General features: G+C 61.6%; 57 protein-coding genes, 1 tRNA gene and 1 pseudogene (1 of these 59 running past the window's edge). 36 read left to right on the top strand and 23 right to left on the bottom strand.

The features are described from left to right. The 6 genes from NKH93_RS27970 to NKH93_RS27945 form a co-directional block, all read left to right on the top strand. Positions 1–1,039, top strand: the 3' portion of a protein-coding gene (locus NKH93_RS27970; protein ID WP_352973665.1) for a bifunctional 2',3'-cyclic-nucleotide 2'-phosphodiesterase/3'-nucleotidase. Its footprint begins 941 nt before the window's first position; only the last 1,039 of its 1,980 coding nucleotides appear in the window; its start codon lies off the left edge, out of view; the stop codon is at positions 1,037–1,039. Between the two features lie 371 nt (positions 1,040–1,410). Beyond that, on the top strand, positions 1,411–1,545 hold the full coding sequence (locus NKH93_RS27965; RefSeq protein ID WP_292655342.1) for a hypothetical protein: 135 nt from the start codon (positions 1,411–1,413) through the stop codon (positions 1,543–1,545). A gap of 103 nt (positions 1,546–1,648) precedes the next feature. Continuing rightward, the gene (locus NKH93_RS27960) at positions 1,649–1,936 is read left to right on the top strand and encodes a Dabb family protein (protein WP_254817185.1); all 288 of its coding nucleotides are present in this window, start codon (positions 1,649–1,651) and stop codon (positions 1,934–1,936) included. A 306-nt stretch (positions 1,937–2,242) separates the two neighbouring features. Next, positions 2,243–3,130: a VOC family protein gene (locus tag NKH93_RS27955; RefSeq protein WP_352973664.1), complete on the top strand. Its 888-nt coding sequence runs from the start codon at positions 2,243–2,245 to the stop codon at positions 3,128–3,130. Beyond that, positions 3,127–3,978: a 3-deoxy-8-phosphooctulonate synthase gene (gene kdsA, locus NKH93_RS27950; RefSeq protein ID WP_352874370.1), complete on the top strand. Its 852-nt coding sequence runs from the start codon at positions 3,127–3,129 to the stop codon at positions 3,976–3,978. The genes NKH93_RS27955 and kdsA overlap by 4 nt, the downstream gene beginning before the upstream one ends. A 121-nt stretch (positions 3,979–4,099) precedes the next feature. Beyond that, positions 4,100–4,465: a PRC-barrel domain-containing protein gene (locus NKH93_RS27945; protein WP_023675091.1), complete on the top strand. Its 366-nt coding sequence runs from the start codon at positions 4,100–4,102 to the stop codon at positions 4,463–4,465. Between the two features lie 77 nt (positions 4,466–4,542). Here NKH93_RS27945 and NKH93_RS27940 read toward each other — a convergent pair whose 3' ends face one another. Then, positions 4,543–4,665, bottom strand: coding sequence for a hypothetical protein (locus tag NKH93_RS27940; RefSeq protein WP_084642452.1), 123 nt, complete (start codon positions 4,663–4,665; stop codon positions 4,543–4,545). 202 nt (positions 4,666–4,867) lie between these two features. On the opposite strand from NKH93_RS27940, the gene eno reads away from it, so the two are divergent. The 11 genes from eno (at position 4,868) to NKH93_RS27885 (ending at position 15,125) form a co-directional block, all read left to right on the top strand. Further along, complete coding sequence (gene eno / locus NKH93_RS27935; RefSeq protein WP_352471834.1) at positions 4,868–6,142, top strand: phosphopyruvate hydratase; 1,275 nt, start codon at positions 4,868–4,870, stop codon at positions 6,140–6,142. 134 nt (positions 6,143–6,276) lie between these two features. After that, entirely contained in the window at positions 6,277–6,597 is a 321-nt protein-coding gene (locus NKH93_RS27930) for an FtsB family cell division protein (RefSeq protein ID WP_023675088.1), read from the top strand. 171 nt (positions 6,598–6,768) lie between these two features. Then, complete coding sequence (gene pdhA / locus NKH93_RS27925) at positions 6,769–7,809, top strand: pyruvate dehydrogenase (acetyl-transferring) E1 component subunit alpha (RefSeq protein WP_352502934.1); 1,041 nt, start codon at positions 6,769–6,771, stop codon at positions 7,807–7,809. 15 nt (positions 7,810–7,824) lie between these two features. After that, positions 7,825–9,228: a pyruvate dehydrogenase complex E1 component subunit beta gene (locus tag NKH93_RS27920; protein ID WP_352542001.1), complete on the top strand. Its 1,404-nt coding sequence runs from the start codon at positions 7,825–7,827 to the stop codon at positions 9,226–9,228. A gap of 18 nt (positions 9,229–9,246) precedes the next feature. Then, the gene (locus NKH93_RS27915) at positions 9,247–10,665 is read left to right on the top strand and encodes a pyruvate dehydrogenase complex dihydrolipoamide acetyltransferase (RefSeq protein ID WP_352822152.1); all 1,419 of its coding nucleotides are present in this window, start codon (positions 9,247–9,249) and stop codon (positions 10,663–10,665) included. 17 nt (positions 10,666–10,682) lie between these two features. Then, positions 10,683–11,102 (top strand): hypothetical protein, encoded by a 420-nt coding sequence (locus tag NKH93_RS27910; protein ID WP_352973663.1) that lies wholly within the window; start codon positions 10,683–10,685, stop codon positions 11,100–11,102. Then, positions 11,099–11,737 (top strand): SGNH/GDSL hydrolase family protein, encoded by a 639-nt coding sequence (locus NKH93_RS27905; RefSeq protein WP_023675083.1) that lies wholly within the window; start codon positions 11,099–11,101, stop codon positions 11,735–11,737. The genes NKH93_RS27910 and NKH93_RS27905 overlap by 4 nt, the downstream gene beginning before the upstream one ends. A gap of 11 nt (positions 11,738–11,748) precedes the next feature. Beyond that, positions 11,749–13,194, top strand: coding sequence for a dihydrolipoyl dehydrogenase (gene lpdA, locus NKH93_RS27900; RefSeq protein ID WP_352471838.1), 1,446 nt, complete (start codon positions 11,749–11,751; stop codon positions 13,192–13,194). A gap of 98 nt (positions 13,195–13,292) precedes the next feature. Next, positions 13,293–13,550, top strand: coding sequence for a GlsB/YeaQ/YmgE family stress response membrane protein (locus NKH93_RS27895; protein WP_023675081.1), 258 nt, complete (start codon positions 13,293–13,295; stop codon positions 13,548–13,550). A 137-nt stretch (positions 13,551–13,687) separates the two neighbouring features. Further along, entirely contained in the window at positions 13,688–14,653 is a 966-nt protein-coding gene (gene lipA / locus NKH93_RS27890) for a lipoyl synthase (RefSeq protein WP_352471839.1), read from the top strand. Positions 14,654–14,663: 10 nt separating this feature from the next. After that, positions 14,664–15,125, top strand: a complete 462-nt coding sequence (locus tag NKH93_RS27885) for a type II toxin-antitoxin system RatA family toxin (RefSeq protein WP_352471840.1) — start codon at positions 14,664–14,666, stop codon at positions 15,123–15,125. Here NKH93_RS27885 and NKH93_RS27880 read toward each other — a convergent pair. Both NKH93_RS27880 and NKH93_RS27875 read right to left on the bottom strand, forming a co-directional pair. Further along, positions 15,101–15,610 (bottom strand): CinA family protein, encoded by a 510-nt coding sequence (locus NKH93_RS27880; protein ID WP_352833569.1) that lies wholly within the window; start codon positions 15,608–15,610, stop codon positions 15,101–15,103. The two genes, NKH93_RS27885 and NKH93_RS27880, sit on opposite strands and share 25 nt — an antisense overlap. Beyond that, on the bottom strand, positions 15,607–16,827 hold the full coding sequence (locus tag NKH93_RS27875; RefSeq protein WP_352502929.1) for a bifunctional 2-C-methyl-D-erythritol 4-phosphate cytidylyltransferase/2-C-methyl-D-erythritol 2,4-cyclodiphosphate synthase: 1,221 nt from the start codon (positions 16,825–16,827) through the stop codon (positions 15,607–15,609). Before NKH93_RS27875 ends, NKH93_RS27880 begins: the two co-directional genes overlap by 4 nt. Positions 16,828–17,008: 181 nt before the next feature. Between NKH93_RS27875 and dusB the strand changes: the two genes are divergently transcribed. From dusB to hflX, 8 genes are all read left to right on the top strand, one after another. Continuing rightward, the gene (gene dusB, locus NKH93_RS27870) at positions 17,009–18,034 is read left to right on the top strand and encodes a tRNA dihydrouridine synthase DusB (RefSeq protein ID WP_352973662.1); all 1,026 of its coding nucleotides are present in this window, start codon (positions 17,009–17,011) and stop codon (positions 18,032–18,034) included. After that, the gene (locus tag NKH93_RS27865) at positions 18,031–19,173 is read left to right on the top strand and encodes a two-component system sensor histidine kinase NtrB (protein ID WP_352747246.1); all 1,143 of its coding nucleotides are present in this window, start codon (positions 18,031–18,033) and stop codon (positions 19,171–19,173) included. Before dusB ends, NKH93_RS27865 begins: the two co-directional genes overlap by 4 nt. After that, positions 19,170–20,630, top strand: a complete 1,461-nt coding sequence (ntrC, locus tag NKH93_RS27860) for a nitrogen regulation protein NR(I) (RefSeq protein WP_254817199.1) — start codon at positions 19,170–19,172, stop codon at positions 20,628–20,630. The genes NKH93_RS27865 and ntrC overlap by 4 nt, the downstream gene beginning before the upstream one ends. 128 nt (positions 20,631–20,758) lie before the next feature. Continuing rightward, the gene (locus tag NKH93_RS27855) at positions 20,759–23,044 is read left to right on the top strand and encodes a sensor histidine kinase NtrY-like (protein ID WP_352928681.1); all 2,286 of its coding nucleotides are present in this window, start codon (positions 20,759–20,761) and stop codon (positions 23,042–23,044) included. Further along, positions 23,034–24,395, top strand: a complete 1,362-nt coding sequence (gene ntrX, locus NKH93_RS27850) for a nitrogen assimilation response regulator NtrX (RefSeq protein ID WP_352471845.1) — start codon at positions 23,034–23,036, stop codon at positions 24,393–24,395. Before NKH93_RS27855 ends, ntrX begins: the two co-directional genes overlap by 11 nt. A gap of 88 nt (positions 24,396–24,483) precedes the next feature. Then, positions 24,484–25,347, top strand: coding sequence for a D-amino-acid transaminase (locus NKH93_RS27845; RefSeq protein WP_352973661.1), 864 nt, complete (start codon positions 24,484–24,486; stop codon positions 25,345–25,347). 145 nt (positions 25,348–25,492) lie between these two features. After that, the gene (hfq, locus tag NKH93_RS27840; RefSeq protein ID WP_006202172.1) at positions 25,493–25,738 is read left to right on the top strand and encodes an RNA chaperone Hfq; all 246 of its coding nucleotides are present in this window, start codon (positions 25,493–25,495) and stop codon (positions 25,736–25,738) included. Continuing rightward, positions 25,739–27,130, top strand: a complete 1,392-nt coding sequence (gene hflX, locus NKH93_RS27835; protein WP_352973660.1) for a GTPase HflX — start codon at positions 25,739–25,741, stop codon at positions 27,128–27,130. It begins immediately after the preceding gene. A 6-nt stretch (positions 27,131–27,136) separates the two neighbouring features. Here the strand turns inward: hflX and mazG are convergent, their stop codons facing one another. Then, the gene (mazG, locus tag NKH93_RS27830) at positions 27,137–27,961 is read right to left on the bottom strand and encodes a nucleoside triphosphate pyrophosphohydrolase (protein ID WP_352973659.1); all 825 of its coding nucleotides are present in this window, start codon (positions 27,959–27,961) and stop codon (positions 27,137–27,139) included. A 136-nt stretch (positions 27,962–28,097) separates the two neighbouring features. Then, complete coding sequence (locus NKH93_RS27825; protein WP_352973658.1) at positions 28,098–29,282, bottom strand: amino acid aminotransferase; 1,185 nt, start codon at positions 29,280–29,282, stop codon at positions 28,098–28,100. A gap of 218 nt (positions 29,283–29,500) precedes the next feature. On the opposite strand from NKH93_RS27825, the gene NKH93_RS27820 reads away from it, so the two are divergent. From NKH93_RS27820 to NKH93_RS27805, 4 genes are read left to right on the top strand one after another with little or no spacing between them, the layout of a single operon-like run. After that, a complete protein-coding gene (locus NKH93_RS27820) occupies positions 29,501–30,034 on the top strand; it encodes a sigma-70 family RNA polymerase sigma factor (RefSeq protein ID WP_502896504.1) in 534 nt (177 codons plus the stop codon). Then, complete coding sequence (locus tag NKH93_RS27815) at positions 30,031–30,804, top strand: anti-sigma factor family protein (RefSeq protein ID WP_352973657.1); 774 nt, start codon at positions 30,031–30,033, stop codon at positions 30,802–30,804. The genes NKH93_RS27820 and NKH93_RS27815 overlap by 4 nt, the downstream gene beginning before the upstream one ends. A gap of 24 nt (positions 30,805–30,828) precedes the next feature. Next, a complete protein-coding gene (locus tag NKH93_RS27810) occupies positions 30,829–31,536 on the top strand; it encodes a Bax inhibitor-1/YccA family protein (protein WP_352448927.1) in 708 nt (235 codons plus the stop codon). A gap of 32 nt (positions 31,537–31,568) precedes the next feature. Next, the gene (locus NKH93_RS27805) at positions 31,569–32,123 is read left to right on the top strand and encodes a DUF2076 domain-containing protein (RefSeq protein ID WP_352973656.1); all 555 of its coding nucleotides are present in this window, start codon (positions 31,569–31,571) and stop codon (positions 32,121–32,123) included. A 102-nt stretch (positions 32,124–32,225) separates the two neighbouring features. Here NKH93_RS27805 and NKH93_RS27800 read toward each other — a convergent pair whose 3' ends face one another. The 9 genes from NKH93_RS27800 to NKH93_RS27760 all read right to left on the bottom strand — a co-directional run bounded on the left by NKH93_RS27800 (position 32,226) and on the right by NKH93_RS27760 (position 41,627). Next, a complete protein-coding gene (locus tag NKH93_RS27800) occupies positions 32,226–32,816 on the bottom strand; it encodes a hypothetical protein (protein ID WP_352778284.1) in 591 nt (196 codons plus the stop codon). 203 nt (positions 32,817–33,019) lie between these two features. Further along, positions 33,020–33,838: an MBL fold metallo-hydrolase gene (locus tag NKH93_RS27795; RefSeq protein WP_352973655.1), complete on the bottom strand. Its 819-nt coding sequence runs from the start codon at positions 33,836–33,838 to the stop codon at positions 33,020–33,022. A gap of 3 nt (positions 33,839–33,841) precedes the next feature. Continuing rightward, a complete protein-coding gene (locus NKH93_RS27790) occupies positions 33,842–34,636 on the bottom strand; it encodes a TatD family hydrolase (RefSeq protein WP_352973654.1) in 795 nt (264 codons plus the stop codon). Continuing rightward, positions 34,636–36,222, bottom strand: coding sequence for a methionine--tRNA ligase (gene metG, locus NKH93_RS27785; protein WP_352542029.1), 1,587 nt, complete (start codon positions 36,220–36,222; stop codon positions 34,636–34,638). The genes NKH93_RS27790 and metG overlap by 1 nt, the downstream gene beginning before the upstream one ends. Before the next feature lie 122 nt (positions 36,223–36,344). After that, positions 36,345–37,400 carry a DNA polymerase III subunit delta' gene (locus tag NKH93_RS27780; RefSeq protein ID WP_352542015.1) on the bottom strand — a complete coding sequence of 352 codons (1,056 nt, stop codon included), beginning with the start codon at positions 37,398–37,400 and terminating at the stop codon, positions 36,345–36,347. Beyond that, a complete protein-coding gene (gene tmk, locus NKH93_RS27775; protein ID WP_352448921.1) occupies positions 37,397–38,071 on the bottom strand; it encodes a dTMP kinase in 675 nt (224 codons plus the stop codon). Before tmk ends, NKH93_RS27780 begins: the two co-directional genes overlap by 4 nt. Before the next feature lie 64 nt (positions 38,072–38,135). Beyond that, on the bottom strand, positions 38,136–39,296 hold the full coding sequence (locus tag NKH93_RS27770; RefSeq protein ID WP_352973653.1) for a D-alanyl-D-alanine carboxypeptidase family protein: 1,161 nt from the start codon (positions 39,294–39,296) through the stop codon (positions 38,136–38,138). Positions 39,297–39,397: 101 nt separating this feature from the next. Further along, the gene (locus NKH93_RS27765) at positions 39,398–40,621 is read right to left on the bottom strand and encodes a septal ring lytic transglycosylase RlpA family protein (RefSeq protein ID WP_352973652.1); all 1,224 of its coding nucleotides are present in this window, start codon (positions 40,619–40,621) and stop codon (positions 39,398–39,400) included. 274 nt (positions 40,622–40,895) lie between these two features. Continuing rightward, complete coding sequence (locus NKH93_RS27760; protein WP_352973651.1) at positions 40,896–41,627, bottom strand: hypothetical protein; 732 nt, start codon at positions 41,625–41,627, stop codon at positions 40,896–40,898. A gap of 460 nt (positions 41,628–42,087) precedes the next feature. Here NKH93_RS27760 and NKH93_RS27755 point away from each other — a divergent pair. From NKH93_RS27755 to rimO, 4 genes are all read left to right on the top strand, one after another. Beyond that, a tRNA-Ser gene (locus NKH93_RS27755) sits at positions 42,088–42,177 on the top strand. A 275-nt stretch (positions 42,178–42,452) separates the two neighbouring features. Continuing rightward, a complete protein-coding gene (locus NKH93_RS27750) occupies positions 42,453–42,860 on the top strand; it encodes a DUF930 domain-containing protein (RefSeq protein ID WP_036238130.1) in 408 nt (135 codons plus the stop codon). Between the two features lie 190 nt (positions 42,861–43,050). Further along, positions 43,051–43,710 (top strand): TerC family protein, encoded by a 660-nt coding sequence (locus NKH93_RS27745; protein ID WP_352973650.1) that lies wholly within the window; start codon positions 43,051–43,053, stop codon positions 43,708–43,710. A gap of 141 nt (positions 43,711–43,851) precedes the next feature. Beyond that, complete coding sequence (gene rimO / locus NKH93_RS27740) at positions 43,852–45,165, top strand: 30S ribosomal protein S12 methylthiotransferase RimO (protein WP_352682730.1); 1,314 nt, start codon at positions 43,852–43,854, stop codon at positions 45,163–45,165. A 63-nt stretch (positions 45,166–45,228) separates the two neighbouring features. Here rimO and NKH93_RS27735 read toward each other — a convergent pair whose 3' ends face one another. The 8 genes from NKH93_RS27735 to NKH93_RS27700 form a co-directional block, all read right to left on the bottom strand. Further along, positions 45,229–46,296, bottom strand: a complete 1,068-nt coding sequence (locus NKH93_RS27735) for a BMP family ABC transporter substrate-binding protein (RefSeq protein WP_352502446.1) — start codon at positions 46,294–46,296, stop codon at positions 45,229–45,231. 47 nt (positions 46,297–46,343) lie between these two features. Then, positions 46,344–47,318 (bottom strand): ABC transporter permease, encoded by a 975-nt coding sequence (locus NKH93_RS27730; RefSeq protein ID WP_352448916.1) that lies wholly within the window; start codon positions 47,316–47,318, stop codon positions 46,344–46,346. After that, positions 47,318–48,430 carry an ABC transporter permease gene (locus NKH93_RS27725; RefSeq protein WP_352973669.1) on the bottom strand — a complete coding sequence of 371 codons (1,113 nt, stop codon included), beginning with the start codon at positions 48,428–48,430 and terminating at the stop codon, positions 47,318–47,320. The genes NKH93_RS27730 and NKH93_RS27725 overlap by 1 nt, the downstream gene beginning before the upstream one ends. Further along, the gene (locus NKH93_RS27720; protein WP_502893792.1) at positions 48,427–50,019 is read right to left on the bottom strand and encodes an ABC transporter ATP-binding protein; all 1,593 of its coding nucleotides are present in this window, start codon (positions 50,017–50,019) and stop codon (positions 48,427–48,429) included. Before NKH93_RS27720 ends, NKH93_RS27725 begins: the two co-directional genes overlap by 4 nt. Before the next feature lie 152 nt (positions 50,020–50,171). Next, positions 50,172–51,149, bottom strand: coding sequence for a quinone oxidoreductase family protein (locus tag NKH93_RS27715; RefSeq protein WP_352766611.1), 978 nt, complete (start codon positions 51,147–51,149; stop codon positions 50,172–50,174). An 18-nt stretch (positions 51,150–51,167) separates the two neighbouring features. Then, positions 51,168–51,944 carry a phosphatidylcholine synthase gene (gene pcsA / locus NKH93_RS27710; RefSeq protein ID WP_502896505.1) on the bottom strand — a complete coding sequence of 259 codons (777 nt, stop codon included), beginning with the start codon at positions 51,942–51,944 and terminating at the stop codon, positions 51,168–51,170. A gap of 35 nt (positions 51,945–51,979) precedes the next feature. Further along, positions 51,980–52,594, bottom strand: coding sequence for a DUF1326 domain-containing protein (locus NKH93_RS27705; protein WP_352471871.1), 615 nt, complete (start codon positions 52,592–52,594; stop codon positions 51,980–51,982). A gap of 14 nt (positions 52,595–52,608) precedes the next feature. Then, a complete protein-coding gene (locus tag NKH93_RS27700; RefSeq protein ID WP_352973649.1) occupies positions 52,609–53,505 on the bottom strand; it encodes a DUF2182 domain-containing protein in 897 nt (298 codons plus the stop codon). A 103-nt stretch (positions 53,506–53,608) separates the two neighbouring features. Between NKH93_RS27700 and NKH93_RS27695 the strand changes: the two genes are divergently transcribed. Together NKH93_RS27695 and hspQ are read left to right on the top strand one after the other, a co-directional pair. Beyond that, on the top strand, positions 53,609–54,793 hold the full coding sequence (locus NKH93_RS27695; RefSeq protein ID WP_352973648.1) for a UbiH/UbiF family hydroxylase: 1,185 nt from the start codon (positions 53,609–53,611) through the stop codon (positions 54,791–54,793). 245 nt (positions 54,794–55,038) lie between these two features. Then, complete coding sequence (hspQ, locus tag NKH93_RS27690) at positions 55,039–55,362, top strand: heat shock protein HspQ (RefSeq protein ID WP_023675043.1); 324 nt, start codon at positions 55,039–55,041, stop codon at positions 55,360–55,362. 125 nt (positions 55,363–55,487) lie between these two features. On the opposite strand, the gene NKH93_RS27685 is transcribed toward hspQ, so the two are convergent. Next, complete coding sequence (locus tag NKH93_RS27685) at positions 55,488–56,117, bottom strand: invasion associated locus B family protein (protein ID WP_352448908.1); 630 nt, start codon at positions 56,115–56,117, stop codon at positions 55,488–55,490. 231 nt (positions 56,118–56,348) lie between these two features. On the opposite strand from NKH93_RS27685, the pseudogene NKH93_RS27680 reads away from it, so the two are divergent. Further along, positions 56,349–56,540: pseudogene (locus tag NKH93_RS27680) on the top strand (ABC transporter substrate-binding protein); the annotation flags it as partial.

Here is a 56,540-nt window from a genome sequence, read left to right as displayed (position 1 = left end):
CTGGGGCTCGCACATGGGGCTGATCGATCTGTTGCTGGAGCGCGACGGATCGACATGGAAAATCGTTTCGACGACCTCTGAGGCCAGGCCGATCTTTGAGCGGGTCGACAAGACGAACAAGCCGACCGTCGCGGACGACCAGCGCATCATCGACGCGCTCAAACAGGACCACGAGGCGACGCTTGCCTATGTGCGCCGGCCGGTCGGCAAAACCTCGGCGCCGCTCTATTCCTATTTTGCGCTGGTCGCCGATGATCCATCGGTGCAGATCGTCAGCCAGGCGCAGACCTGGTATTTGAAGGACATCCTGAAGAACACAGAGTGGAAGGATATGCCGCTGTTGTCGGCGGCGGCACCGTTCAAGGCCGGCGGGCGCAACGGCGCCGACTATTACACCGACGTGGCGGTGGGCGATATCGCCATCAAGAACGTCGCCGATCTCTACCTCTATCCAAACACGGTGCGCGCCGTTGAAATCACCGGGGCAGAGGTGAAGGAATGGCTGGAAATGTCGGCCGGCATCTTCAACCGGATCGAACCGGGCAAAGCCGACCAGGCGCTCATCAACACTGACTTCCCATCCTATAATTTCGACGTGATCGACGGCGTCACATACAAGATCGATCTGTCGCAGCCACCGAAATATGATTCGAAGGGCGGGCTGGTGAATGCTGGCTCGACCCGCATCATTGACTTGATGTTCGACGGCAAACCGATTGACCCCAAGCGGAAATTCGTCGTCGCCACCAACAACTACCGAGCCGGCGGCGGGGGCAATTTCCCGGAGATCAATGCCTCGAAGATCATCTACGAAGCGCCCGACACCAACCGCGATGTGATCGTGCGCTATATCGTCAGCAAAGGCACCATCAACCCGTCGGCGGACGCCAACTGGTCGTTTGCGCCACTGCCGGGAACCAGCGTCGTATTCGAGACCGGCGCCAAGGCGAAGGAGTTTATTGCGCAAGTGAAGTCGCTGAAGATCGAGCCGGCGGGCGAGGGCGAAGCGGGCTTTGCAAAATACCGCATCACTCTTTGAGGCGAGGATTTGAACGTCGGCTCGAAACTGTCTCAGCGTTAAGATACTGCCCCGATACGGCCAATCCGTTTGAGACAGGGGGCCTCTTCAAGCAGGTGGTGCGAAACGCCGCTTGACGGCGGCATGACCGGATCCAGCGCGTCCGTCGAAATCCCGCCGGAATAATCGTGTGGCAGTCGGTCGATCGAGGCGGGAAGCGGTCGTCGAAGCCGAGCGGGGTTATCTTTCCAAGGCGCCCTGTGGCGGTAGCGCCATTCTGGCCAGCAAGCATCGCAGCAGACAGACCACAAAGGCCATTAAATTCGGGGAAGGGTCCCCAGCAGCGTTGGAATCGCTATGGTTGCAACCGTCCATATGCGCTAGTTTTAGTCATGCGTTATGTCATCGTCATCACGACTGTCACCTTTTTCCTGATCTGGGACGGCATTTACAACCAAGGCCGCTACCTCGACAGGACGGTCAGGGAGGTGACCCGCATCGTGCACTATGTAACGAGCATGGTGTAGTTTCTCTTCGCACCTACGGTTCGCAGACGCGACAAACCTGCCGATTGACGGCACGCTGCCGCTGACACAAAAGAACGCCGGTCCAACGGTCGAGGAGGCTGGGTTGATCCGGCATATCGTTTTCTTCAGCGCACGGCATAAAGCGGATGTCGAGGCAGTGCGCACGGGCCTCCTGGCGCTTGGCAAGATACCTCATTCGCGTCATTTCGAGGTAACGCTCAACACCAAGGTCGACCCGCTCTCGGATGAGATCGATGTGGTCGTCTACGCCGAGTTCGAGGACGAAGCGGCGCTCGCCGCCTACAAGGCGCATCCGCTCTATGCAGAGACGACCAGCCGGGTCAAACCTCTGCGCGAATTACGCTATTCGGCCGACATCGTTGCAAGTTGACCGCCTCCCAAGGCAGATTTGACGTCGCGGAGGGGCTCCGCGCCGTAGCCCGCTTCACTCCGTCTGAGCCGCGGAGGTTTCGGTCGGATCGACGCCCGGCCGCTTTGGCGCGTTCCAGATCAGCACGGCGATAACTGCTATCGCAATAACGGCTAGGGCGATGAAAAGGTCTCTTCCCATAGCAATGAGCTAGGATGATTTTTGCGGGCGGCAAGTCGGCTCCTCGCGGCCGAGGCCTGCGATCGCCGCTGAGGCACCGGCTAAGCCCTTGAACCATTTTCAGGAATGAGGCACATCGCGCGGGACATGACCGAAAACACCCCCGCAAGGCCTCATCCGCTCGATCACCTGGTGCTGCCGACAGCAAGCCTCGATGTTGCGCGGGCGCGCTTGGCCCTGCTCGGCTTTACCGTTGCGCCGACAGGTATCCACCCTTTCGGAACGCAAAACTGCTGTGTCTTTCTCACCGACGGCACCTATCTCGAGCCGCTCGCGGTCGCTGACCGGCAGGCCGTGGCAACGGCGATCGCGAACCGCAATGTCTTTGTCGTGCGTGATCGCACGTATCGCGAAGAAAACGGCGATGAAGGATTTTCTGCCGTGGCGCTGGGCACCGAAAGCGCCGCCGCGGACCACGCGCGCTACATGGAAGCCGGTCTGTCGGCGGGAAACGCGCTAAGCTTTTCGCGCGCCTTCACCGATGCGGCGGGAAAGAGCGATACCGCATCGTTCAAACTGGCCTTCGCGGCTACAGGCAAGACAGCGGACGCTTTTCTCTTCGCCTGCGAGCGGATCAATGCGCCGAACGTCGACCGCACTGCGTTGCAGGCCCACGCTAATGGCGCAACCGGCATTGTCGAAGTCGTGGCAGTCACTGGCGAACCTTTCGAACAAGGCCGTTTGATTTCGATCGCAGCCGGAATCGAGGCGCAGGGCGGCGGCACTGTCTATGAGCTGCCGAATGCCGTCGTGACCGTTCTGGATCCTGCAGCCTATTCGGCACGCTTCGGCATTCCTGCCGGCGCACCATCTGAACTCCGCTTTGCCGGGATCGTCTTTTCGATTAGGCACGGCGATGCCGTCGCCAAGCTGCTTGCAGCCAATTCTGTCGAACACCACATGCGCGGCGGTGATACCATCGTGCCGCCGGCGCCAGGGCAGGGCGCAGCCTTCATTTTCCGGGAGATCGCATGAACAAGCTCAATCCACTGATGCCGAACTCTTCCGTTGCGGTCGGCAAAGTCATTTTCGGCAACAGCGCGCCCCTATCGCTGATCGCTGGTCCATGCCAGCTGGAATCGCGGCAGCACGCTTTCGACATGGCCGGTGCGCTAAAGGAATTGACCGACAGGCTCGGCATTGGGCTCGTCTACAAGACCAGCTACGACAAGGCCAATCGCACCTCGCTTGGCGGCACGCGCGGCGCGGGACTTGAAGCGGCAATGCCGATCTTCGACGACTTGCGCAGGAATTTTGCGCTGCCGATCCTGACCGACGTCCACACTGAGGAACAATGCGCGATCGTCGCTCCGCATGCCGATATCCTGCAGATTCCTGCCTTCCTCAGCCGCCAGACCGATTTGCTGATTGCTGCGGCAAGAACCGGCAAGGTGGTCAATGTGAAGAAGGGGCAATTCCTCGCGCCGTGGGACATGAAGAACGTCGTCGCCAAGATCATCGGCTCCGGCAACGCCAATGTCTTGGTCACCGAGCGCGGCGCATCCTTTGGTTACAACACCCTGGTGTCCGACATGCGGGCGCTGCCGATCATGGCCGAGATCGGCGCGCCGGTGATTTTCGATGCCACCCATTCCGTGCAGCAGCCGGGTGGGCAGGGCGGTTCGTCTGGCGGCGACCGGCGCTTTGTCGAGACGCTGGCGCGCGCGGCCGTCGCGGTTGGCGTCGCCGGCGTCTTCATCGAGACGCACCAGGACCCCGACAACGCGCCTTCCGACGGTCCCAACATGGTGCCGCTAAAGGATCTTCCCGCATTGCTTGAACGGCTGATGGCGTTCGATCGCATTGCCAAAAGCGTGGGTTGAACCAGCAGTTGCGCCACAGCAGCGCCGCCAGGAAACTTTGAAGAATTTCGAACCTGCCTGGAACCTTAGCCCGCGGCCCTCATTGTCAAAATCTAATGTCAACGACGACGAGGAGCACACCATGACGACCCAGACGGGACACACCGAAGCCATCGCCGCTTCGCGGGTTATCGGCACATCGGTCTACAATACGGAAGGCACTCATATCGGCGACATCGAGGACGTCATGCTCGACAAGCTGTCGAACGGAATCATGTTTGCCGTGATCGGTTTTGGTGGATTTCTCGGCATCGGCGAGAAATACCACGCCATTCCGTGGGCGAGCCTTGACTATGACGAGAACAAGGGCGGCTATGTCGTGCCGTTCACCAAAGACCAGCTGATGGCCGCTCCTTCCTATTCGATCAACGAGTTGACCGGCGCCGACGGCGAGGCCGCGCGTGATGCCTCATATAACTACTACAAGGTCGAGCCTTACTGGCACTGACCTTACTGGCACTGACTAAGTCTCCTGGAATCAAAAAGGCCCCCGGGAAATCGGGGGCCTTTCGATGTGGCGGGATGCTACTGCGCAATCTGCAGGGCCGGCAAAGGCGACGATCCCTGCGGGGGTTGCTGATTGTCGCACGACGTCAGGAACGCAGCCGCGATCAGGAACAAACTCACAATACCGCTCAACTGGGACATGGCGAAACTCCTCCTGTTTCGCCCCGCGCGACAACAGCCATAAACCAGAAACCGGCATGCCGCGTATGACAAATGATGACAGCGCTTCGTGCTTCGTGAATCCGTAGCGCGCGGGCAATATTTGCAAGTGCCCCGATTGCGTTTTGCGGCGCTTTGGCTAAGAGGTGCGCGACGCTTCAATCGATCAATCGGGGACATCGCAATGACGGCCATCATCGACATTGTCGGGCGTGAAATCCTGGACAGCCGCGGAAATCCGACCGTCGAGGTCGACGTCGTGCTCGAAGACGGTTCGATGGGTCGCGCCGCGGTGCCTTCCGGCGCCTCGACCGGCGCGCATGAGGCGGTCGAACTGCGCGATGGCGGCCCCCGCTATCTCGGCAAGGGCGTGCTCACGGCGGTCGAGGCGGTGAACGGCGAGCTGTTCGAGGCGATCGGCGGCATGGAGGCAGAGAATCAGATCCATATCGACCAGACCATGATCGAGCTCGATGGTACGCCCAATAAGAGCCGGCTCGGCGCCAATGCCATCCTCGGCGTGTCGCTGGCTGTGGCCAAGGCTGCGGCCGAAGCGGCCGACCTGCCGCTCTATCGTTATGTCGGCGGCACCAAGGCCCATGTGCTGCCGGTGCCTATGATGAACATCATCAATGGCGGCGCGCATGCCGACAACCCGATCGATTTCCAGGAATTCATGATCCTGCCGATCGGCGCGCCGACGCTGCGCGACGGCGTGCGCTGGGGCTCGGAGATCTTTCATACGCTGCGAAAGAAGCTGAAGGACGCCGGCCATAACACCAATGTCGGCGACGAGGGCGGCTTTGCCCCCAACCTGAAGAGCGCGCCGGCCGCGCTCGACTTCATCATGGAATCGATCGAGCAGGCTGGCTTCAAGCCCGGCGAGGAGGTTGCGCTGGGCCTCGACTGCGCGGCGACCGAATTCTTCAAGGATGGCAACTACGTCTATGAAGGCGAGAGGAAAACCCGCGACCCGAAGGTGCAGGCCAGATATCTGGCCAAACTTGCTGCCGACTACCCGATCATCACCATTGAGGACGGCCTGGCGGAGGATGACTGGGACGGTTGGAAAATACTGACCGATCTCATCGGCAAGCAAACGCAGCTGGTTGGCGACGATCTGTTCGTCACCAACACGGCGCGGCTGCGCGACGGCATCCGCATGGGTGTCGCCAATTCGATCCTGGTCAAGGTCAACCAGATCGGCTCGCTTACCGAAACGCTCGACGCCGTCGAGACCGCGCACAAGGCCGGCTATACCGCGGTGATGTCGCACCGCTCGGGCGAGACCGAGGATTCGACCATCGCCGACCTCGCCGTTGCCACCAATTGCGGGCAGATCAAGACGGGCTCGCTGTCACGCTCGGATCGCATGGCCAAGTACAACCAGCTCATCCGCATTGAGGAGGAGCTCGGCAAGCAGGCGCGATATGCCGGCAAGTCGATCGTGAAAAGCTGATTTCGAGAGAAAATCCGTGGCGGCGAGGGCGGGGACATTCCCGCCCTTTTTTGCTTCCTGGCTCTGAATCCAACAGGCTGTAACCGTCCATTAAGCACAATCGGGCGACAAAGGCGGCGTAGAGGATTCGGACCATGTGGACACGCCAGCACAAGCAAAGAAACACCGGCCGGCTGATCATCCCCTCGCTCTGCGTGGTGTTCCTGACTTATTTCGGCTTCCATGCCTATCATGGCGAGTTCGGCATCTATTCCAAGTATCAGCTCGAAGCTGAGACTGCCGAATTGCAGGGCAGGCTCGATGCCGTCAGGGCGCGCCGGATCGATCTCGAGCGCCGCGTTCAGCTGATGCATGAGGGCACCCTGGAGAAGGACATGCTGGACGAGCAGGCGCGCAAGGCGCTTAATCTGTCCCACGCGGACGAGATCACCATCATGCTGCCGGTTGCAAGATAACCGGATTTCAGTTAATCGGTGATATTTGCAATGATTTTAATTGCTTAGATGCATGACAGCCATGCGTTTTCGGCATGGCGAAAGCCTTCCCTGCATGTTAGCCTGCCTCAAATCGGTGGGAGAACTGATCTCCCTCGCTGTCCGCCAAGAGACGCCAACAGGGAGTGATGCATGGCCACCGCCACCAGAAAAGCGCCTGCCAAATCCAAATCGGACGGCAAAACGCCGGGCCTTTCCACCCCAAAGCCTGTTGAATTCACCAAAGACCAGGAGCTTGCCGCCTACCGGCGCATGCTGCTCATCCGCCGCTTCGAGGAAAAGGCCGGCCAGCTTTACGGCATGGGCTTCATCGGCGGTTTCTGCCACCTCTACATCGGGCAGGAAGCGGTCGTTACCGGCATGAAGATGGCGCTGATCGATGGCGACCAGATGATCACCGCCTATCGCGACCATGGTCATATGCTGGCCATGGAGTTGTCGCCGCGCGGCGTCATGGCCGAACTGACCGGGCGCCGTAGCGGCCTGTCCAGAGGCAAGGGCGGCTCGATGCACATGTTCTCCAAGGAGAAGCATTTTTACGGCGGCCACGGCATCGTCGGCGCGCAAGTGTCGCTCGGCACCGGCATTGCGTTCGCCAACCGCTATCGCGGCAACAACAATGTGACGCTGACCTATTTCGGCGATGGCGCGGCGAATCAAGGCCAAGTCTACGAAAGCTTCAACATGGCCTCGCTGTGGAAGCTTCCGGTGATCTACATCATCGAGAACAACCGCTACGCCATGGGCACCTCGGTCTCGCGCTCGTCGGCCGAGACGGATTTCTCGCACCGCGGCGCGTCCTTCAAGATTCCAGGCATCCAGGTCGACGGCATGGATGTGCGCGCTGTAAAGGCAGCCGGCGACCTCGCCGCCGAATGGTGCCGCGCCGGCAACGGGCCGCTCATTCTCGAAATGCAGACCTATCGTTACCGCGGCCATTCGATGTCGGATCCGGCTAAATACCGCTCCAAGGAAGAAGTGCAGAAAATGCGCTCCGAACGTGACCCGATCGAGCAGGTTAAGGCGCGGCTGCTCGATAAGAAATGGGCAAGCGAGGACGAACTCAAGGCCATCGACAAGGAAGTCCGCGACGTTGTCGCCGACGCCGCAGAATTTGCCCAGAACGACGCGGAGCCAGATCCGTCCGAGCTCTGGACCGACATCGTACTTTAACGAGAGGGCAAGGACATGCCGATCGAAATTCTCATGCCCGCCCTCTCGCCGACCATGGAAGAGGGTAATGTTTCGAAGTGGTTGAAGAAAGAAGGCGACAAGGTCGCGGCCGGTGACGCCATTGCCGAAATCGAGACCGACAAGGCAACGATGGAAGTCGAAGCCGTCGACGACGGCACGCTTGCCAAGATCGTGGTTCCTGCCGGCACCGAAGGCGTCAAGGTCAACACACTGATCGCTGTGCTGGCCGTCGATGGCGAAGACATCGACGAGGCGGGCGAAGGCATTGGCGAGGAGGCTGTCGTGTCGCAAGCGGCAGCGCCCGCGGCTGCTCCGCCCCCCGTTGCTGCTCCGGCCAAGAGCGAAGCGGCAGCACCTGTTGCCGCCGCACCCAGGCTGGAAATTGCCGCCGATCCGGACATCCCGGCCGGCACCGAAATGGTCTCGACCACGGTGCGTGAAGCGTTGCGCGACGCAATGGCTGAGGAAATGCGCCGCGACGGCGACGTCTTCGTCATGGGCGAGGAAGTCGCCGAGTACCAGGGCGCCTACAAGATCACACAAGGCCTGTTGCAGGAATTCGGTCCGCGGCGCGTAGTCGACACGCCGATCACCGAGCACGGCTTTGCCGGCGTTGGTGTTGGCGCGGCGATGGCCGGCCTGAAGCCGATCGTCGAATTCATGACCTTCAACTTCGCCATGCAGGCGATCGACCAGATCATCAATTCAGCCGCCAAGACGCTCTACATGTCCGGCGGCCAGATGGGCGCCCCGATCGTCTTTCGCGGCCCGAACGGCGCGGCTGCCCGCGTCGCCGCGCAGCATTCGCAATGCTATGCCGCCTGGTACAGCCATGTTCCCGGGTTGAAGGTGGTGATGCCCTATACCGCCGCCGACGCCAAGGGTCTGCTCAAGGCGGCGATCCGTGACCCGAACCCGGTCATCTTCCTCGAGAACGAAATCCTTTACGGCCACTCCTTCGACGTGCCGAAGATGGACGATTTCGTGCTGCCGATCGGCAAGGCGCGCATTCACAAATCCGGCAAGGACGTGACCATCGTCTCGTTCGGCATCGGTATGACCTACGTGATCAAGGCCGAGGCGGAGTTGCGCGGCATGGGCATCGATGCCGAGATAATCGACTTGCGCACCATCCGCCCGCTCGACTTCGACACGATCATCGCCTCGGTCAAAAAGACCAATCGCCTCGTGGTGGTCGAGGAAGGCTTTCCGCAGAACTCGGTCGGCGACCATGTCGCCAATCAGGTCTCGCAGCGCGCCTTCGATTTCCTCGATGCACCGGTCATTACAATTGCCGGCAAGGACGTGCCGATGCCCTATGCGGCGAACCTCGAAAAGCTGGCGCTGCCCAATGTCGGCGAGGTCGTCGAGGCGGTCAAAGCCGTCACGTATCGCTGAGCAGGGCGGGAGGACAAAATGCCTATCAACATCACCATGCCGGCGCTGTCGCCCACAATGGAAGAGGGCAACCTTTCCAAGTGGCTGGTCAAGGAGGGCGACAAGGTTTCGCCCGGCGACGTGATTGCCGAGATCGAGACCGACAAGGCAACGATGGAAGTCGAAGCCGTCGACGAAGGCACGGTTGCCAAGCTGGTGGTTCCGGCCGGCACTGAAGGCGTCAAGGTCAATGCGCTGATCGCGGTGTTGGCGGCTGAGGGCGAGGATGCGGCGGCCGCCGCGAAAAGCGGTGACGGCGCCGCGCCGGCAAAGGCTGAGGCGAAGCAGGACAAAGCACCAATCTCCCCACCCGTGGGGGAGATGTCGACGAAGTCGACAGAGGGGGGCGCTGTCCCTCCTGCCGCAGGGAGCGAGGCGCCCCCCTCTGGCCTGCCGGCCATCTCCCCCACACGGGGGGAGATCAGCCAATCCGCAAACGGTGAGCGCATCTTCGCCTCGCCGCTGGCCCGGCGCATCGCCAGCGAAGCTGGTATAGATGTCGCGGCGCTGACAGGCTCCGGCCCCCGCGGCCGCGTGGTAAAGGCCGATGTCGATGCCGCAATTTCCAGTGGCGGCGCCAAGGCGGCACCAGCAGCAAAAGCGGCGCCCGCCGGCGCTCCGGCGCCTGCGGCCGCAGCACCCAAACCAATGTCCGACGAGCAGGTGCTCAAACTGTTTGCCGAAGGCTCCTACGAGCTGGTCCCCCACGACAATATGCGCAAGACCATTGCGCGGCGGCTGGTCGAGGCCAAAACCACCATCCCGCATTTCTATCTGACGCTCGACTGCGAGCTCGACGCGCTTCTGGCCCTGCGCACGCAGATCAATGCGGCCGCCCCGGCGAAGAAGACCGAGAAGGGCGAAACGCCGGCCTACAAGCTTTCGGTCAACGACATGGTTATCAAGGCTCTGGCCATGGCGCTGATGGCGGTGCCGGATGCCAATGTGTCGTGGACAGAAAACGCCATGGTCAAGCACAAGCATGCCGATGTCGGCGTTGCCGTGTCGATCCCCGGCGGCCTGATCACCCCGATCATCCGGCGTGCCGATGAAAAGACGCTGTCCGTCATCTCCAACGAGATGAAGGATCTTGCCGGCCGCGCCCGTAGTCGCAAGCTGAAACCGGAAGAATATCAGGGCGGCACCACGGCGGTGTCCAATCTCGGTATGTTCGGCGTCAAGGATTTTTCTGCCGTCATCAACCCGCCGCATGCGACGATCCTGGCGGTCGGCGCCGGCGAGCAACGCGCAGTGGTGAAGAACGGCGAGATCAAGATCGCCACGATCATGTCGGTGACGTTGTCGACCGATCACCGCGCCGTCGACGGTGCGCTCGGCGCCGAGTTGCTCGTCGCCTTCAAACGCATGGTCGAAAACCCGATGGGCATGCTGGTTTAAGAGAGGGGAACAGGGCGGTGCGGAAATTCTTCACCAGCCTTTTTGCCTTCTTTCTTTCCGGTTTGGCGGGCGGATTGGTGGCGCAGTGGCTCGCCGTCGCTACCAATGCCGACGTAGAGTACATCCTTGTGTTCATGATCTCGGCTCTCGTCACCGTCCTCGTGACGGTCGCGTTCTTCATCGCACAATTCATGTCGGACCCACGACGGGCAACAAAGCTGACGGCGATCATAGGGGTAGCGTTTTTTGTGCTCGTTGGAGTTGCCCTGATCGGCTGGACTTTCTCCCAGCCCCCAGGCAAGAGCCAGTGGTCGGGCGATCTTCCCGTAGTCGCAGGTCTCGTCCTGCCAGGCATCGCTACGGTGCTGGTCCAGTGGCTTTTCGTGCGCTGGCGATTGGCGCGCTCGCAACCGGGTTTCGGCGGGGCAGGCACATGAAGACGGTCCTCTGCTACGGCGATTCGCTTACCTGGGGCTATGACGCGGCAAACCTCGGCCGGCATCCGCTGGAAGATCGCTGGCCGAGCGTGCTGCAGGCGGCATTGGGCAGCGGCGTCGAGGTCATCGCCGAAGGCCTGAATGGCCGAACCACCGCCTTTGACGATCACTTGGCCGGAGCGGACCGCAATGGCGCAAGGCTGTTGCCAACCATCCTGACGACGCACGCACCGATCGACTTGATCGTCATCATGCTCGGCGCCAACGATATGAAGCCGTGGATTCATGGTAATCCGGTCGCGGCCAAGCAAGGCATGCAACGCCTGATCGATATCGTGCGCGGTCACGATTACCCGTTCGATTGGCCGGCGCCGCAGATCCTGATCGTCGCGCCGCCCGTAGTCAGCCGCACGGAAAACGCCGAGTTCAAGGAAATGTTCGCCGGCGGCGATGACGCGTCAAAGCGGCTGGCGCCGCAATATTCCGCCCTTGCCGACGAGGCCGGCTGCGGCTTCTTCGATGCCGGCACGGTAGCCAAAACCACGCCGCTCGACGGCGTCCACCTGGACGCAGAAAACACGCGGAACGTCGGGCAAGCGCTGGCGCCGCTCGTGCGCCTCATGTTGGAATTGTGAAGGAGAAAGCCGTGGCTGAGAACTACGACGTCATCATCATCGGCTCCGGCCCCGGCGGCTATGTCACTGCAGTGCGTTCGGCCCAGCTTGGCTTCAAGACGGCGATCGTCGAGCGCGAGCACTTGGGCGGCATCTGCCTCAACTGGGGCTGCATTCCGACCAAAGCGCTGCTGCGCTCCGCCGAGATCATGCACTATTCGGATCATCTGAAGGACTACGGCCTGAAGATCGATGGCAAGGTCAGCGTCGACACAGCCGCCGTCGTCGATCGCTCGCGAAAGGTCTCGCTGCGGCTCAACGGCGGCGTCGGCTTCCTGATGAAAAAGAACAAGGTTGACGTCATCTGGGGCGAAGCCAAGCTGACCAAACCTGGCGAGATCGTCGTGTCGAAATCGTCGAAGAAGCCGATGGAGCCGCAGCCGCCGGCGCCCAAGGGCGTCAAGGGCGAGGGCACCTACAGCGCCAAGCACATCATTCTGGCGACCGGAGCGAGGCCGCGCGCATTGCCCGGCATCGAGCCGGACGGCAAGTTGATCTGGACCTATTTCGAGGCCATGGTGCCGAAAGAGATGCCGAAATCGCTGCTGGTGATGGGCTCGGGCGCCATCGGCATCGAGTTCGCCTCGTTCTACCGCACCATGGGCGCCGAGGTGACGGTGGTCGAACTGCTGCCGGCTGTGATGCCGGTCGAGGACGCCGAGGTCTCGAAATTCGCGCAGAAGCAGTTCGAGAAGCAGGGCATGAAGATCATTCTAGAAGCCAAGGTGACCAAGGTCGAGCAGGGCACTAACTCGGTCACGGCGCATGTCGAGATGAAGGACGGCAAGGTCGAGAAGATCACCGCCGATCGTATGATCTCGGCCGTCGGCGTACAGGGTAACATCGAAAACCTCGGCCTCGAGACGCTCGGCGTGAAGACGGACCGCGGTTGCGTCGTCGTCGACGGCTACGGCAAGACAAATGTGCCGGGCGTCTACGCCATCGGCGACGTTGCCGGACCGCCGATGCTCGCCCACAAGGCCGAGCATGAGGGCGTGGTCTGTGTGGAAAAGATCGCCAATTTCCCCGGCGTGCATGCCATCGACAAGCTGAAGATCCCGGGCTGCACCTATTGCAATCCGCAAGTCGCCTCGGTCGGACTGACGGAAGCCAAAGCGAAAGCCGATGGCAAGGACATCCGCGTCGGCCGCTTCCAGTTCGCCGCAAACGGCAAGGCGATTGCGCTGGGCGAAGACCAAGGCTTCGTCAAGACCATTTTCGACAAGAAGACCGGCCAGTTGCTGGGTGCCCACATGGTCGGCGCAGAAGTAACCGAACTGATCCAGGGCTTCGTCGTGGCGATGAATCTGGAGACCACCGAGGAAGAGCTGATGCACACGATCTTCCCGCACCCGACGCTGTCGGAGATGATGAAGGAGAGTGTACTCGACGCCTATGGCCGCGCACTGAATGCATGATAAATTAGTTGGGCGAGTCTCACACGGAAGACACAGAGGAACTCGACGGCAGAGCAATTCGTTTCGCAGGCATCATCCATCATACAAGGAGAGGGCATATGGAAATGAACGGCGTGGGCTGGGTTGCAGCCATCATCATCGGCGGCCTGGCGGGATGGCTCGCCGAGATGGTCATGAAGAGCAATACCGGCATCCTCATGAACATCGTTCTCGGCATTGTCGGCGCAATAGTGTTGAATGCCATCTTGCAGGCCCTGAACATCGGCATCTTCGGCGTCGGCTGGATAGCCTATCTGATCACCGGCTTCATCGGTGCCTGCATTCTGATTGCGGTCGGACGACTGGTGCGCCGCTAACCTCTGTCGGCACTTGCTATGCGAAAAAGGCCACCGCGGCATGCGTGATCGCGGCCTTTTTCTTTTCTCCGAAAAGTCCTAGATGACGTGGGTAGAGCGAGCGCTGGACAAGCGCTTGCCAATGAGCCGGGTTTCACATGGTCACCGTCCTCGACACGATTGCCAATGCGCCGCGCCTGCGGCATCCCGAAAAGGCGCACAAGCCGGATCAGGACGTACTGCGCAAGCCTGACTGGATCCGCGTCAAGGCGCCGATGTCGAAAGGCTATGCCGAGACGCGCGAAATCGTGAAGTCTCACAAACTGGTGACGGTTTGCGAAGAGGCGGGCTGCCCCAATATCGGCGAGTGCTGGGAGAAGAAGCACGCCACCTTCATGATCATGGGCGAGATCTGCACGCGGGCCTGCGCCTTTTGCAATGTCGCCACCGGCATCCCGACCGCACTCGATCCCGACGAGCCGGCGCGCGTCGCGCATGCGGTCAAGCAAATGGGCTTGAGCCATGTCGTCATCACCTCCGTCGATCGCGACGATCTGGCCGACGGCGGGGCCCAGCATTTTGCTGATGTCATCCGTGCGATCAGGGCAGCAACCCCGTCGACGACGATCGAAATCCTGACGCCCGATTTCCTGCGCAAGGACGGTGCGCTGGAGATCGTGGTGGCGGCCAGGCCGGATGTTTTCAACCATAATCTCGAGACCGTGCCGTCTAACTATCTGACGGTTCGGCCGGGCGCGCGCTATTTCCACTCGATCAGGCTCTTGCAGCGGGTCAAGGAGCTTGACCCCTCGATCTTCACCAAGTCCGGCATCATGGTCGGCCTTGGCGAGGAGCGGAACGAAATTCTGCAGCTGATGGACGATTTGCGTTCGGCCAATGTCGACTTCATGACCATCGGCCAATATCTGCAGCCGTCGAAGAAGCACCATCCGGTGATCCGCTTCGTCACGCCGGAGGAATTCAAGTCCTTTGAGACGATCGGCAGGACCAAGGGCTTCCTGCTGGTAGCGTCGAGCCCGCTGACGCGCTCGTCGCACCATGCCGGGGACGACTTTGCCAGGTTGCGCGCGGCGCGCGAAGCGTTTCTCAAAAAGTCCGCCTAACACTGGTTTTATGCCACAATTCGAAGCCCATCGCCGCGTTGCGCATACGCCGGAGCAGATGTTCGCTCTGGTCGCCGATGTCGAATCCTATCCGCAATTCCTGCCGCTTTGCGAGGCACTGACGGTTCGCTCACGCAAGGAACGCGACGGGCGCACCTTGCTCATCGCCGACATGAGCATCGGCTACAAGGCGATCCGCGAGACCTTTACCACGCAGGTGCTGCTGAAGCCGGACGAGAACGCCATAGATGTCAAATACATCGACGGCCCTTTCAAATATCTGAGCAATGTCTGGCGCTTCGACCCGGCGGACGGCGCTGGTTGCAACGTCTGCTTCTTTATCGACTACGAGTTCAAGAGCCGCATTTTGGGTGCGTTGATGGGAACCATGTTCGACCGCGCCTTCCGCATGTTCTCCGAGGCGTTCGAGAAACGGGCCGAAATCATCTACGGCGCGCCATCGACGGCCTGATCCGCAGCGAGCGCGCGCAGACCCAGTTCAAGCGCATGACGGACCGTCTCCCTGCGGATGTAATCGCGGCCCTTGTCGGCGAACAGCTGGCATTCGCTGACTACCGGCCGGCCAGCCACGGCAACGCCGAACCAGACCAGGCCGACAGGTTTTTCCGCCGAGCCGCCGTCCGGACCGGCGATGCCGGTCACCGCCAGGGCGAGCCCGGCCGGCGAATGCGCCAAGGCTCCGGCCGCCATCTCCACCGCAGTCTCGCGCGAGACCGCGCCGTGCGCCTCGAGCGTAGCGGCCGAGACGCCGAGCATCTCGGTCTTGGCCTGGTTGGAATAGGTGATGAAGCCGCGATCGACCACCGCGGAAGAGCCGGCGATGTCGGTCAGCGCGGCGATGATCATGCCGCCGGTGCAGCTCTCCGCCGTCGCCAGCATCATGCCGCGCTGCTGGCAGGCCTTAAGCAGGGCATCTGCGAGACCGCTATTGCTCATTCAGGGACATCCCCTGGAAACACAACGCTGGCAGTCGCGATGGCCGCTATGCCTTCCTCACGGCCGACGAAGCCGAGCTTCTCATTGGTTGTCGCCTTGATCGAGATGCGATCGCGCGAAATTCGCAGCATTGCCGAAAGCGCTTCGGTCATGGCCTCGCGATGCGGGCCGACGCGCGGCGCCTCGCAGATCAGGGTGATATCGGCGTTGGCGATGCGTCCGCCGCGCGCGCGCACCAGCTTCACCGCGTGTTCGACGAAGATGCGTGAAGCGGCCCCTTTCCACTGCGGGTCGGAGGGCGGGAAATGCGTGCCGATGTCACCGGCGCCGCAGGTGGCGAGCAGGGCGTCGGTCAAGGCGTGGAGACCGACATCGGCATCCGAATGGCCGGACAACTTCCTATCGTGTGGAATGGCGACGCCGCACAGGGTGACATGGTCGCCGGGCACGAACGCATGGACGTCATAGCCATTGCCGGTTCGGATGTCGGGAAAACGCGGGGCGCTGGAAAGCCGCTGATCCGCCATTGCAATATCCCGTGCCCAGGTCAGTTTGACGTTGTCCGGCGAGCCGGGAACGATCTTCACCGGAATATGCGCCCATTCGGCGATTGCCGCATCGTCGGTGAAATCCGCTTTGCCCAGATGATGAGCCTTTTCGTGCGCAGCCAGGATCGGCCAGAACGGAAAGCCTTGCGGTGTCTGTGCGGCATGAAGCCCGGCCCTGGACACGGTTTCGCCGATCATGCCTTCGGCCGTTTCGCGCTTGAGCGTATCGGCAACCGGCAAGGCAGGCAGTGCCCCCTGGCGCTCGCCAATGGCGGCGATCGTGCGGTCTATCAGTTCCGCATCGACAAACGGCCGGGCCGCATCATGGATCAAGACCCGGCCCGGCGCATTGCTTCTCAACGCCAGCAGTCCAAGGCGGACGGACTCCTGCCGTGACGTACCGCCGGTCACCGCGACGACACGGTCGGCGTTCGCACCGGCCGCACGGCGGAAAAGCGCGCCGTCGTCGGCATGGATAGCAACGACGACAGGTCCAATCTTCGGATGCGTCAGAAAGGCGCCGAGCGTGCGTGCGATAACGGCGCCGCCGCCGATTTGCTGGTACTGCTTCGGCCCCTTGGCCTGTCCGGCGCGCGCGCCGCGGCCGGCAGCAACGATGACCACGGCGACCTTGTCGTCCGCAGCTTGCTTTTCGCTCGCATCTCTCATGCCGAGACGCTTAACGCATGATCCCGAAAAGTGGTATCGCTTTTGGAAGACCCAGGATTGATGCGGTGCGGCGATCCGTATTTTTCCCAAATGCGCCTTAATGTCACGACATTGCGCGTTGCACATTGCCGCCGTTCTGGCTAGAGAATGTGCAGCAACCGAAGGTGCTTGGTTTTTGTGCATGCCTGATGTGACCAAATTGGCTTCGCCGCTGGATGTGGGTGGCGTGAGAATCCGCAATCGCGTATTTCTCGCGCCCATGTCGGGCATCACCGACGAACCGTTCCGGCAACGCGCCCATGCGCATGGCGCCGGGCTGGTCGTATCGGAAATGGTGGCGAGCGGCGAGCTTGCAAAGGGCAGGGCTGGTTCCGGCCTGCGCATCCGTCATTCCGGGCTGCCTGTCCACATGGTCCAGCTTGCCGGCCGTGAGGCGGCGCACATGGCCGAGGGCGCGCGAATCGCAGCCGGCGAAGGCGCCGACATCGTCGACATCAACATGGGCTGTCCGGCCAAAAAGGTGACGGGCGGCTATGCCGGTTCGGCACTGATGCGAGATCTCGACCACGCGCTGTCGCTGATCGAAGCGGTAGTCGGCGCGGTCGACGTGCCGGTCACGGTCAAAATGCGGCTCGGCTGGGACGAAGGCGCGCTCAACGCGCCGATGCTGGCGCGACGCGCCGAGCAGGCCGGGGTGATGATGGTGACGGTGCATGGCCGCACACGTTGCCAGTTCTATCAGGGCACGGCCGACTGGCGTGCCATCGCACGCGTCAAGCAGGCCGTCTCGATCCCTGTGGTTGCCAATGGCGATGTCGGCTCGCCGGCGGAGGCAGCGTCGATCCTCGAGCAGTCTGGCGCCGACGCGGTGATGGTCGGCCGCGCGCACTATGGCGCGCCTTGGACGGCCGGCAGCATTGTAGCGGCCGCGCTGGCCGAGCCGGTATCCGGCATGCCGGAAAGCCCGCAAGCGCTGTCCGACTACGTCATTGCCCATTACGAAGACATGCTGGCGCTTTATGGCGAGGAAAGCGGAGTGCGCCAGGCGCGCAAGCATCTCGGCTGGTATCTCGACCGCCACGCCGCCACAAGCGACGACCGGCGCAAGGCCATACTCACGTCTTTCGAGCCTGGGCGCGTCATTGCCTTGCTGCGCGACGTATTTTCGAGCGCTCCCGAAGCAGCGAACCTGCGGAGTGCGGCATGAACGCCACCGTCACACAGAGCACGGATATGGCGGACGCCGCGCATATTGTGCTCAACACCATTCGTCGGCCGGTGATCATGGTCGATCCGCAAGGCTTCATCACCTTCGCCAATGCCGATGCCGAGGATTTTTTCCGTTCGAGCGCCACGATGCTCGCCCGCAACACGCTGCACAAGCTCATTCCTTTCGGCAGCCCGCTGCTGACGCTTGTCGACCAGGTGCGCGAGCGCCGGGCGCCAGTCAACGAATACCGGGTGGACGTGTCGTCGCCGCGGCTCGGCATCGAGAAGGTGGTCGATCTCTACGTCGCGCCTGTGACGGAATTTCCAGGCTCCGTCGTGGTAATGTTCCAGGAACGCTCAATGGCCGACAAGATCGACCGGCAGATGACGCATCGCGGTGCGGCGCGCTCGGTCACCGGCCTTGCCGCGATGCTTGCCCATGAGATCAAGAACCCGCTGTCCGGCATTCGTGGTGCCGCGCAGCTGCTTGAACTGTCGGCGTCCGACGAGGATCGCGCACTGACCAGGCTGATCACCGACGAGACCGACCGCATTGTCTCGCTGGTCGACCGCATGGAGGTGTTTTCGGACGAGCGGCCGATCGACCGCTACCCCGTCAACATCCATGTCGTGCTCGACCATGTCAAGGCAATCGCCAAGAACGGTTTTGCCAAGAGGATCAAGATATTAGAGGATTATGATCCATCATTGCCTCCGGTTTTTGCCAATCGCGACCAGCTCATCCAGGTGTTTCTCAATCTGGTAAAAAATGCCGCCGAGGCGATCGGCAGCGATCCGCAGGGCGAGATCATGCTGTCGACCGCCTTCCGCCCGGGCATCCGTGTTTCCGTGCCCGGAACGCAGGACCGCGTGTCGCTGCCATTGGAATTCTGCGTGCGCGACAACGGTTCGGGTGTCTCCGAAGATATTCTGCCGATCCTGTTCGATCCCTTCATCACCACTAAGCCGAACGGCTCCGGTCTCGGTCTGGCGCTGGTCGCAAAGATCGTCGGCGAGCATGGCGGCATCATTGAATGCGAATCGACGCCGCGCGGGACCACCTTCCGCATCCTGATGCCGGCGTGGAAAGAAACCCAGTTTGGCACCGACGACGACGTTGAAGGAGACCGCAAATGACCGTTCGCGGCAATATTCTCGTCGCTGACGACGATGCGGCCATCCGCACAGTCCTCAACCAGGCGCTTTCGCGCGTCGGCCACGACGTGCGTGTCACCTCCAACGCTTCGACGCTGTGGCGCTGGGTGGCGGCGGGCGAGGGCGATCTGGTCATCACCGACGTTGTCATGCCCGACGAGAACGCCTTCGACATGCTACCGCGCATCAAGAAGGCGCGACCGGAACTGCCGGTCATCGTCATGAGTGCGCAGAACACGTTCATGACAGCAATTCGTGCCTCCGAAACCGGGGCCTACGAGTATTTGCCGAAACCGTTCGACCTGACCGAGCTGCTCAACATCGTCAACCGCGCTCTTTCCGAGCCGCGGCGGCCGAAGATCGATACGCGGGCCGACGAGCCGCCGGAAACGATGCCGCTGGTCGGCCGCTCGGCGGCCATGCAGGACATCTACCGCATGCTGGCGCGCATGATGCAGACCGACCTGACGGTGATGATCTCGGGCGAATCGGGTACCGGCAAGGAACTGGTGGCGCGCGCGCTGCATGAATACGGCCGTCGTCGTGGTGGCCCCTTCGTCGCCATCAACATGGCGGCGATCCCACGCGACCTGATCGAATCGGAACTATTCGGGCACGAGAAGGGCGCCTTTACCGGCGCACAGAACCGCTCCACCGGCCGTTTCGAGCAGGCCGAAGGCGGCACGCTCTTCCTCGACGAGATCGGCGACATGCCGATGGAAGCGCAGACGCGGCTGCTGCGTGTGCTGCAGCAGGGCGAATATACCACGGTCGGCGGCCGCACGCCGATCAAGACCGACGTGCGCATCGTGGCTGCCACCAACAAGGACCTGCGCACGCTGATCAATCAGGGGCTTTTCCGTGAGGACCTGTTCTACCGTTTGAACGTTGTGCCGCTCAGGCTGCCGGCGCTGCGCGAGCGCTCGGAGGACATTCCGGACCTCGTCCGCCACTTCTTCAAGCTCGGCGTCAGTGAAGGCTTGCAGACCAAGCGCATTTCCACCGGCGGCATCGAGCTGATGAAGCGCTACCCATGGCCCGGTAATGTGCGCGAACTCGAAAATCTCATCCGCAGGCTGGCCGCACTGTATTCGCAGGACGAGATCTCCGCGGAGATCATCGAGGCGGAGTTGAAGACCGGCGAAAGGCCTGTCGTTCCAGGTGGCGGCAACCTCATTCCCGACGACCTTTCCATCGGCCAGGCGGTGGAGCATTTCCTGCAACGCTATTTTGCCTCGTTTGCCGGCGACTTGCCCCCTGCCGGGCTCTATCAGCGAATCCTCTCCGAGGTCGAATATCCGCTGGTCCTCGCCTCAATGACCGCGACGCGCGGTAACCAGATCAAGGCTGCGGAATTGCTGGGGCTCAACCGCAACACACTGCGCAAGAAGATTCGCGAACTCGGCGTCAACGTCTACAAATCGTCCAGGCAGGTCTAGACGAATCCCTTTACGAGCGCTTTCCAGGGGATCGATTGCCGAAAGATTTCCGTCTCGGCCACACTTGTTGCATAATCGCCACAATGCGTTGCATACATCCGACGCAATCACTGGCTCTAGACGGCGACATGGCCCTGCACGCACCGACACTGAGCAAATCGCTTTTCAGCAATACGGGCGCGCGAGACGGTCGCCGGCTGCTTGCGCTGCCGGGCGTGATCGCCGTTGCCGGTGCGCTGGTGACGGCGGCGATCTCATTCGCCATTCTGGTCGGCGCGACGCCGATCACGCCCGACGCGAGGACGACGCTGGCGCTGATTGCGCTTAATGCGGCGTTCGTCCTGTTTCTGATCTTGCTGGTCGGCCGCGAGGTGCATCGCATCCTGATGGCACGACGGCATGGCAAGGCTGCGTCGCGCCTGCATGTGCGCATAGTGGCGATGTTTGCGCTAGTCGCCGCCATCCCCGCGATCATGGTGGCGATCATCGCGTCGATCACGCTCGACATCGGCCTCGACCGCTGGTTCGAGATCCGCACCAAGACGATCGTCAATTCGTCATTGTCGATCGCTGACGCCTATGTGCAGGAAAACGCCCGAAATCTTCAGGGCACGACGTTGTCGATGGCTTACGACCTCGACGCTTCGCGCACGCTCTACGGTCTCGATCGCACCGGGTTCCTCGATCTCATGAACAAGGAGGCGGTGGGACGCTCGCTGGCGCACGCAGCACTCATCAAGCCCGATGGTTCCTTCGTTATGAGCGCCAAGACCGACGCGGACTTTGCCATGCCGGAGCCGCCTGAGGGCGCCGTGGCAAGCGCTGCCGACGGCAAGCCGGTGCTGATAGAGCCGCGCACCCGCAACATCATGGGTGCGATCGTCAAGCTGCGCGAGATCGACGGGCTCTATCTCTACACCATCCGCCTCGTCGATCCCGAGGTGATCAAGGCACGGCAGATCGTCAAATCCAACACCGCCGAATATCGCGGTCTCGAAGACAATCGCCGCACCTCGCAAGTGGCTTTCGCGCTTCCCTATCTGTCGCTGACGCTGATCATCATCCTGTCTGCCATCTGGACCGGCATTGCGGTGGCCGACCGCCTAGTGCGGCCGATTCGTCAGCTCATCGGCGCGGCCGATGAGGTCGCCACCGGCAATCTCGACGTAGCCGTGCCTGTCCGCCCCTCCGACGGTGACGTCGCCTCGCTCGGCGACACCTTCAACAAGATGCTGATGGAGCTGAAATCGCAGCGCAACGAGATCCTGTCGGCCAAGGATTTGATCGACGAGCGGCGGCGCTTTTCGGAGGCGGTGCTTGCCGGCGTCACCGCCGGGGTCATCGGCGTCGATCCATATGGCATCGTCACCATCGTCAACCGTTCGGCGGAAACGATGCTGGCCATATCCGCCACGGCAGCGCTTGGGCAGAACCTTTCGGCCGTGCTGCCGCATGTCGGCCGCGTCTTCGAGATCGGCCGCAAGTCGGGCAAGCCGGTCTATCGCGAACAGGTCACCTTCTATCGTGCCGGCACTGAACGGACCTTCAACGTACAGATCACGATCGAAGCCGGCGACGACGGTTCGGAGGATAAATCCTACGTCGTTACAGTCGATGACATTACCGATCTGGTCCAGGCACAGCGTTCCTCCGCATGGGCCGACGTGGCGCGACGCATCGCCCACGAGATCAAGAATCCACTGACGCCGATCCAGCTTTCGGCCGAGCGTATCAAGCGGCGTTACGGCAAAGTCATCACCGAGGACCGTGAGGTTTTCGATCAATGCACCGACACCATCATCCGGCAAGTGGAGGACATCGGCCGCATGGTCGACGAGTTCTCGGCGTTCGCCCGCATGCCGAAACCGGAAATGAAGGCCATCGATCTGCGCGATTCGTTGCGCGAAGCCTCGTTCCTGGTCGAAGTGAGCCGGGCCGACATCACCTTCGAGCGCGTCTTCGGCAATGAGCCGCTCAAAGGCACGTTCGACAGCCGGCTGATGGCGCAGGCTTTCGGCAACGTCATCAAGAATGCTGCCGAAGCCATCGACGGACTTGATGCAGAGGATCGTCCGCACGGCATAATCCGGATTCAAGCCGGGCGTCAGAATGGCGCGATTCGAATCGACGTCATCGACAACGGCAGGGGCTTGCCGCGCGAAAACCGGCAGCGCTTGCTCGAGCCTTATATGACGACACGCGAGAAAGGCACCGGGCTTGGCCTCGCTATCGTCAAGAAGATCGTGGAGGACCATGGCGGGCGACTCGAATTGCACGATGCACCAGCGGACTTCCACGATGGGCGGGGCGCAATGATCAGCATCATCCTGCCGGTTGCCGCCACCGTTCCGATGCGCGGCGAGGGCAAGACGGAACACGAAAAAGAAACTGAAAAGGTCGGTAATGGCGTCTGATATTCTCATCGTCGATGACGAGGAAGACATCCGCGAACTCGTCGCCGGTATCCTGAGCGACGAAGGTCACGAAACACGCACGGCGTTTGACGCCGACAGCGCGCTGGCGGCAGTTGCCGACCGGGCACCCAGGCTGATCTTCCTCGACATTTGGCTGCAGGGCTCGCGGCTCGATGGCCTGGCTTTGCTGGACGAGATCAAGACGATGCACCCGAACCTGCCGGTCGTGATGATCTCGGGCCACGGCAATATCGAAACGGCGGTCTCGGCCATCCGCCGCGGCGCCTATGATTTTATCGAAAAGCCGTTCAAGGCCGACAGGCTGATCCTTATTGCCGAACGGGCGCTTGAAACGTCCAAATTGAGACGCGAGGTTTCGGATCTCAAGCTGCGCAGCGGCGAGACTTTCGACCTTATCGGCATGTCGTCGGCAATGAGCCAATTGCGCCAGACCATCGAGCGCGTCGCGCCGACCAACAGCCGCGTCATGATCATTGGCCCCTCCGGCTCGGGCAAAGAACTGGCGGCGCGCGCCATCCACGCGCTCTCAGCGCGCAAGAGTGCACCGTTTGTGACGCTGAGCGCCGCCAACATCACCCCAGAGCGTATGGAGATCGAGCTGTTCGGCACCGAATCGAACGGCGTCGAACGCAAGGTCGGTGCGCTGGAGGAGGCCCATCGCGGCATTCTCTACATCGATGAAGTGGCCGACATGCCGCGCGAGACGCAAAACAAGATCCTACGCGTGCTGGTCGAACAGCAGTTCGAGCGGGTAGGGGGCACCAAGCGGGTCAAGGTTGACGTGCGCATCGTCTCGTCGACCTCGCAGAACCTGGAAGCCATGATCGCCGACGGCCGTTTCCGTGAGGACCTTTATCATCGCCTGGCCGTGGTTCCGGTCATGGTGCCGGGACTGGCCGAGCGTCGCGAGGACATTCCTTATCTGGTCGACAATTTCATGAAGCAGATCGCTCGCCAGGCCGGCATCAAGCCGCGCCGCATCGGCGACGACGCGCTGGCTGTGCTGCAGGCGCACAACTGGCCGGGCAACGTTCGCCAGTTGCGCAACAATGTCGAGCGGTTGATGATCCTGGCGCGCGGCGACGATGTCGATGCGCCGATCACCGCCGACCTCTTGCCTGCCGAGATCGGCGACGTCATGCCTCGCACTCCAAACAAGTCCGATCAGCACATAATGGCGCTGCCGCTGCGGGAAGCGCGCGAACAATTCGAAAAGGATTATCTGATCGCCCAGATCAACCGTTTTGGCGGCAACATCTCGAAGACGGCAGAGTTTATCGGCATGGAACGCTCTGCATTGCACCGCAAGCTGAAGTCGCTGGGCGTCTGACAGCCAAACCAGTCGTGGCCCACGCAATTATCGGTTACGGCGGTCTTGGAATCGCATAAGAAGGCTGGACTTCTCTCAGGGATTAGCCATGCCGCGCATTGCGTATGTGAACGGGCGCTACGTCGCTCACGCCGAAGCTTCCGTGCATATCGAGGACCGTGGTTATCAATTCGCCGACGGCGTCTACGAGGTCTGCGAGGTGGCACGAGGCTTCATCGTCGACATGCCGCGCCATCTCGCCCGATTGAACCGCTCGCTCACCGAACTCTCGATCGATTGGCCGGTCACGCGCAGCGTGCTGCCGCTCGTCATGCGCGAGGTGGTGCGCCGCAACCGTGTCGTTGACGGCCTGGTCTATGTCCAGGTGACACGCGGTGTCGCCAGCCGCGAGTTTTTCTTCCCGCCAGCGGGCACGAAGCCGTCGCTGGTGGTGACCGCCAGAAAAGCCGATCCTGCAGCTGCCGCGAAGCGGGCCGAGAGCGGGATCCGGATCATCACGGTGCCGGAGAACCGGTGGGATCGGGTCGATATCAAGTCGGTCGGCCTGTTGCCGAACGTGCTGGCCAAGCAGAAAGCCAAGGAAGCCGGCGCTCAGGAGGCCTGGTTCGTCGATGTCGACGGCACCATCAAGGAAGGTGGATCGTCGAACGCCTGGATCATCACCGGGGATGGCGTGCTGGTGACGCGGCCGGCCGAGCACGGCATCCTGCGCGGCATCACCCGTACGACGCTGTTCGACGTGGCCGCCAAGCTCGGCCTGAAGATCGAGGAGCGCGGTTTTTCGGTGGCCGAAGCCAAGGCCGCGCGCGAGGTTTTCATCAGCTCCGCGACCACGATTGCCATGCCGGTGGTGGCGATCGATGGCGCTCCCGTCGCCAACGGCCACCCGGGCTCGATAACAGTTTCATTACGGCAGGCCTTTTTTGACGTTGCGGAAAAAAGTCCAGCCTGATAACCGCACAGATGGAATGAACATCAATATATCTCGTTCTGCTTGTCGTTACTGACGGCAAGATGGTGTTTGCGTGCTTGACATGTGCCGGCTAATTTGGCGCATTGGCCTGCAAACCGAAGGGGATCGGCGAAAGACAAGAACAATGGCGGAACGATCGCAAAATCTTCAGGACCTGTTCCTGAATTCAGTTCGCAAGAGCAAAAATCCACTCACCATCTTTCTCATCAACGGCGTGAAGCTGACCGGCGTGGTCACTTCGTTCGACAATTTCTGCGTTCTGCTGCGTCGCGACGGCCATTCCCAGCTTGTCTACAAGCACGCTATTTCCACGATCATGCCGAGCCAGCCGGTTCAGATGTTCGATGGTGAGGAAAGCCAGGGCGCCTGATTGGCACGTGAGAAAGACGCGGACCGCCGCGTTCGCGGAAAACCAGCACATCAGACCGGGACAGAGGCCAACGGCCCGACCCGGGCGGTGGTAATCGTGCCGGTGCTTACCCGGCAGCCGCGTGGCGACGACGACACCAACCGCCCCCGCCTGACCCGTTCCGCCGAGGCTCGTCGCGACGAGGCCGTCGGCCTCGCCAGCGCCATCGACCTCGACCTGGTCCACACGGCGGTGGTGACCGTCAACGATCCACGCCCGGCGACCTTGCTCGGCAGCGGCAAGGTGGCGGAGTTCGCTGAGATCGTCAAAGAGGGCCACGCGGAAGTGGTCATTGTCGATCATCCGCTGACCCCGGTACAGCAGCGCAACCTCGAAAAAGAGTTGAACGCCAAGGTGCTCGACCGCACCGGGCTGATCCTGGAGATTTTCGGCGAGCGCGCCCGCACCAAGGAAGGCACGCTGCAGGTCGATCTTGCCCATCTCAACTACCAGAAAGGCCGCCTTGTGCGGAGCTGGACCCACCTCGAGCGCCAGCGTGGCGGCGCCGGCTTTCTCGGCGGCCCTGGCGAGACCCAGATCGAGTCGGATCGGCGTGTGCTGCAGGACAAGATCACCAAGCTGAAGCACGAGCTCGAAACTGTGCGCCGCACCCGCGACCTGCACCGCGCCAAGCGCAAGAAGGTGCCATTTCCGGTGGTGGCGATCGTCGGCTACACCAATGCCGGCAAGTCGACTCTGTTCAACCGGCTGACTGGAGCAGGGGTGCTGGCCGAAGACATGCTGTTTGCCACGCTCGACCCGACGCTGCGCCGCGTGCGTCTGCCGCACGGCACGCCGATCATCCTTTCCGATACGGTCGGCTTCATTTCCGACCTGCCAACGCATCTGGTCGCGGCCTTCAGGGCGACGCTGGAGGAAGTGGTCGAGGCAGACCTCGTCATTCATCTGCGCGACATCTCCGATCCCGATACGGCCGCGCAGGCCGAAGATGTCGAGCGCATCCTTGCCGATCTCGGCGTCGATGCCCGCGATAGCAAGCGCGTCATCGAAGTATGGAACAAGATCGACCGGCTCGACGAGGGCAACCGGGCGCGGCTGCTTGCCGACGGTGCTGCCGGCAAGAAGGCACCGCCGATCGCCATATCGGCGGTGACCGGCGAGGGCATCGATGCGCTGAAGGCGATCATCGAGACGATGATGTCGGGCGAACTGGAGACGTTCACCGTCACACTCAAGCCTGACCAACTCGGCGTCGTCGACTGGCTTTACCGCAACGGCGACATCGTCTCGCGTGATGACAATGAGGATGGCAGCGTGACCATCGCGCTCAAGGCCACGCACAGCGCCCGGCAGGAGATCGAAAGCCGATTGCGCCGTCAAAACAATGGGTAGGGGCGTTTACTTCGCGCTTTTTGCCTGCTGCCAGAGCGCTTCCATCTCGTCCAGCGTTGCCTCTTCAAGGCTGTTTCCCGACGCTTGCAGCGTCCGCTCGACATAGTGGAAGCGCGACCGAAATTTTTCGTTGGTGCCGCTGAGTGCCGCTTCGGAATCAATTTTGAGGTGCCGGCCGAGATTGACGACCGCAAACAGCATGTCGCCGAACTCATCCTTGATCGGCGCGCTGTCGCCTTTGGCCAGCGCTTCGCGCAATTCGCCAATCTCCTCCTCGATCTTATCGAGGATCGGTGCCGCCTCGCTCCAGTCGAAGCCGACGCGGGCGGCCTTTTCCTGCAGCTTGAGCGCCCGGGTCAGCGCGGGCAGGGCGACCGGCACGCTGTCGAGAAAGCCCTTGCCATGGTCTTCCGGGTCGAGCCCACGGGCGAGGCGCGCACTGCGCTTCTCCGCCTTTTCCTCTGCCTTGATCTTTTCCCACATGCCCTTGGCCATGCTGGCGCTGCGCGCCTTGTCGTCGCCGAAGACATGGGGGTGGCGGCGGATCATTTTTGTGGTGATGGCCAGGACCACATCGCCGAATGAAAATTCGCCGGCCTCCTCGGCCATTTGCGCGTGGTAGACCACTTGCAGCAGGAGATCGCCGAGTTCATCCCGCAGATCGTCCAGATCGCCACGCGCAATGGCGTCCGCCACTTCGTAGGCTTCCTCGATCGTGTACGGCGCGATTGTCGAAAAGTCCTGCTCGATATCCCACGGGCAGCCGGTTTCCGGCGCCCGCAGCGCTGCCATGATCTCGATCAGTCGGGAAATGTCTTTCGAGGGTTTCATCTGGGAAACGCTATCCTGTACACGGCTGTGCGGCCAACGGCTTCAGCCGGTGAGGGCGCCTTGTCCACAGACGGGCCGCCAGACCATGATACGAAAGTGGAAGCCGGTTTCCGGAAGATCCTAGTTAGCAAAAGCATCAGTCGAGCACGGAGACTATCGCCTTGGCGAGCGCATCCATGCCGTCCTCGGGCAGGCCGGCAACGTTGATGCGGCTGTCGCCGACCATATAGATGGCATGCTCGGCGCGCAGCCGCTCGACTTGCGCTTCCGACAGGCCAAGCCGGGAAAACATGCCGCGATGGCTGGCGACGAAATCGAAACGGTCGGAGTTGGACTGCCGCCGCAGCGCCTCGGCGAACTGGACGCGCAGCCGCAGCATGCGCAGCCGCATCTCTTCAAGCTCTGCCTCCCAGTCGGAACGCAATGCGGGGTCTTCAAGCACGATGCGCACCGCCGCCGCGCCGTGGTCCGGCGGCATCGAATACATTGCGCGCGCCGCCGACAGCATCTGGCCCATCGCCAAATCCGCCTGCGCGCCACCTTTCGCCATGATCAGCGCTGCACCGACTCGGTCGCGATAGACGGCAAAGTTCTTCGAGCAGCTGGAGGCAACGACCATTTCCGGAACTTTTGCCGCCAGAAGGCGCAAGCCGGCGGCATCCGCATCAAGTCCCTCGCCAAAGCCCTGATAGGCGATGTCGACAAAGGGCAGCAGGCCGCGCTCAACGACAAGATCGGCAATGGCAGCCCATTGCGAGATGTCTAGATTGGCGCCTGTCGGGTTATGGCAGCAGCCATGCAACAATACGACGTCGCCAGGATTCGCGGTTCTCAATGCATTCAGCATGTCGTCGAAGCGAACCGCACCAGAAGCAGCGTCGAAATAGGGATATTCGCGTATCTGCAGGCCAGCGGCGCGCATCACCGGCATGTGGTTCGGCCATGTCGGATCCGACAGCCAGACCATCGCGTCGGTGCGGGTCCTTTTCAGCAGCTCTGCTACCAGCCGCAGCGCGCCGGAGCCGCCTGGCGCCTGCGCCGCACGAATGCGCGTCATGTCGGCGGCTGGGCCGAACACCAACTTGGCCATCGCCGCGTTGAAGGCGGTATCGCCGGCAAGGCCGAGATAGGTCTTGGTATCCTGGCCCTGCAACAGCCGCTTTTCGGCTTCGCGCACCGCGCGCATCACCGGCGTCTTGCCGTCGCGATCCTTATAGACGCCGACCCCAAGATCGACCTTGTCGGGACGCGGGTCGGCGCGATAGAGGCCGATCAAGGCCAGGATCTTGTCGGCAGGCGCGGGCTGGAGATTTTCGAACATCGATAAGGTTCCGTTGGCGGCGGAGTGATACGCAAACCGGCCGTGCTTTGCCAGCAGTTTCATATGCGCCAACTCGGCGCCGGTTTGCCTCGAAGGCGGCCGATACTATCTGGCGGGCGAGAGCGGGCCCGATATCTCCCAGGACGAGAACGCGGCGAGCCGTAAGAAAATTTCGGGGAGAGCGGGATTAACATCCCGACCTGCTCCGTAAACAGGACATGAAACGGCCGATGCCACGCTTCGATATTCTGGGACAGCTCGGTTCGCTGCGCCGCTATGCACGCTCGCTGACGCGCGACAGCGCCGATGCAGAGGATCTGGTGCATGATGCGCTGGTGCGTGCCTATGAGCGACGCGGCAGCTTCCGCTCCGGCGGAAATCTTCGCGTATGGCTGCTGTCGATCGTCCATAATGCATTCATCGACGGTCTGCGGTCCCGCAAATCCGAAGCAATGCGCATCGAACAGGCCGGCTATCTCGCCGAGGCGAATGTCCCGGCGCCGCAGGAACATTCGGTCCGTCTGGCGCAGGTGCGCGAAGCGTTTTTCGAATTGCCGGAGGAGCAGCGTTCGGCGTTGCATCTCGTCGCCATCGAGGGGCTTAGCTACAGCCAGGCCGCTGAGGTGAGTGGCGTGCCGCTTGGCACGCTGATGTCGCGCATCGGCAGGGCGCGTGCGGCCCTGCGCGAGATGGAGGACGCGGTGCCGGCACGCGCGAAAGGCCATCTGAAGATCGTCGGAGGTGGATCATGAACCAACTGCGCGATCCCGTCACCGACACTGATCTCGACGCCTATGTCGACGATCAGCTGGACGTGACTCGTCGCATCGAGGTCGAGGCGTTCCTTTCGGCCCGCCCGGACGCGGCCGCGCGGGTGATGTCCGACTTACGGATGCGTCACGAATTGCGCGTGGCGCTTGCCGGATCGAAAGGCATGGCGCGGCCCGCGACGGCCGATGCTGCACGGCGGCTGGAGCGGGGATTGGCGCGCGGCCGCGTCCTTGGTGCTTTGCAGCGAGCTGCGGCAGTTGCTGTCTTCGTCGCTGCCGGCTGGCTTGCGAACGGGCTCATCGGACCGATATCGGTGACGGAAGTCGTCGCTTCGACCCATCCGCCGGCCTATGTGGAGGATGCGGTCCGGGCGCACCGCACGACGCTCGTGCGCGAGGCGATGTCGTCGCAACCCGAAGCACCCGGCTACAATGCCGACGAAATCCGCGCCGCGACGGCGATCGTGATGCCATCGCTGCCACCGGACTGGACGGTCCGTGACGTGCAGATCTATCCATCGCAATTCGGACCGAGCGTCGAGATGGCTGTCGAGACGAAAGAGATGGGGCTGGTCTCGTTGTTCGCGATCAGGCCCGGAACATTCGACGTCGTCAAGCCGACCGTCGTTCCCTCGGGCGAAGTTTCCTCGGCTTATTTCCAGATCGGCGAGGTCGCCTACGCGGTCGTCGGACGCAGCGATGTCGGCGGTCTCGATCGCACGGCCGAAGCCCTCGCCAAAACGCTTTACTGATCGACCTGCAAGAAGGAGAACCACATGAACAATCTCGGATATATCGGGGCCGGAGCCCGAGCCGGAGCCGTCTACGATGAAGGCCTGCGCCGGCACATGCTGCGCGTCTATAACTATATGGGCCTTGGCCTCGTCGTTACGGGCGTGATCGCGTTCGTGGTGGCTTCCACGCCCGCTCTTTACGTGCCGATCTTCTCCACACCGCTGAAATGGGTGGTGATGCTGGCCCCGCTGGCCTTTGTGCTCTTGTTCTCGTTTCGGATGCAGGCGATGTCGGCAGCCGGCGCCCAGGCGATGTTCTGGGCATTCTGCGCGGTCATGGGCCTGTCGCTGGCTTCCGTGTTCCTGGTCTTTACCGGCACCAGCATCGCACGCACCTTCTTCATCGCCGCCACCATGTTCGGCGCGACCAGCCTTTACGGGTACACGACCAAACGCGACCTGACGCAGTTTTCGTCGTTCCTGATCATGGGCCTGATAGGCGTGGTGATCGCCAGCATCGTCAATATCTTCCTGGGCTCGACCGCGCTCCAATTCGCGATCTCTGTGATCGGCATCGCCGTCTTCATCGGCCTCACCGCCTGGGATACCCAGACGATCAAAGAGCAGTATGCGGAAAACTTCGGCGCGGAATCACAGCAGAAACTCGCTGTCTTCGGTGCATTCTCGCTCTATCTGAACTTCATCAACATCTTCCAACTGCTGTTGAACTTCACCGGCGAGCGCGAATAGCCGGCGTTGAACCAAGACCGGAGTTGGACATCATGGACAGAAACGATCAGCAAGCGATCGGACAGCCCTTCGAGAAGTTGGCAAGCGCCGAGCGCCAGGCGCCCCGGCGCGATGCCGAAGCAGAGCGCTTCATCCAGGACCAGATCACCCAGCAGCCTGGGGCGCCATATTACATGGCCCAGACGATCGTGGTGCAGGAGCAGGCCCTGAACGCAGCTCAGGCGCGCATAGAAGAACTGGAGGAGCAGGCGCGGCAGCCGGCCGGCGGTGGACCGCTCAGCGGCTTCTTCGGCCGCAGCGGCGGCAGGCGCTCAGGCTCGGTGCCGCGGGTAGGGCGCACCGCCTCCGTTGCAACTGAAGGGCCGCAGGACACGCCACAGCGGGCAGGCGGCGGTTTTCTTGCCGGCGCCGCGCAGACCGCGATGGGCGTGGCGGGCGGCGTGCTGCTCGGCAACGCGATCGCCGGCGTGTTTGGCGGCAGCGAAGCGAAGGCAGCTGAACAGCCGACGCCGCAGCCGGACGAAGCCGATCAGGCAGGCGATGCCAGCTCCGACAATGGCGGTGACTTCGGTGATATGGAGTTCTGATGAGCGACCCAGACTGTGCCTGTACCGGCGCTGGGGACGATTGCGGGTAAGCATAGGCGAGATGGCGAGGGCAACATCCGGGAAGCGAGCCCTCGCCGGCGGCTAATAACCCAGGCGCTTCAGTTCAGCCTTGACCGCTGCGATCGTCTTGAAGCGGAAGTGCTTCGTTGTGCCGTCGCGCCAATGGCAGTCGCATGTGGCGTCGAACTTCCGGCTCGCTTTCAATTGAGTCAGCGCCTTCTGGCCTGGCTTGGGGCCATCGAAGATGCGAACTTCGTAGAGCGTCCCTTCGACATCGTAGTGCATCTGAGCCCAGGAAAGTATCACGATCAGTTCCTTTGCCGGGTCGTGGTCGGCGTTGGCGAGGCCGAGCGCGATGTCCGGTGTGTCGCCCTCTTGTTCACCGAGCGTGACCTGGATTGCGCGATATCTGTTGTCAGCTAGCCGTTGCAGCGCGACGAGCGGGCGTTCCGGATAGTCCTCGGCGGTCTGGTAATCGACGAAGAGTGTCTGGAGGCCGTTCCAGCTCACGGCTGTGGTGTGCGGATCAGCATTGTCGGCGAACCCAACAACACGTTTGGCGAAAGCCAGGTCGTTCTCGCCTGGCGTACGACTGACATCCTGAGCTCGCGCATCGGTGAGCGCGCAGGCGAGGGTGAGGGCAAGACCTGCAAGCAGCGGAAGCGTCTTCATGATTCGCAATCCTAGCATGCCCGTTGCCCCACAGCGCTGTTGCGAACGTCTACGAGTGACCGGCCTGATCTCGCCGCCATCGGATGCTATAGGCGTAGTCGCATAAGATAGATTATGGAACTGGCATGGCCGATTGGATGTGACGTGAAGCTAGCACCTCGCGAGATCCAACTCGGGAACCCAGGCCATAAAATCTTGGTCTTTCACGCTGATTCGTAAGGGATTTCGATCGTCATGCCGTCATAAGCAGGCTCGACGTTGGCCGGCGTCTCGGCCATTACCGTGGCGTAGTCGAGCGGAACATGCATATGCGTCAGCACCGCGTTCTTCGGCGCCAGTCCTTCGATCCAGCCAAGCGCCTGGCCAAGCGACAGATGGCTCGGATGGACGGTGTATTGCAGCGCGTCGATGACCAGCATGTCCAGCCCGCGCAAACGCTTGGCGGTCGCCTCCGGAAAGTCGCTGACGTCAGGGCAATAAGCCAGCCCGCCGATGCGGAAACCCAGCGAGGTGATGTCGCCATGGAGCTGCAGCAGCGGTTCGAGGGTGAGGGCGCCGCCCTCGCCTTCGATCACCACCGGCCTGTGGTGGTCGATGATATGGGCATTGACGATCGGCGGATACGAACTGCCTTTCGGTGTTTCGAAACAGTAGTGGAACGCCTCGCGTAGGCGCAGCATGGTGGCCTGATCGGCATGGATGTCGATCCGGTGGCGCTGCTCGAGCACGAAGCCGCGCAAATCGTCGATGCCGTGGATATGGTCGGCATGCGGATGTGTATAGACCACCGCATCGATGCGCTTGACGGATGCCAGCAGCATCTGCTCGCGGAAATCCGGGCCGGTGTCGATGACGACCGTGGTCCGGGCGCCACTCGCCGCGATCCGCTCGACAAGCGCTGCGGTGCGCGTGCGCCGGTTCCGGGGGTTCGCGGGATCGCAATTGCCCCAGTCGCCGGTGATGCGTGGCGTGCCCGGCGATGAGCCGCAGCCGAGGACGGTAAGACGTAACCGGTCGCTCATGCGTCAGGCGCCCGTCGCGCTCGGGCGCGGCATTTTCCTGAACAGCCGGATGAAGTTATCCGTGGTGATGTCAGCGATCTCGGCATCGCTGACGCCGATCGTCTCGGCCAGCACCTTGGCTGTATGCGCGACATAGGCGGGCTCATTGCGCTTGCCGCGAAACGGGATCGGCGCCAGGTATGGCGCGTCGGTTTCGACCAGCAGACGGTCGCGCGGCACATCGGCGGCGACGGCGCGCAGCTCGGCGGAGTTCTTGAAGGTCAGGATTCCGGAAAACGAGACGTACCCGCCGAGCGCCACGCCGATCTCGGCCAGCCGGCGTCCCGACGAAAAACAGTGCAGGATGAAGGGGAAGGCGCCCTTCCCTGTTTCTTCTTCGAGGATATTAGCCATGTCGTCGTCGGCGTCGCGCGAATGGATGACCAGCGGCAGACCGGTCACGCGCGCCGCGGCGATGTGGGTGCGAAAGCCCTGCGCCTGTGCGTCGCGCGGCGCATGATCGTAGAAATAGTCGAGTCCGGCCTCGCCGATCGCCACCACTTTGCGATGAGCAGAGAGCCGCACCAGATCATCGACACTGACGTCAAGCTCTTCGGCCGCATTATGCGGATGGGTGCCGACCGAGCAATAGACCTCATCGAAAGTCTCTGCAATCTCAAGCACTTGGTTAAATCGCTTCACCGTCGTCGAGATCGTCACCATTCGGCCGATGCCGGCCGCTAGGGCGCGGGCGACGATGGCCGCCCGCTCTTCGGCGAAATCCGGAAAGTCGAGATGGCAGTGACTGTCGACCAGCATCAGGCGCTTGTACCCGTTTGCTCGACATAGCGTGGAAATACCGGTTCCGGCGCCGGCAGCGGCGTACCGGATACCAGCGAATGGCCTTCCGCGACATGCTCGAAATTACGGCTGCCGGCCGGCACCGCCAAAAGGTCTAGCAGCTTTGCCGCCGACTGCGGAATGAAGGGCTGGCACAGCAACCCGACACGCCGGATCACCTCAGCGGTCGTCCACAGTACCGTTTCCATGCGCGCCGGATCGGTCTTCTTCAGTGCCCATGGCTCCTGCCCGGCGAAATAGCGGTTGGCTTCGGCCACCACGCCAAAGATCGCCGCCAGAGCAAAGTGGATGCCCTGGTCGGCCATCGTCCTGCGCGCCGTGACAAGGGCGGTATCTGCCTGATCGAGGATCGCTTTGTCGGCATTGCTCAATTCGCCGCGCTTAGGCACCACGCCGCCGCAGTTCTTGGCGATCATGGACAGCGAGCGCTGCGCCAGATTGCCGAGATCGTTGGCGAGGTCGGCATTGGTGCGGTTGACGATTGCATCATGGCTGTAGCTGCCGTCCTGGCCGAACGGCACTTCGCGCATGAAGAAATAGCGCACTTGGTCGAGGCCGTAGTGCTCGATCATCGCGAACGGGTCGACGACATTGCCGACCGACTTCGACATCTTCTCGCCACGGTTGAACAGAAAACCATGCGCAAACACGCGCTTCGGCAATTCGATGCCGGCCGACATCAGGAATGCCGGCCAGTAGACCGCGTGGAAGCGGATGATATCCTTGCCGATGACGTGGACGTTCGCCGGCCAGAAAGACCATCTCTCATTGGTCGGATCCGGATAACCGGCGGCGGTGATGTAATTGGTTAGGGCATCGACCCAGACATACATCACATGCTTCTCATCGCCGGGCACCGGCACGCCCCATTTGAATGTGGTGCGCGAGATCGACAGATCCTTCAGGCCGGATTTGACAAAGCTGATGATTTCATTGCGCCGCTCCGCCGGTCCGACGAACTCGGGGCTGTTCTCATAGAGCGCGAGCAGTCTGTCCTGATAGGCGGAAAGGCGGAAGAAATAGCTCTCTTCCTCGGTCCATTCGACAGGCGAGCCGAGCGGTTCGCGGCGCACGCCGTCGTCACCGACCTTGGTTTCGGCCTCGTCGAAATAGGCTTCCTGCCGCACCGAATACCAGCCACTGTAGCGGTCGAGGTAGATGTCGCCATTCTCAGCCATGCGCGTCCAGATCGCCTGGCAGGCCTTGTAATGACGCTCTTCGGTGGTGCGGATGAAAACGTCGTTCGAGCAACCGGTCGCTTCGAGCATCGAGCGGAAGATCGCCGAGTTGCGATCGGCAAGCGCTTTCGGCGTCAGGCCTTCGGCGTCCGCCGTCTGCTGCATCTTCAAACCGTGCTCGTCGGTTCCCGAGACGAAGAAGACGTCCTTGCCATCGAGCCGCTGGAAGCGGGCCAGCGTGTCGCTGGCGATGACATTGTAGGCATGGCCGATATGCGGCTTGCCGTTCGGATAGAAAATCGGCGTCGTGACGTAGTATTTTTCGCGTGCCATGGATGAGCCGTCATGAATGTCTGAATGAAAGATGTCGCGGTGAGATATCGCATCGAAACGGCAATTGCCATCCGACGCCAATGTGGTGGCTTCGAAGTTCCTGCGATTGATTGGGAATCAATACTCAGGGGCTTCAAAAGCCACGCCAGCGGCCGTCACATTCGCATTGCAGAATTCAGGCGGTCGATCATGGTCAGGGCGTGCTGCTTTTTGTCGAGGTTGTAGGTCTCGGTTTCAGATATAGCGTTCAAAGCCGCGTGCCAAGTATCCGACAGCGTTTTGGCTCGCGCGAGATCGCCGACGAGCGCGGCCTGGCTGGCGCCGGCCGACAGCAGATCAAGCGCACGGCGATTGAATATCTCGAACGGGATCGCCTGGTCGCGGCCGGCGACCGCCTCGGCAAGACGGTAGGCCGCCGCGACATCTAACTTCTTGGACATCACCAGAGCGTCGAGGGTGGCGGCGATTTCGAGCCCGCCATACTGCGTCAACAGGATCGCATTGCGCGCGCTGCCCCCTGACCGCTCCGCCAGCGCCGCGCGCGCCGCAGGATCCTCCGGTGGAGGCGGCTCGATGCCCTCCAGAACCGTCATCAAGCTCTCGGCATCGAGCGGCGCCAACCGCACCATCTGGCAGCGCGACCTGATCGTCGGCAGCAGACTGCCCGGCGCATGGACGATGAGGATGAATAAGGTGCGCGCGGGTGGCTCTTCAAGATTCTTCAGCAAGGCATTGGCAGCATTGGTGTTCATGTCGTCGGCGGGATCGACGATAACCACCCGGTAGCTGCCGTCGTGCGAGGTCAGCGACAGAAAACGGCTGACCTTGCGGATTTCGTCGACCGTGACCACTGTCTTGAAGCTCTTGGTCTTGTCGTTCGCCGGGCGTGTAAGATGCAGCACCGAAGGATGCGCGCCGGTGGCGATCTGTCGAAACAGCGACGAAGCCGGATCTGGAACGGCAAGGCTTTCCGGCGCCTGCTCGAAGGCCGGGTGCTTCAACAGATGATGCGCCAGGTGAAAGGCCAGCGTCGCCTTGCCGATGCCAACCGGTCCGGCAAAGATCAGTGCGTGCGGCAGCTTTCCCGAGCGGTAAGCGGTGGCGAGCATGTTGGCCGCCTGCAGGTGACCGACAAGACGCGGCGTCTCGGATGGCTCGGGCACCCCGTCCAGCGTGTCGTGCTGTTCGGGCGCGATGCGTTCGAAAATCATGCTGGCGCCGCCTGCCTTCTTTGCGCCGGCATCATCCTCTCGAGAGCCGCGAAGACCGCGGCGGTAACGACATCCTCCACCGCATCTAGGTCGGCTGAGGCATCGACGACAACGCAGCGTTCGGGTTCAGCTGAGGCGATCGCGAGAAACGCCTCGCGCCGGCGTTGGTGGATGGCCAATGTTTCTTTCTCGAAGCGGTCCGGTCCGTCACTGCTGCCCCGCCGGGCGGTAGCGCGCCTCAGGCCCTCGGCGGGGTCGATGTCGAAGATCAGTGTCATGTCCGGCACCATGCCGTTGATGGCGACCTTCTCCAATGCGTCCATGAATGCCGGGTCGAGGCCGCCGGTGACGCCCTGGTAGACGCGCGAGGAATCCATGAAACGATCGCAAAGTACGACCGAACCGCGCTCGACTGCCGGCCGGATGACCTGTTCGACATGGTCGGAACGCGCAGCGGCGAAAAGCAGAGCTTCCATCTTGGGGCCGAACGGCTCGGCTGCGCCTGAAAGCAGGACATGCCTGACCGCCTCCGCGCCCGGCGAGCCACCCGGCTCACGTGTCACCAGCACATCGTATTTCTTGGCGCGCATCTTCTTTGCCAGCCGCTCGATCTGCGTCGACTTGCCTGCTCCTTCGCCGCCTTCAAAAGTGATGAAAAATCCGCGCGCCAAAGCCTTTGTCCATACTTCGGGGACCGTATAGTCCCGGCGGAAAAAAAGGTCCACCGCGACGGTGCTAACGCAGCCAGCCGACGGCCAGTTCCTTGGCGGCGTCGAGCGCGCGCTGCGGAAGCGAACCGACACCGATCGACTCGGCGGCAAACAGCGGCGTCTCCTGGCTCAGCGTATCGCCGATCCAGACGCGCAGCGTACCCACCGGCTGCCCCTCCTCCACCGGCGCTGCCACCGGTCCGTCATAGACGATCCTGGCGGTGAGCTTGTCGCGGTTGGTGATCGGCAGGAAGATCTGCACCGGTCCTTTTGCCTTTAACGCGACACCGGACTTGGCACCGCCAAAGACCTGGGCTTCGCCAACCACTTCGTCCTTGGCGAATACTTCAGTCTTCTCGAAGGAGCGAACGCCCCAGTCGAGCAGCTTTCGCGCTTCCTCAGCCCGCTCACGGTCGTTTGCCAGACCGCTCATCGCCGCGATCACCCTTGTGCCGTTGTGGCTGACCGAGCCGACAATGCCGAACCCGGATTGCTCGCTGGCACCGACCGCGAGCCCGTCGGCGCCTATGTCCATGGCCAGTAGCGGATTGCGGTTCCTCTGGGAAATCTTGTTCCAGGTAAAATCCTTCTGGCCGTAATAGCGGTAGAGATCCGGGTAGTTGCGCCAGATATGCAGCGCCAGAAGCGCGAGTTCGCGAACGCTCGTTTGCTGCCCATCGGCCGGCAGACCGGTGGAATTGACGAAAGTCGATTTCTGCAAGCCGATCTGGCGGGCACGCCCGGTCATCTGCGCCGCGAAATTTGCTTCGGACCCGGCCATCCCTTCAGCGATGACGATACAGCCGTCATTGGCCGCCTGCACGGTCACGCCCTGGATCAGGTCTTCCAGCCGGATCGTCGACTTGAGCTTGGCGAACATGGTCGATGTCCCCGAAGGAGCGCCGCCTTTGCGCCAGGCGTTCTCGCTCACCACGAAGGTGTCATCGAGCGTCATGCGCCCTGATTTGATGGCGTCGAAAGCCACTTCCATCGTCATCAGCTTGGCCAGCGAGGCCGGAGGGATCAACCTGTCGGCGTCCTTGGAAAACAGCACGGTTCCGGTTTCGGCATCGATCATGAAGGCCTGGGCGGCCTTGGTCTCGAAAAGCTGAGCTGAGGCCTGCGCAAGCGAGAGCAGCAGCAGGCCGAGCGCCACAAGCCCGGTGAAAAGGTGAAAAGATTTCATCAGGTTCGACCAATGAGCCGGCGCTTTTGCAAGTTGGCAGAAGCTATCAGGCTTTTGCCTGGCGGATCAATCGCGCGCGAAAAAACCAGGCAGCCCCAAGCTCAGTTGCGTACAGCAAGCGCATCCGGCGCACCATGCGACCACGCTGCCTGCAGCATCTCGTCCAGGCTGCCACGACCGTCGGCAAAGAGGTTGACCGAGTACCAGTCCTTGCCTTCAAGTTCCGAGCGCTGGATTTCGGTCTTGCCGAAGCTGGAAAGCTGGGCCGCCACACGCTCCGCTTCGGCGGCATTCTCGAATGAACCCGCCGCGACATAGGCGGTGGGCGACCCGGCTGGAGGGGCTTGCCGCTTCCATGATTGAAGAATTTCGGCGGGCGACATGCCGGCGCCATCCAGCTCGGCAAACGCGTTGGAGGCGCGTTGCACGCGTTCGTCCGCGTAAGACAGCGACGCCATGGTGAACGGCGATTGCGCCGGCAGGTTGATCTCCGGACGCTCCGGCACGATCGGGCCGAAATCGGGCAGTACAATGTCTCCCGAAGCAGATGCTTGCACCGCCATGACAGGCCGTGCATCGGATCCCTGCCCGGAATTCGTCAGCTGACCGGGGAACGGCACGGCAGCAGCGCTCACCGGCAGGCTTGGCGACGGCCCATTCATCGCGACCATGACGCCGCTGGGCAGACCGTCCGACGGATCCGGCGCCCTGTTGCCTGGGCGATACGAAGCCACCAGATACTGCCCGTCATTGCCTTCGAGCGGCGCACGGCCGACATATTCGACCTTCACCTCGGCCGTACCGACATTGGCATAATCGAGCATTTCAGCAGCGCGCTTCGACACATCGATGATGCGTCCATCATGATAGGGCCCGCGGTCGTTGACGCGCACGATCACCGAGCTGCCGGTCTTCATGTTGGTGACCCGCGCATAGCTCGGCAGCGGCATGGTCGGATGCGCCGCCGTCAGATCTGCCATGTCGTAGACTTCGCCGTTGGCCGTCAACCGGCCGTGGAAGGCCTCACCGTACCAGGATGCGAGGCCAACCTTGGCGTAACGTTTGTCTTCCTTCGGATAATACCACTTGCCGCGCACCTGATAGGGCTTGCCGAGCTGGTCGCGTCCGCGAGACATCTTGAACATGACGCGCGGGCTGGCTTTCACGCCGTATTCGGCTTCGGAAAAATATTCCTTGGAGCGAGGTTTCTTGTTGACCATCGCCCTTTGCTGCGGCCCGGCACATGCTGCAAGAAAGGCTGCCGACAAGGCAAACAGCGCGAAAGCGGAAGCGCGACGAAGACGCGGGCGCGCCGTGGTCTGCATATTTTGATTGTCCCCTTTAGCATCGACGAAGGCACCGCAGCATGAACGTCAGCGATGCCAAAGCACCCACTCCAGAAACGCCGGCGACGCCCTACCCCAATCCTTTTTGTGCGCAGGAATTGTTTATCACCGTATTAACCGATTGTGGTCGGAACCGGGCGAGATTGTGGCATGGACCGCTTCGCTGATCGGCATGAAAATCATCGCTTATCGATCAGAAACGCTCGTTGGTGGCGCACTTTGCCCCTGGCTTGGCGTATCTGCGAGCGCAGATTCAGGGACCGAAGATCACAAGTTCGGTGAACGTCAGATCTCCAGGTGCGGGTGGTCTGGGACCTTTGAAGTATTTCAGCCCCTTGTTGGGGCGGTACCATCCCACCAAGCCTGGAATCGGCTCCTTGGCGTCGACAAAGCAAACCAGGATTCCGCTTCGCAAGAGAAAGCGCCCCATCGCGCCGGCGCAGCGGCTCAAATCCGCAAGCGAGCGGCAATAGATGACCTGATGGCATCGGATAACACCGTGCAACATTCGGCGCGGCATCAACACCAGGGGGAACGCTGCTCCGTCGCAAATGCAGATCAACGACAGGCAGCCCAGCGCGGCGTGTTCCGACAGTATGTATCTCTCACTCTCGGGCAGCATCGCCAATTCCGGGAGATCGTGACGCACTTCGACCACGCGACATGACCGCTGCGCCGAACTTAAAGCCGGCAAGAAGGTAAATTGTCCGCTGGAGAAGAGCCGAAAGCCGAGCGCCCGGTTGGCTTTCAATGTCGCTTGTGCAGGCGAAATGTTCGTGTAGGTCACGTCCTTCCGCTTGAGAACCGCCGCAACCAACATGGCGCCATAGGGACGGAAATCTGCATCGACTGACCAGCTTGAAAGATTGCAGCGAATTTCCTCGCTCTCCGACCCGTGATAGCGAGCATAAAGGGTGAGCACAACGCCGACGATCCGACCGGCATGCTCCAAAGCAAAGCCATATTGTGGGAACTCGGCAACCACAGGCCGCTGCGACAAGCGGGTCAGAGCGTGTATCCAGTAACTCCGATTACGCGCCGGAAAGCCCCTGCACAGGCAATCAACCACTCCCTCCCAGTCGGTTTCGCGGACTGGTCTACAGCGAAGACCGGGCGGGAGAGCGCCAAGTACGGCCAAAATCAACTCCAGAATACGATTTACTTACATGTGCCTAACGCGCCCAACATATCAGCGCTCAACGATTAATAGTCCGTGCGGGTTTTAAAAACGATTTTCCACACTCAGCACAAACACAGCTCGCCATGACGCTGCTCACCGCCCTGGATCGCGCCGAAAGGTGCGGCCGCCACGGTTGACTTGGCGCTGAATGCGGCTTTACAGGAATGGAGCGCGAACCGGTCGGGGAACGTCCTGGTGCCTATCCGGTACCGACAGCTCGAACCCGCTCCTCTCGCGATATTCTAAGTGATTGAAAAATCACCTTGGAGGGATGGCCGAGCGGTTTAAGGCACCGGTCTTGAAAACCGGCGTGGGTGCAAGCCCACCGTGGGTTCGAATCCCACTCCCTCCGCCATATCCGTCTTCAATCCTGCAGGCATGATGTCGAGTTTTCCGCTCGTCGGATTCTCGACTGCCTGGGTTTAACAGGCCGGTCCGGTTAGGGGAGAACCGCCGCTCTGCCCCATGCCGCGCGCCACCTCTCGCGTCGCTGAAATGCGACAGGTGCTGATCATGGCAACGATACCAAAGTACCGGTGATACTATTGCGTAATCAACAACCTGCCACAAAGCGAAGACTGTCACCCGCCGCGCAGCCGCGCTTCGTCGGGTTGATTTCTCCGCCCGAATATGATGCTTCTCCCGCCCATGAATAAACTATTTTCTGCGGTCCTCGCATGGACGATAGTGGCTTGGCCGGCCAGCGCAATGGACAGCGCATTGCGCGCCGGCCTGCTGAAACTCGATCCGCAAACCCGGCTGGAGCAGCGATGCGACGCCGAAATTCTCGACCGGATTACCCGCGACGACCACAAATACAAAGCCGATCGTGTCGTCGCCTACGCTTTTGCGACGCCCGAAATGGGCGCCGATGCGATCAAGAGCCCGGGTGCTGCGTTTCGCAGCAAGGGACAGTGGTACCGGCTGAAATTCAAATGCGAAACAGCGCCGGACCATATGGAAGTCCTGCAGCTCCGCTATCGGATCGGTGATGAAATTCCGGAAAGCGACTGGCCCAAATACAATCTCTATAACTAGGCATTCGCGACCTGTGGCCGCATTTTGCCGGTGTTCGGGCCGATCGTCGCAAACTCTGTATATTGCCGCAATAACGGGCGGTTTGCCGACCTTGTTCCAACCAGTCCCTTGACGCGCAGGAACCATACACGTTAGGCCCTCCAGGCATTCGACGCGAACGGTCGGCCAACCAGCAAGGGACTTCCAGTCGATGGAAATTTTCACTGCCGCGGGCTTCTCTGCCCTGCTCCAGGTCATCGCCATCGACCTCGTGCTTGCAGGCGATAACGCCATCGTCATCGGCTTGGCCGCGGCGGGCTTGCCGGTCGAGCAGCGCAAGAGAGCGATTCTCATCGGCGTGGTGGCGGCGACGGTGCTGCGTATCGGTTTTGCTGCGATCACCGTCACCCTGTTACAGATTGTCGGCCTGCTGCTGGCCGGCGGCATCTTGCTGCTGTGGGTGTGCTGGAAGATGTATCGCGAGCTGCGCACGTCGTATGCCGACGAGGTGGAGGCGACCGAAGCGCTGTCCAATTCCGATATCAACAGCGATGATATGGTGGCCGGCAAGGCGGGCAAGAAGACCTTGGGTCAGGCGGCATTGCAGATCGTCATCGCCGACGTGTCGATGTCACTCGACAACGTGCTGGCGGTCGCCGGCGCGGCGCGCGATCACTTCCAGGTGCTGGTGATCGGCCTCGTCCTGTCGATCGCGCTGATGGGCCTTGCCGCGAGCTTTATCGCCAAGCTGCTGCACCGCCATCGCTGGATCGCCTACATCGGCCTTTTGATCATCTTCTATGTCGCACTCGATATGATCTATCGAGGCGCTGTGGAAGTATTGCCGCATGTCAGCAGTGCGATGAGCTGACGCATCGACTCGAACACGCATCGGCCGGGCCTTTCAGCTTCGGCGACGCTGGCGATTGCGTTTCGCCGCAGCCGCCGCCCATACCAATGCGGCGACAAGTGTGATACTGCGCCGCCAATCCTGAAAATCCGGAAAGCTTTGATGTCCGCCCCTCGCGTCAGTTTCGTCAGCCTTGGATGCCCGAAAGCCCTTGTGGATTCGGAGCGCATTATCACGCGCCTGCGCGCCGAGGGCTACGAGATCGCCCGCAAGCACGACGGCGCCGACCTGGTCGTCGTCAACACCTGTGGCTTCCTCGATTCGGCTCGCGATGAATCGCTCAACGCCATCGGCTCGGCACTTTCGGAGAATGGCAAAGTTATTGTCACCGGCTGCCTCGGCGCCGAGCCGGACATCATCCGTGAAAGACATCCCAACGTCCTCGCCATCACCGGACCACAAGCTTATGAAAGCGTGATGAGGGCGGTGCATGAGGCTGCCCCCCCGAGCCACGATCCCTACATCGACCTTTTGCCGCCGCAAGGGGTCAAGCTCACGCCGCGCCACTATGCGTATCTCAAGATTTCGGAAGGTTGCAACAACCGCTGCACCTTCTGCATCATTCCGGCGCTGCGTGGCGACCTCGTATCGCGGCCGGCCGCCGACGTGTTGCGCGAAGCCGAGAAGCTGGCCAAGGCCGGGGTCAAGGAGATCCTCGTCATCTCGCAGGATACCAGCGCCTACGGCATCGATATCAAATACCAGACCAGCATGTTCGGCGATCGCGAAGTGCGGGCGAAATTCCTCGATCTATCGGAAGAACTGGGCAAGCTCGGTGTCTGGGTGCGCATGCACTATGTCTATCCCTACCCGCATGTCGCGGACGTCATCCCACTGATGGCCGAAGGCAAGATTCTTCCCTATCTCGATATCCCATTCCAGCACGCCTCGCCGCAGGTGCTGAAGAACATGCGCCGGCCCGCTCATGGCGAAAAGACGCTCGAGCGCATTCGCGGCTGGCGCGACGTCTGCCCGGACCTTGCCATCCGCTCCACCTTCATCGTCGGCTTCCCCGGCGAGACGGACGACGACTTCGAGATGCTGCTCGACTGGCTGGACGAGGCCAAGATCGACCGCGCCGGCTGTTTCAAATACGAGCCGGTCAGAGGCGCCCGCTCCAACGAGCTCGGCCTCGAGCAAGTGCCGCAGGAGATCAAGGAAGCCCGCTGGCACCGCTTCATGCAGCGCCAGCAGAAGATTTCGGCAACGCAGCTAACCAAGAAAATTGGCAAGCGACTGCCGGTCCTGATCGACGAGGCGCATGGCAATTCGGCCAAGGGCCGGACCAAATACGATGCGCCCGAAATCGACGGTTCGGTCCATATCCAGTCGCGGCGGCCACTGCGCGCCGGCGACATCGTCACGGTCAAGGTCGAGCGCGCCGACGCTTACGACCTTTACGGCTCAGCAGTCTGATATTCCGTCCAAAATGAAAAGGGCGCCGCGTGGCGCCCTTTCGTTCGATATGTTTCCGACCGCCTACTGCGGCAGCTTGTCGTCGACGCCCTTCACGTAGAAATTCATGCCGAGCAACGTGGCGTCGTCGGCGACCTCGCCCTCCTTCAGCCAAGGTGTGCCGTCCTGCTTGGCGACCGGCCCGGTGAAGGGGTTCCAGCCGTCGGCGATCTTCTTGGTGGTGGCTTCGGCCATCGCCTTGACGTCGTCGGGCATGTTGGTGAACGGCGCCAGCTTGACGGCGCCGTCCTTAATGCCGAGCCAGACATTATCGGGCTTCCAGGTGCCGTCGAGCGCCGCCTGGACGCGGCTGATGTAGTAGGGGCCCCACTCGTCGGTCAGCGCGGTCAGCTGCGCGTGCGGCGCGAACTTGATCATGTCGGAGGACTGGCCGAAGCCGTGCAGCTTGCGCTCTTCCGCCACCTGCAAGGCAGCGGTCGAGTCGGTGTGCTGGACGATGATATCGGCGCCCTGGTCGAACAATGCCTTGGCAGCATCGGCCTCCTTGCCCGGATCGAACCAGGAGTTCACCCACACGATCTTCGCCTTGAAGTTCGGGTTGATCGACTGTGCGCCGAGCATAAAGGAATTTATGCCCATCACCACTTCCGGGATCGGGAAGGAAACGATGTAGCCGGCGACGCCCGACTTCGATTGCTTGGCGGCGATCTGGCCAAGCACGTAACGGCCTTCGTAGAAACGCGCATTGTAGATGCCGAGATTTTCGGCGGTCTTGTAGCCGGTGGCGTGCTCGAACATCACCTTGGGGAATTTCTTGGCGATCTTCACTTCCGGGTCCATGAAGCCGAAGGACGTGCCGAAAATGATCTTGCATCCCTCGCGCGCCAGGCGCTCGAAGGCGCGGTCGGCATCGGGGCCTTCGGAGACGTTTTCGAGATAGGCGGTCTCGACCTTGTCGCCGAGCGCCTTTTCCACCTCGAGGCGGCCTTGGTCGTGCTGGTAGGAGTAGCCGAAATCGCCGATCGGGCCGGTGTAGACCCAGCACGCCTTCAGCTTGTCCGCCGCCTCGGCTGATGCCGCCAGCGACAATGCGGCCGTCGCCGCCATCAGGGCAATAAGCAGTTTTTTCATTGTGTTACCTCTCTGAGTTAAGCCTTGGAGCTTCCGTCTTTTTGTTGTCAACGATCCGGAACGAATGGCTGGCCCAAGGAGGCCGGCGTGTTCATCATCGTCAAACGCTTGTTGCGCGAGATTAGAACGAGAACCACGACGGTTGCCAGATAGGGCAGCGAAGAAAGCAGTTGCGAGGGAAACGATTTTAAGAACGCAATTAACTTGTAGAGCAACCAGGGCGCGTCGACGAAGTCCTGCAGATTTATGGCTTGGACGTGAAGCTGGCCAACCCAGATCGCGCCGAAAATATAGGCGCCGGCCAGCACCCGCCAGGGCCGCCAGGAGGCGAAGACGACCAGAGCCAGCGCGATCCAGCCGCGGCCGGCGGTCATGTTCTCCACCCATTGCGGTGTGTAGACCAGCGATAGGTGACCGCCGGCGAGGCCGGCACAAGCGCCGCCGAAAATCACTGAGAGATAGCGGTAGCGGATGACATGGATGCCAAGCGCATGGGCGGATGCATGGCTGTCGCCGATCGAGCGCAGCGTGAGCCCGGTGCGGGTCTTGAACAGGAACCACATGACGGCGGCGGTCAGCGCGATCGAGATGTAGAAGATTGGATCCTGGCCGAACAGCAGCCTGCCAACGACCGGGATTGCGGTCAGGCCGGGAATATCGAGGTTTGGCAGCCTTTCGCCGGGCTGGCCGACAAAATTCGTTCCCATCATGCCGGAAAGGCCGAGGCCGAGCAGTGTCAGCGACAGGCCGGTGGCCACCTGATTGGTGGCCAGCGACAGCGTCATGACGGCGAACAGCAGCGAGAACACTGCCCCCATGGTGATTGCCGCCAACAGCCCTATCCAAGGCGAGCCGGTGAGATAGCCGGCGCCGAAACCGCCGACGGCACCCATGATCATCATTCCTTCGACGCCGAGATTGAGCACACCCGAACGTTCGACCACCAGTTCGCCGATCGCCGCGATCAGCAGCGGCGTCGCCGCCGTAGCGATGGTCAAAAGGATGTTGACGGTGATGTCCATCAGCGGGCTTCCTCCAGCTTCGGCCCTGCCTCGAGCTTCGGCGCGGAAAAGCCGGTCAGGCGAATGCGGTAATGGATGAGCGTGTCGCAGCCGAGCACGAAGAACAAAAGCATGCCCTGGAACACGCGCGCCACCTTGTCGGAGATGCCGAGCGCGCTTTGCACTGCCTCGCCGCCCAGATAGGTCAGCGCCAGCACAAGGCCTGCGGCGACGATGCCGAGCGGATTGAGCCGGCCGAGAAATGCCACGATGATAGCGGTAAATCCGTAGCCGGGCGAGATCACCGGCTGCAATTGTCCGATGGCTCCCGAGACCTCCGAAATCCCTGCAAGTCCGGCCAGTGCGCCCGACAGCAGGAAGGCAAAGAAGACCATGCGGTTAAGGCCAAACCCGGCGAAGCGCCCTGCCCTCGGGCTTGAGCCGAGCACGCGGACCTCGAAGCCTTTCAGCATACGGCTCATCAGGATCCAGATCAGTATCGCCGCGATCAGCGCGAAGACAAATCCCCAGTTTGCCCGGCCGGATTCCGGGAGGAGTTCCGGCAGTATCGCCGAGTCGTTGAACTGGATGGTCTGCGGGAAACCATGGCCCTGCGGATCGCGCCACGGCCCGCGTACGAGCCAATCGAGGAAGAGCTGGGCGACATAGACCAGCATCAGGCTGGTCAGGATCTCGTTGGTGTTGAAGCGCGTCTTCAGCAGTGCCGGGATTGCAGCATAGGCGGCCCCACCGACCATGCCGAGCAGAAGCATCAGCGGCAGCACCAATGGGCCTTCGAACTGCGGAAACAGCACGGGGATGATCGAGCCGACAATGCCGCCCAGGATGAACTGGCCTTCGGCGCCGATGTTCCAGGTGTTGGCCTTGTAGCAGACCGACAGTCCGACGGCGATCAGGATCAGGGGGGCGGCCTTGATCGCCAGCTCATGCAACTGCCAGACCTGGCTGATCGGTTCGATGAAGTAGATGCGGAACGCGGTCAACGGGTTGACGCCGAGCAGCGCGAACATGATGGCACCGGCAATGATCGTCAAAACGAAAGCGATGAAAGGCGAGAGTGCCGAAAACAGCATCGAGCGCTGCGGGCGTTTTACAAGTTCGAGGCGCATCAGGCCGTCTCCAGCGTATGTTCGGCATGACCGGGTTCGGCGCCGCCCATCAGCAGCCCGATTTTCTCGAATGTCGCTTCAGCTATCGGCAGCGGCTTCGACAGTTCGCCATTGTGCATGACCGTGATCGCATCGGAAATCTCGAACAGCTCGTCGAGGTCCTGGCTGATCACCAGCACCGCCGAGCCGCTGCGCGCCAGTTCGATCAGCGCCTGGCGGATGTGGGCCGCCGCACCCGCGTCGACCCCCCAGGTCGGCTGATTGACCACCAAGACGCTCGGCCGGCGGTCGAGTTCGCGGCCGACGATGAATTTCTGCAGATTGCCGCCCGAAAGAGCCGCAGCCTCCGGATCCGGCGCGCTCTTGCGCACGTCCATCGCCTTTATGATGCGCTGGGCAGCGGTATGGATCGCATCGCCCTTGACCATTCCACCGGCGCCGACAAACATCTTGCCATCGGTGGCGTGGCGCGACAGAAGCAGGTTCTCCGAAAGCTTCATGCGCGGTGCTGCGCCATGGCCGAGCCGCTCTTCCGGGACGAAGGCAGCGCCCATCAGACGCCTGCCGGTGATGGTGAGGCCGCCGGCATCCTTGCCGCGGATGCGGACCGAGCCGGCATCCTGCTGCAGCACCTCGCCGGAAACGGACTCGAAGAATTCGCCCTGGCCGTTGCCGGCGACACCGGCAATGCCGATCACCTCGCCGGCGCGGACCTCGAGATTGATGTTCCTGAGCGGGATCGAGAACGGGGTCGCCGGCTTGCGGGTGAGTTCGCGGATTTGAAGCAGCACCGGCGCGGTCTCGATACCCTCGGCCGGCGCCCGCACCACGGCCAGCACTTCGTTGCCGACCATCATCCGCGCCAACGAAGACGCGGTTTCCTGGCGCGGATTGCAATGGCCGACCACCTTGCCGTGACGCAGCACGGTGGCGCGGTCGCAGATCCGTTTGACCTCTTCCAGCCGGTGCGAAATGTAGAGGATAGACTTTCCTTCCGAACGCAGCCGTTCGAGCGTCTCGAACAACTTATCGGCCTCCTGCGGCGTCAGCACCGAAGTTGGTTCGTCGAGTATGATGAGTTGCGGCGTCTGCAGCAGGCAGCGGATGATTTCGATACGCTGACGCTCGCCGACCGACAGATCACCGACCAGCGATAGCGGATCGAGAGGCAGGCCGTAACTGTAGGAGAGCGCCCTCGCCTTGGCCGCGATCGTGCTGATCGGCGAGCCGTCATCCAGCGACAGCGCGATGTTCTCCGCCGCCGTCAGCGCTTCGAACAGGGAAAAATGCTGGAAAACCATGCCGATGCCAAGCTTTTTTGCGGTGCCGGGGCTGGTGATCCTGACCGCCTGGCCATTCCAGAAAATCTCGCCGGAATTCGGTTCCAGCGATCCAAACAGCATTTTCACCAAGGTCGACTTGCCGGCGCCGTTCTCGCCAAGCAACGCATGGATCTCGCCCTTGGCGATGTTGAGATCGACATGGTCGCACGCCGTCAACGTGCCGAATATCTTTGTGAGGCCGCGAACCTCAAGCAGGTTTGCGCCGTCCTGATCTGCACTCACGGTGCCTCCATCTGGTTTGCCAGACATGTTCTGTGTTCCCGCAACCATCGTATGCGCGGGCTGCTCTCTACGGTAAGCGCCTCACGACTTGAAAGAGCTTCAAGAATTTCAGCGGAAACTCAAGCGGTAAAGAGCAGTTCGCAAGAACGCCGGCGTCGGCGGCCCGAAACGGCGGGCACCTAAGGGATAAGTATTGTTGTCCCGGTGGTCCGGCGCCCTTCGAGATCGGAATGCGCTTTGCCGGCCTCGCTGAGCGCGTAACGCTGGTTGATCTTGATCTTGACGGCGCCGCTGAGCACCACGTCGAACAAGGCGGTGGCGGAAGCCTCGAGGTCCTCGCGCCTGGCATTATAGACGAACAGCGTCGGCCGCGTTGCGAACAGCGAGCCCTTCTGCGCCAGCAACGAGATGCTGAAGGGCGGGATCGGCCCAGACGATTGACCGAAGCTGACGAAAGTGCCGAGCGGCCGCAGGCAATCGAGCGAGGCTGGAAATGTGTCGTTGCCGACTGAATCGTAGACAACGTCGCATTTCTTGCCACCGGTGATAGCGGCAACGCCGGCCACGAAATCCTGTTCGCGATAGTTGATCACGTGGTCGAAGCCATGCGCCTTGGCGAGCTCGATCTTGTCGGTGGAACTCGCCGTGCCGATCACTGTCGCGCCAAGATGCTTGGCCCATTGGCCGAGGATCAGCCCGACACCGCCCGCCGCCGCATGAAACAGGATCGTGTCGCCGGCTTTCACCTTGAATGTACGGCGCAACAGATATTCGGCGGTCATGCCCTTTAGCATCATGGCTGCGGCCTGTTCGTCACTGATGCCGTCCGGCACCTTCACCACGCGGTCGGCGGCGATCACGCGCTGCCCGGCATAGGCGCCGGTCGTCACGGCGTAGGCGATGCGATCGCCGGGTTTGAGCCAGTCGACATCCGAGCCGACATCCAAGACCACGCCGGCCGCCTCGCCGCCAGGGATCAGCGGAAATCCGCCCTGCGGCGGATAAAGGCCAGAGCGATAATAGACGTCGATGAAATTGAGACCGATCGCGGTATGCTTGACCAGGATCTGTCCCGAGCCCGGCTGCCCGGGATCGGCATCCTCATAGGTCAGGACCTCCGGGCCGCCATGGGCATGGATGCGGATCGCTTTGGACATCTTCTGGCTCTCTTGGGATCAGGCTTTCTTATCCGGCTTGGCGCCGAGATTTGGGAAGAACTGCATGATAGCGCCGATGCAGGCGAGGTAAAGCCCGGTGAACGTAATCCCGAACTTGATGAAATCGCTGACCTGCTCGCCCAGCACGCCGATCTGGTCGTAGAAGGAGGCAAGTGCGGCCTGCGCCAGCGCCAGCGCGCCGAAAGCGCACCAAAGCAGCGTCATGCCGAGATTGATTGGCCGCAGCCGCTTCACCCGCACCGGATGGATGAAATTGATCGGCACGAAGGTGAGAATGCCGGCCACCACGACCACGGCGAAAGAAACCCATTGTCCGGGCTCGATGACGAACAGCGTGAACACCACCATGTTCCAGACGACCGGAAAGCCCTTGAAGAAATTCTCCTTCGTCTTCATGCCGGTATCGGCATAGTAGATTGCGCTCGACACCACGATGATCGCCGCCGACAGGAACGACAGGCGCTCGCCCATGAAACCGCGCTGATAGAGCGCGAAGGCCGGAATCAACACGTAGGTCACGTAATCGATGATGTTGTCGAGCAGTTCGCCCGACCAAGTCGGCAGGATTTCCTTGACATCGAGCTTCCTGGCGATCGGCCCGTCGATGCCGTCGACGAAAAGCGCCAGCCCCAGCCACCAGAACATCGCCGTCCAGCGCTGCTCGCTTGCTGCCACCAGCGACAGAAACGCCAGGAATGAGCCCGACGCGGTCAACAGATGGACCGAGAACGCCCGCGCCTGAGGCCATGTGACTTTCTTCTTCGGCCGCGGAATCCGGTCGGCGATTTTCCTGGCCGTCGTCTTCTTGCTCACGGGCCCCGCCAGTCCAGCTTGCAGATTTCGGCCGAACGGCCAGCAAAGTTCCAGTTGCGGCCAAAGGCCCGCATTTTGCTCTTGTCGGATTTGGCGACGATGATTTCCGGCGCAATCCAGTATTCCGAATTGCTGATGACCGTATCCTTGTCGCGATCCTTGCCGGTAATTGGCGTCACCGCACCATCGATGATCTTCGGTATCTGAAAGATGCGTGTTTTCTCACGCGTCTCGTAGGTGATCGGCACCTGCTCGGCACCGAGGAACTGTCCGACCAGGATGGAGAGCAGCGATGTGGTTCCACCGGCCTTGCCGGTGAATATCTTCGTCAGTCCCTTCACAGCGTAAACCGAGGCGCGCTTGTCGATGAACAGGCCCGCCGTCCAGTTGCCGCGGCTCATATAACCGGGGATTTCCATGACCAGCCCAAGATTGAGGCCGGACAGGTCGACCTCGCCGAAATGGCCGGCATCGATCCGGAACCCCGCCCAGGTTTGGCAATAGCCTTCCGTAGGCGGATGATTGCCGAGCGAAAGAACGCAAGGGCAAAAAACCGTGCAATTGCAGGAAAGGATGAGCTCTCCCTTCATTGCCCAGTTTTGATCTGTCATCGAATTCTCCCCCCTCATGCCGAGACTACTAGTAGCGCGGCTGCCCAGACAAGCAGTATCGCACCGCCCAACCGCGTCGGCAGATTGCCTGCCGTCTGTTTTTCGACCAGGCTGAACAAGCCGATCAGCGCCATCCAGAACACGTTCATCACACCGACGGCAAACATTACCAGCATCAGCGCCCAGCAGCATCCAAGGCACCACAGGCCCTGCTCCATACCGAGCCGGAAAATGCGAATGGGCCTGGCGCTCCAGTTGGCGAACAGGACCGAGAACGGATTTCTGCACTTCTCCAGACAGGCTTCCTTCAGCCAGCTGAACTGATAGAGACCAGCAATCGACAGCGCGGCTGCTCCGGCAATTCCAAGCAGCGGATCGAGCATCTGCCCGGATGACACGAATGCATGGACTGCGAGCGTCAGGGCAGCGAATATTGCCGAGGCGGCAAGCCAGACGCTCAAATATCCAGCGACCAGGATCAGCGGATGGGCAACGGGTTCCCCCTTGATCCGGGCGGTATCTGCGATCTCGCAATAGGTGCGGATCATCGGCGCCGCGGAGGGCAGCATGGTCGCGATGGCCATCAACAGCCACATCGCGGTGAGTGCCCCGCCTTGCGCGCCTACGCTTGCGCGAAGCGGCGCCGGCGCAAGGCAAAGGGCGAAGAAACGCGCAAGGAAATCCGGCAGCGGCAGTTGCGGCAGGTATTCCAGCACGGCGTCGCCGGGTACATCGGCGCCCGGGAGCCGGCTCACCGCCCCCCGAACTGCCATTGCGCCGAGAAGGAGCCAGGCAAGGGCGATGCCCATGCCGGCAACGACGCCCACCGTCAGTCGAGGGCTGCATGCAACGCTCGCCATCGCGCGGCCGGTGCCGTCGAGGTGGCTGAAATCGTCTTGTTGGCTGGTCATGGCAACCGAATGGGCCGAATCGCCGCGTTGATCAAGCCGCATCACCTGACCTATATGGACCAGCAGGCCGGACGGGCCTCACCTCGCAATCCGGAAGCCGAATTTGAACCATCGGGAAACAGCACGGATACTGGTCGCCGGCAGCGGCCCTGCGGGGCTGATCGCGGCGCTTGGCTTTGCCGAGGCGGGTTTTCCCGTGACGCTCGTCGGACCCGACGCCGCCGGCCCCGACGGCCGGACGACAGCCTTGATGAACCCTGCCCTGAAGATGTTCGAACGGCTAGGGATCTTCGACGGAATCAGGCCGCACGCAGCGCCGCTCAAGGTGATGCGTATCGTTGACGCAACCAACCGGCTGATCCGCAGCCCGACAGTGACCTTTCGCGCCAGCGAGATCAACGAAGAGCAATTCGGGCTGAACTTGCCCAACAGCGTTCTCAACCGCATGCTAGCCGAGGCTGTCGCGCATTCGGGCATCGAATGGCGAAAGTCGATGGTGGAGGCATGGCGCCTCGATGCCGACCATGCCCATGCCGTTCTCGCCGACGGCAGCGAGGTTGAGGCATCGTTGGCAGTTGCCGCCGATGGCCGTCAGTCGCCGGCCCGCGAGGCAGCCGGCATCCGCACCTCGATCCGATCCTATCCGCAGGCGGCGTTGGTGCTCAATTTCGGTCACCGCAGCGACCATGCCTTCACCTCGACCGAATTCCACACCGAGACCGGTCCGTTCACACAGGTTCCCCTGCCCGGCAACCGGTCCAGCCTTGTCTGGGTGCTCGAATCCAATATCGCCAAGGACCTTGCAGCACTCGACGACGCCGAGCTTTCGACGCGGGTCGAACAGCGAATGCAATCGATGTTGGGCCGCGTGTCGGTTGAGCCCGGCCGGCAGATCTACCCACTTTCAGCGGTGAGCCCGTGGCGGTTTGCGCAGCGCCGCGTGGCACTTGTCGGTGAAGCCGCCCACGTGTTTCCCCCAATTGGCGCGCAAGGCCTCAATCTCGGCATTCGGGACATCGACGACCTGATTGGTGCCGCAAGCAGAAACCGCTCGGACCCGGGCGCCCCCAAGGCGCTTGCAGCCTATGATTTCAAGCGGCGGCCGGACATTCTGGCGCGCAGCAGCGCGGTCAACCTGCTCAACATGTCGTTGCTTTCCGACATGCTGCCGGCTCAGATGGTGCGCAGCGCTGGCCTTGGCGCGCTTGAGCGGTTTGCGCCGTTACGGGCGTTTTTCATGCGCGAGGGTCTTCGACCCGGCAGCGGTTTTGCGGCGTTTTTTGGCTGATTGCGAAAACCGGCTGAGCGATAGCGATCTTGGCCACCGCCCTTGATCCGCATCTCGCGATGCTCAACCCGGCATCAAGGGGATCGGGATTGAATTGACGCCGCGTCTGCGCCAAATAATGACGATGTCGACCTTAAGGTCTGGGCCAATCTTTGCCGGACCGGTGCGTAAGAATCTAAAGTCCTGGAGCGTTCCTTGCGTGTTCCGAGATGCGTGGCGTTCAAGAAGTTCAAGTGGTGAGTGCGATGAAGACAGCCAAATTCTCGATCGGACAGGTGGTTCGGCACCGGCTGTTTCCGTTCCGCGGCGTCATTTTCGACGTCGATCCGCAATTCGCCAATACTGACGAATGGTACGAGGCGATCCCCGCTGACGTGCGGCCGCGCAAGGACCAGCCTTTCTATCATCTGCTCGCCGAGAATTCCGAAACAGAATACATCGCCTATGTGTCCGAGCAGAATTTACTCGAGGACCGGTCGGGCGAACCGGTCCGGCATCCGCAGATTGGTGAAATGTTCGACAAGAAGCCGGACGGGCGCTACGAGCCGAAGCACCAATTGAGACATTGACTTAGCCGGGATCTGGCTGGGCTGGGACTGGTTTGAGACTTGGCTGAACGCGACAAACGGCCGGTCCAAACGAAAAAAGCGGGGTATGAGCCCCCGCTTTTTTTGTTGGTTCGAAAACCCGTCGATCAGTTGGCGGCCTTCGCCTTTTCCTGCTCTTCCTTGAGCTTCTTGGCAAAGTCCTGATTGTTCTTGGCGACGAACTCCTGGAGCTTCTTCTGCCGGTCCTCGATGTCCGACTGCTGCAGCGGCGGGCCGTCGAAGGCGCCGCTGAAGCCGGTCAGCGCAATCTTGATCGGGTTCGGCTGGTTCTGGAAATTGACCGAGGTGAGCGTCAGCGCCGATCCCTTCTTGAAGGATGCGACAAGCTGATCGCTCAGCGGCACTTCCGCCACGCAGCGATCCGGAAAACAAATCACATAGTCGAGCTTCTGCGCCTTGCCGCCGTCGATCTGGAGGCCGATGCCGGGAGGAACGAGACGGCCGGTCGGAACCGTCACCTGGAACACCTTGCGGTTCACCTTGCCCTTCAATTCGATCAGGCTGACGCCGGTGATGAGCTGGCCGTTGCCGGCGGTGGTAATGTTCTGGACATTGCAGATGTCGACGTCTTCCTGCTTGGTGCAGGCCTTGAACCAGCCTTGCGGAATCTGCTGTTGCTGCTGCGCGGAAGCAGCGGGAATCCCGGCGCCCAGAATGCCGACCACGCCAGCGGCCATGACCGACAGGCGGTACGCGTTGCTGTTCAGGCTCGTCATGTCGTGCATTCCTCTCAAATGATCCCGGAACCGGCTTTTTTCATGCCGTGTGGTCCAGCTACCTGTTGCCGAAATGAGGCAACAGAATGACTTCGGACGGCGTGTTACACTGCAAGCGGTGCCGAATCCAGCCCGGGTCTCGCGAATCTTGGCCAAGGGATAGGCTCAAGGGGTTGGCCGGTGCACGACCGGCTCATGTATGCTGCGCATCGAATCGGGAAGGAGACGGTCATGGGCCGCGTTGTCGTTTGGCTGATCGCCGCAATCTTGTTTGTCGGCCTTTCCCTGCAGCCGGCTCTGTCGGAACCGAAGCACGCGCTTGCCATGCAGGGCGAGCCGGCGCTGCCGGCCGACTATGATCATTTCAATTACGTCAATCCCGACGCGCCGAAAGGCGGCAGCATTACCTATTGCGTCGTCGGC

The sequence above is a fragment of the Mesorhizobium sp. M0954 genome, from assembly GCF_040319155.1.
Taxonomy (GTDB): domain Bacteria; phylum Pseudomonadota; class Alphaproteobacteria; order Rhizobiales; family Rhizobiaceae; genus Mesorhizobium.
This window is presented reverse-complemented; position numbering and strand designations above follow the sequence as displayed.

Excerpts from the sequence above, each read along its gene's own strand:
- NKH93_RS27965 (WP_292655342.1), top strand. The coding sequence starts at position 1,411 with ATGCGTTATGTCATCGTCATCACGACTGTCACCTTTTTCCTGATCTGG.
- NKH93_RS27955 (WP_352973664.1), top strand. The coding sequence starts at position 2,243 with ATGACCGAAAACACCCCCGCAAGGCCTCATCCGCTCGATCACCTGGTG.
- kdsA (WP_352874370.1), top strand. The coding sequence starts at position 3,127 with ATGAACAAGCTCAATCCACTGATGCCGAACTCTTCCGTTGCGGTCGGC.
- NKH93_RS27945 (WP_023675091.1), top strand. The coding sequence starts at position 4,100 with ATGACGACCCAGACGGGACACACCGAAGCCATCGCCGCTTCGCGGGTT.
- NKH93_RS27940 (WP_084642452.1), bottom strand. The coding sequence starts at position 4,665 with ATGTCCCAGTTGAGCGGTATTGTGAGTTTGTTCCTGATCGCGGCTGCG.
- eno (WP_352471834.1), top strand. The coding sequence starts at position 4,868 with ATGACGGCCATCATCGACATTGTCGGGCGTGAAATCCTGGACAGCCGC.
- NKH93_RS27930 (WP_023675088.1), top strand. The coding sequence starts at position 6,277 with ATGTGGACACGCCAGCACAAGCAAAGAAACACCGGCCGGCTGATCATC.
- pdhA (WP_352502934.1), top strand. The coding sequence starts at position 6,769 with ATGGCCACCGCCACCAGAAAAGCGCCTGCCAAATCCAAATCGGACGGC.
- NKH93_RS27920 (WP_352542001.1), top strand. The coding sequence starts at position 7,825 with ATGCCGATCGAAATTCTCATGCCCGCCCTCTCGCCGACCATGGAAGAG.
- NKH93_RS27915 (WP_352822152.1), top strand. The coding sequence starts at position 9,247 with ATGCCTATCAACATCACCATGCCGGCGCTGTCGCCCACAATGGAAGAG.
- NKH93_RS27905 (WP_023675083.1), top strand. The coding sequence starts at position 11,099 with ATGAAGACGGTCCTCTGCTACGGCGATTCGCTTACCTGGGGCTATGAC.
- NKH93_RS27895 (WP_023675081.1), top strand. The coding sequence starts at position 13,293 with ATGGAAATGAACGGCGTGGGCTGGGTTGCAGCCATCATCATCGGCGGC.
- lipA (WP_352471839.1), top strand. The coding sequence starts at position 13,688 with ATGGTCACCGTCCTCGACACGATTGCCAATGCGCCGCGCCTGCGGCAT.
- NKH93_RS27885 (WP_352471840.1), top strand. The coding sequence starts at position 14,664 with ATGCCACAATTCGAAGCCCATCGCCGCGTTGCGCATACGCCGGAGCAG.
- NKH93_RS27880 (WP_352833569.1), bottom strand. The coding sequence starts at position 15,610 with ATGAGCAATAGCGGTCTCGCAGATGCCCTGCTTAAGGCCTGCCAGCAG.
- NKH93_RS27875 (WP_352502929.1), bottom strand. The coding sequence starts at position 16,827 with ATGAGAGATGCGAGCGAAAAGCAAGCTGCGGACGACAAGGTCGCCGTG.
- dusB (WP_352973662.1), top strand. The coding sequence starts at position 17,009 with ATGCCTGATGTGACCAAATTGGCTTCGCCGCTGGATGTGGGTGGCGTG.
- NKH93_RS27865 (WP_352747246.1), top strand. The coding sequence starts at position 18,031 with ATGAACGCCACCGTCACACAGAGCACGGATATGGCGGACGCCGCGCAT.
- ntrC (WP_254817199.1), top strand. The coding sequence starts at position 19,170 with ATGACCGTTCGCGGCAATATTCTCGTCGCTGACGACGATGCGGCCATC.
- NKH93_RS27855 (WP_352928681.1), top strand. The coding sequence starts at position 20,759 with ATGGCCCTGCACGCACCGACACTGAGCAAATCGCTTTTCAGCAATACG.
- ntrX (WP_352471845.1), top strand. The coding sequence starts at position 23,034 with ATGGCGTCTGATATTCTCATCGTCGATGACGAGGAAGACATCCGCGAA.
- NKH93_RS27845 (WP_352973661.1), top strand. The coding sequence starts at position 24,484 with ATGCCGCGCATTGCGTATGTGAACGGGCGCTACGTCGCTCACGCCGAA.
- hfq (WP_006202172.1), top strand. The coding sequence starts at position 25,493 with ATGGCGGAACGATCGCAAAATCTTCAGGACCTGTTCCTGAATTCAGTT.
- mazG (WP_352973659.1), bottom strand. The coding sequence starts at position 27,961 with ATGAAACCCTCGAAAGACATTTCCCGACTGATCGAGATCATGGCAGCG.
- NKH93_RS27825 (WP_352973658.1), bottom strand. The coding sequence starts at position 29,282 with ATGTTCGAAAATCTCCAGCCCGCGCCTGCCGACAAGATCCTGGCCTTG.
- NKH93_RS27820 (WP_502896504.1), top strand. The coding sequence starts at position 29,501 with ATGAAACGGCCGATGCCACGCTTCGATATTCTGGGACAGCTCGGTTCG.
- NKH93_RS27815 (WP_352973657.1), top strand. The coding sequence starts at position 30,031 with ATGAACCAACTGCGCGATCCCGTCACCGACACTGATCTCGACGCCTAT.
- NKH93_RS27810 (WP_352448927.1), top strand. The coding sequence starts at position 30,829 with ATGAACAATCTCGGATATATCGGGGCCGGAGCCCGAGCCGGAGCCGTC.
- NKH93_RS27805 (WP_352973656.1), top strand. The coding sequence starts at position 31,569 with ATGGACAGAAACGATCAGCAAGCGATCGGACAGCCCTTCGAGAAGTTG.
- NKH93_RS27800 (WP_352778284.1), bottom strand. The coding sequence starts at position 32,816 with ATGAAGACGCTTCCGCTGCTTGCAGGTCTTGCCCTCACCCTCGCCTGC.
- NKH93_RS27795 (WP_352973655.1), bottom strand. The coding sequence starts at position 33,838 with ATGAGCGACCGGTTACGTCTTACCGTCCTCGGCTGCGGCTCATCGCCG.
- NKH93_RS27790 (WP_352973654.1), bottom strand. The coding sequence starts at position 34,636 with ATGCTGGTCGACAGTCACTGCCATCTCGACTTTCCGGATTTCGCCGAA.
- NKH93_RS27780 (WP_352542015.1), bottom strand. The coding sequence starts at position 37,400 with ATGATTTTCGAACGCATCGCGCCCGAACAGCACGACACGCTGGACGGG.
- NKH93_RS27770 (WP_352973653.1), bottom strand. The coding sequence starts at position 39,296 with ATGAAATCTTTTCACCTTTTCACCGGGCTTGTGGCGCTCGGCCTGCTG.
- NKH93_RS27765 (WP_352973652.1), bottom strand. The coding sequence starts at position 40,621 with ATGCAGACCACGGCGCGCCCGCGTCTTCGTCGCGCTTCCGCTTTCGCG.
- NKH93_RS27750 (WP_036238130.1), top strand. The coding sequence starts at position 42,453 with ATGATGCTTCTCCCGCCCATGAATAAACTATTTTCTGCGGTCCTCGCA.
- NKH93_RS27745 (WP_352973650.1), top strand. The coding sequence starts at position 43,051 with ATGGAAATTTTCACTGCCGCGGGCTTCTCTGCCCTGCTCCAGGTCATC.
- rimO (WP_352682730.1), top strand. The coding sequence starts at position 43,852 with ATGTCCGCCCCTCGCGTCAGTTTCGTCAGCCTTGGATGCCCGAAAGCC.
- NKH93_RS27735 (WP_352502446.1), bottom strand. The coding sequence starts at position 46,296 with ATGAAAAAACTGCTTATTGCCCTGATGGCGGCGACGGCCGCATTGTCG.
- NKH93_RS27730 (WP_352448916.1), bottom strand. The coding sequence starts at position 47,318 with ATGGACATCACCGTCAACATCCTTTTGACCATCGCTACGGCGGCGACG.
- NKH93_RS27720 (WP_502893792.1), bottom strand. The coding sequence starts at position 50,019 with ATGTCTGGCAAACCAGATGGAGGCACCGTGAGTGCAGATCAGGACGGC.
- NKH93_RS27715 (WP_352766611.1), bottom strand. The coding sequence starts at position 51,149 with ATGTCCAAAGCGATCCGCATCCATGCCCATGGCGGCCCGGAGGTCCTG.
- NKH93_RS27705 (WP_352471871.1), bottom strand. The coding sequence starts at position 52,594 with ATGACAGATCAAAACTGGGCAATGAAGGGAGAGCTCATCCTTTCCTGC.
- NKH93_RS27700 (WP_352973649.1), bottom strand. The coding sequence starts at position 53,505 with ATGACCAGCCAACAAGACGATTTCAGCCACCTCGACGGCACCGGCCGC.
- hspQ (WP_023675043.1), top strand. The coding sequence starts at position 55,039 with ATGAAGACAGCCAAATTCTCGATCGGACAGGTGGTTCGGCACCGGCTG.
- NKH93_RS27685 (WP_352448908.1), bottom strand. The coding sequence starts at position 56,117 with ATGACGAGCCTGAACAGCAACGCGTACCGCCTGTCGGTCATGGCCGCT.